The 55852-nt window shown below is 57.7% G+C and carries 52 protein-coding genes and 3 pseudogenes; 28 read left to right on the top strand and 27 right to left on the bottom strand.

The window, feature by feature from the left end:
* Positions 1 to 519: 519 nt before the first annotated feature.
* Together ACQKP1_RS25235 and ACQKP1_RS25230 are read left to right on the top strand one after the other, a co-directional pair.
* Positions 520 to 1056, top strand: coding sequence for a PAS domain S-box protein (locus ACQKP1_RS25235; RefSeq protein ID WP_427277434.1), 537 nt, complete (start codon positions 520 to 522; stop codon positions 1054 to 1056).
* 134 nt (positions 1057 to 1190) lie between these two features.
* Positions 1191 to 2636: a diguanylate cyclase domain-containing protein gene (locus ACQKP1_RS25230; protein WP_427277433.1), complete on the top strand. Its 1446-nt coding sequence runs from the start codon at positions 1191 to 1193 to the stop codon at positions 2634 to 2636.
* Between the two features lie 103 nt (positions 2637 to 2739).
* Here ACQKP1_RS25230 and ACQKP1_RS25225 read toward each other — a convergent pair whose 3' ends face one another.
* On the bottom strand, positions 2740 to 4296 hold the full coding sequence (locus ACQKP1_RS25225) for an ISL3 family transposase (protein ID WP_427277432.1): 1557 nt from the start codon (positions 4294 to 4296) through the stop codon (positions 2740 to 2742).
* Between the two features lie 390 nt (positions 4297 to 4686).
* Here ACQKP1_RS25225 and ACQKP1_RS25220 point away from each other — a divergent pair, with 390 nt between their 5' ends.
* A complete protein-coding gene (locus ACQKP1_RS25220; protein ID WP_097143482.1) occupies positions 4687 to 4944 on the top strand; it encodes a GlsB/YeaQ/YmgE family stress response membrane protein in 258 nt (85 codons plus the stop codon).
* Between the two features lie 271 nt (positions 4945 to 5215).
* Here the strand turns inward: ACQKP1_RS25220 and ACQKP1_RS25215 are convergent, their stop codons facing one another.
* The gene (locus tag ACQKP1_RS25215; RefSeq protein ID WP_427277431.1) at positions 5216 to 5371 is read right to left on the bottom strand and encodes a hypothetical protein; all 156 of its coding nucleotides are present in this window, start codon (positions 5369 to 5371) and stop codon (positions 5216 to 5218) included.
* Between ACQKP1_RS25215 and ACQKP1_RS25210 the strand changes: the two are divergent.
* Positions 5309 to 6067: pseudogene (locus ACQKP1_RS25210) on the top strand (Tn3 family transposase); the annotation flags it as partial. The gene ACQKP1_RS25215 and the pseudogene ACQKP1_RS25210 overlap by 63 nt on opposite strands.
* Positions 6068 to 6146: 79 nt before the next feature.
* Here ACQKP1_RS25210 and ACQKP1_RS25205 read toward each other — a convergent pair.
* Positions 6147 to 6500 (bottom strand): ArsR/SmtB family transcription factor, encoded by a 354-nt coding sequence (locus ACQKP1_RS25205; RefSeq protein ID WP_183368345.1) that lies wholly within the window; start codon positions 6498 to 6500, stop codon positions 6147 to 6149.
* Between the two features lie 47 nt (positions 6501 to 6547).
* On the opposite strand from ACQKP1_RS25205, the gene ACQKP1_RS25200 reads away from it, so the two are divergent.
* From ACQKP1_RS25200 to ACQKP1_RS25160, 9 genes are all read left to right on the top strand, one after another.
* Positions 6548 to 7438 carry a cation diffusion facilitator family transporter gene (locus ACQKP1_RS25200; protein ID WP_183368324.1) on the top strand — a complete coding sequence of 297 codons (891 nt, stop codon included), beginning with the start codon at positions 6548 to 6550 and terminating at the stop codon, positions 7436 to 7438.
* A gap of 16 nt (positions 7439 to 7454) precedes the next feature.
* On the top strand, positions 7455 to 8198 hold the full coding sequence (locus tag ACQKP1_RS25195; protein ID WP_427277430.1) for a cytochrome c biogenesis CcdA family protein: 744 nt from the start codon (positions 7455 to 7457) through the stop codon (positions 8196 to 8198).
* Positions 8199 to 8250: 52 nt separating this feature from the next.
* On the top strand, positions 8251 to 9252 hold the full coding sequence (locus tag ACQKP1_RS25190; RefSeq protein WP_313291403.1) for a sodium:calcium antiporter: 1002 nt from the start codon (positions 8251 to 8253) through the stop codon (positions 9250 to 9252).
* On the top strand, positions 9252 to 9755 hold the full coding sequence (gene lspA / locus ACQKP1_RS25185; protein WP_313291404.1) for a signal peptidase II: 504 nt from the start codon (positions 9252 to 9254) through the stop codon (positions 9753 to 9755). The genes ACQKP1_RS25190 and lspA (ACQKP1_RS25185) overlap by 1 nt, the downstream gene beginning before the upstream one ends.
* A gap of 624 nt (positions 9756 to 10379) precedes the next feature.
* Complete coding sequence (locus ACQKP1_RS25180; protein WP_343066714.1) at positions 10380 to 11060, top strand: cytochrome P450; 681 nt, start codon at positions 10380 to 10382, stop codon at positions 11058 to 11060.
* 253 nt (positions 11061 to 11313) lie between these two features.
* Positions 11314 to 12411 (top strand): L,D-transpeptidase family protein, encoded by a 1098-nt coding sequence (locus tag ACQKP1_RS25175; RefSeq protein ID WP_376781713.1) that lies wholly within the window; start codon positions 11314 to 11316, stop codon positions 12409 to 12411.
* 1 nt (position 12412) lies between these two features.
* The gene (locus ACQKP1_RS25170) at positions 12413 to 12580 is read left to right on the top strand and encodes a hypothetical protein (protein ID WP_313291406.1); all 168 of its coding nucleotides are present in this window, start codon (positions 12413 to 12415) and stop codon (positions 12578 to 12580) included.
* Between the two features lie 2 nt (positions 12581 to 12582).
* Positions 12583 to 13704 carry a flavin-containing monooxygenase gene (locus tag ACQKP1_RS25165; RefSeq protein ID WP_183368328.1) on the top strand — a complete coding sequence of 374 codons (1122 nt, stop codon included), beginning with the start codon at positions 12583 to 12585 and terminating at the stop codon, positions 13702 to 13704.
* Between the two features lie 71 nt (positions 13705 to 13775).
* Positions 13776 to 14387, top strand: a complete 612-nt coding sequence (locus ACQKP1_RS25160) for a transglutaminase-like cysteine peptidase (protein ID WP_183368329.1) — start codon at positions 13776 to 13778, stop codon at positions 14385 to 14387.
* A gap of 102 nt (positions 14388 to 14489) precedes the next feature.
* Here the strand turns inward: ACQKP1_RS25160 and ACQKP1_RS25155 are convergent.
* The 3 genes and pseudogenes from ACQKP1_RS25155 to ACQKP1_RS25145 form a co-directional block, all read right to left on the bottom strand.
* A pseudogene (locus tag ACQKP1_RS25155) lies at positions 14490 to 14660 on the bottom strand (IS5/IS1182 family transposase); the annotation flags it as partial.
* A 69-nt stretch (positions 14661 to 14729) separates the two neighbouring features.
* Positions 14730 to 15593, bottom strand: coding sequence for a DUF4037 domain-containing protein (locus ACQKP1_RS25150; protein ID WP_277921231.1), 864 nt, complete (start codon positions 15591 to 15593; stop codon positions 14730 to 14732).
* A gap of 306 nt (positions 15594 to 15899) precedes the next feature.
* On the bottom strand, positions 15900 to 17057 hold the full coding sequence (locus ACQKP1_RS25145) for a site-specific integrase (protein ID WP_092938916.1): 1158 nt from the start codon (positions 17055 to 17057) through the stop codon (positions 15900 to 15902).
* An 80-nt stretch (positions 17058 to 17137) separates the two neighbouring features.
* On the opposite strand from ACQKP1_RS25145, the gene ACQKP1_RS25140 reads away from it, so the two are divergent.
* The 3 genes from ACQKP1_RS25140 (at position 17138) to ACQKP1_RS25130 (ending at position 19181) form a co-directional block, all read left to right on the top strand.
* Positions 17138 to 17416, top strand: coding sequence for a type II toxin-antitoxin system Phd/YefM family antitoxin (locus ACQKP1_RS25140; RefSeq protein ID WP_077549226.1), 279 nt, complete (start codon positions 17138 to 17140; stop codon positions 17414 to 17416).
* Entirely contained in the window at positions 17403 to 17834 is a 432-nt protein-coding gene (locus ACQKP1_RS25135; protein WP_313291410.1) for a plasmid maintenance toxin (PemK-like), read from the top strand. The genes ACQKP1_RS25140 and ACQKP1_RS25135 overlap by 14 nt, the downstream gene beginning before the upstream one ends.
* Before the next feature lie 207 nt (positions 17835 to 18041).
* Entirely contained in the window at positions 18042 to 19181 is a 1140-nt protein-coding gene (locus tag ACQKP1_RS25130; RefSeq protein ID WP_427277429.1) for an RHE_PE00001 family protein, read from the top strand.
* A 162-nt stretch (positions 19182 to 19343) separates the two neighbouring features.
* Here ACQKP1_RS25130 and ACQKP1_RS25125 read toward each other — a convergent pair whose 3' ends face one another.
* From ACQKP1_RS25125 to ACQKP1_RS25085, 9 genes are all read right to left on the bottom strand, one after another.
* Complete coding sequence (locus ACQKP1_RS25125) at positions 19344 to 21014, bottom strand: UvrD-helicase domain-containing protein (RefSeq protein WP_427277428.1); 1671 nt, start codon at positions 21012 to 21014, stop codon at positions 19344 to 19346.
* Positions 21011 to 22951: an ATP-dependent nuclease gene (locus ACQKP1_RS25120; RefSeq protein WP_427277427.1), complete on the bottom strand. Its 1941-nt coding sequence runs from the start codon at positions 22949 to 22951 to the stop codon at positions 21011 to 21013. The genes ACQKP1_RS25125 and ACQKP1_RS25120 overlap by 4 nt, the downstream gene beginning before the upstream one ends.
* Positions 22952 to 23209: 258 nt before the next feature.
* A complete protein-coding gene (locus tag ACQKP1_RS25115; protein ID WP_427277426.1) occupies positions 23210 to 25057 on the bottom strand; it encodes an AAA family ATPase in 1848 nt (615 codons plus the stop codon).
* Positions 25054 to 25545 carry an ABC-three component system middle component 2 gene (locus tag ACQKP1_RS25110; RefSeq protein WP_427142581.1) on the bottom strand — a complete coding sequence of 164 codons (492 nt, stop codon included), beginning with the start codon at positions 25543 to 25545 and terminating at the stop codon, positions 25054 to 25056. The genes ACQKP1_RS25115 and ACQKP1_RS25110 overlap by 4 nt, the downstream gene beginning before the upstream one ends.
* Positions 25533 to 26627, bottom strand: a complete 1095-nt coding sequence (locus ACQKP1_RS25105; protein ID WP_427277425.1) for an ABC-three component system protein — start codon at positions 26625 to 26627, stop codon at positions 25533 to 25535. The genes ACQKP1_RS25110 and ACQKP1_RS25105 overlap by 13 nt, the downstream gene beginning before the upstream one ends.
* A 270-nt stretch (positions 26628 to 26897) precedes the next feature.
* On the bottom strand, positions 26898 to 27890 hold the full coding sequence (locus ACQKP1_RS25100) for a DUF4238 domain-containing protein (protein WP_427277424.1): 993 nt from the start codon (positions 27888 to 27890) through the stop codon (positions 26898 to 26900).
* A gap of 295 nt (positions 27891 to 28185) precedes the next feature.
* On the bottom strand, positions 28186 to 28620 hold the full coding sequence (locus ACQKP1_RS25095) for a hypothetical protein (protein ID WP_427277423.1): 435 nt from the start codon (positions 28618 to 28620) through the stop codon (positions 28186 to 28188).
* A 208-nt stretch (positions 28621 to 28828) separates the two neighbouring features.
* Complete coding sequence (locus tag ACQKP1_RS25090) at positions 28829 to 30148, bottom strand: MFS transporter (protein WP_154722881.1); 1320 nt, start codon at positions 30146 to 30148, stop codon at positions 28829 to 28831.
* Between the two features lie 12 nt (positions 30149 to 30160).
* Positions 30161 to 30436, bottom strand: coding sequence for a metal-sensing transcriptional repressor (locus tag ACQKP1_RS25085; protein WP_054148722.1), 276 nt, complete (start codon positions 30434 to 30436; stop codon positions 30161 to 30163).
* Positions 30437 to 30776: 340 nt separating this feature from the next.
* Here ACQKP1_RS25085 and ACQKP1_RS25080 point away from each other — a divergent pair, with 340 nt between their 5' ends.
* The 3 genes from ACQKP1_RS25080 to ACQKP1_RS25070 all read left to right on the top strand — a co-directional run bounded on the left by ACQKP1_RS25080 (position 30777) and on the right by ACQKP1_RS25070 (position 34325).
* On the top strand, positions 30777 to 32993 hold the full coding sequence (locus ACQKP1_RS25080) for a heavy metal translocating P-type ATPase (RefSeq protein WP_112590912.1): 2217 nt from the start codon (positions 30777 to 30779) through the stop codon (positions 32991 to 32993).
* Between the two features lie 120 nt (positions 32994 to 33113).
* Positions 33114 to 33611, top strand: a complete 498-nt coding sequence (locus ACQKP1_RS25075; RefSeq protein WP_232365670.1) for a copper chaperone PCu(A)C — start codon at positions 33114 to 33116, stop codon at positions 33609 to 33611.
* Positions 33612 to 33740: 129 nt separating this feature from the next.
* Positions 33741 to 34325: a hypothetical protein gene (locus ACQKP1_RS25070; RefSeq protein ID WP_148169280.1), complete on the top strand. Its 585-nt coding sequence runs from the start codon at positions 33741 to 33743 to the stop codon at positions 34323 to 34325.
* Between the two features lie 74 nt (positions 34326 to 34399).
* Here the strand turns inward: ACQKP1_RS25070 and ACQKP1_RS25065 are convergent, their stop codons facing one another.
* Positions 34400 to 35545, bottom strand: coding sequence for a DUF882 domain-containing protein (locus ACQKP1_RS25065; RefSeq protein ID WP_427277422.1), 1146 nt, complete (start codon positions 35543 to 35545; stop codon positions 34400 to 34402).
* A 306-nt stretch (positions 35546 to 35851) separates the two neighbouring features.
* Between ACQKP1_RS25065 and ACQKP1_RS25060 the strand changes: the two genes are divergently transcribed.
* Complete coding sequence (locus tag ACQKP1_RS25060; protein WP_112590907.1) at positions 35852 to 37177, top strand: Nramp family divalent metal transporter; 1326 nt, start codon at positions 35852 to 35854, stop codon at positions 37175 to 37177.
* 228 nt (positions 37178 to 37405) lie between these two features.
* On the opposite strand, the gene ACQKP1_RS25055 is transcribed toward ACQKP1_RS25060, so the two are convergent.
* A complete protein-coding gene (locus ACQKP1_RS25055; RefSeq protein ID WP_112590905.1) occupies positions 37406 to 37822 on the bottom strand; it encodes a MerR family transcriptional regulator in 417 nt (138 codons plus the stop codon).
* A 123-nt stretch (positions 37823 to 37945) separates the two neighbouring features.
* Between ACQKP1_RS25055 and ACQKP1_RS25050 the strand changes: the two genes are divergently transcribed.
* Positions 37946 to 38455, top strand: a complete 510-nt coding sequence (locus ACQKP1_RS25050; protein ID WP_112590903.1) for a copper chaperone PCu(A)C — start codon at positions 37946 to 37948, stop codon at positions 38453 to 38455.
* 54 nt (positions 38456 to 38509) lie between these two features.
* Here ACQKP1_RS25050 and lspA (ACQKP1_RS25045) read toward each other — a convergent pair whose 3' ends face one another.
* Both lspA (ACQKP1_RS25045) and ACQKP1_RS25040 read right to left on the bottom strand, forming a co-directional pair.
* Complete coding sequence (gene lspA, locus ACQKP1_RS25045; protein WP_112590902.1) at positions 38510 to 39019, bottom strand: signal peptidase II; 510 nt, start codon at positions 39017 to 39019, stop codon at positions 38510 to 38512.
* Between the two features lie 273 nt (positions 39020 to 39292).
* A complete protein-coding gene (locus tag ACQKP1_RS25040; RefSeq protein WP_427277421.1) occupies positions 39293 to 39898 on the bottom strand; it encodes a transglutaminase-like cysteine peptidase in 606 nt (201 codons plus the stop codon).
* Positions 39899 to 40860: 962 nt separating this feature from the next.
* Between ACQKP1_RS25040 and ACQKP1_RS25035 the strand changes: the two genes are divergently transcribed.
* From ACQKP1_RS25035 to ACQKP1_RS25025, 3 genes are all read left to right on the top strand, one after another.
* Entirely contained in the window at positions 40861 to 41394 is a 534-nt protein-coding gene (locus tag ACQKP1_RS25035; protein ID WP_112590898.1) for a hypothetical protein, read from the top strand.
* A 213-nt stretch (positions 41395 to 41607) separates the two neighbouring features.
* The gene (locus ACQKP1_RS25030; RefSeq protein ID WP_230175135.1) at positions 41608 to 42693 is read left to right on the top strand and encodes a L,D-transpeptidase family protein; all 1086 of its coding nucleotides are present in this window, start codon (positions 41608 to 41610) and stop codon (positions 42691 to 42693) included.
* A 200-nt stretch (positions 42694 to 42893) separates the two neighbouring features.
* Positions 42894 to 43952 carry a flavin-containing monooxygenase gene (locus ACQKP1_RS25025; RefSeq protein WP_195950099.1) on the top strand — a complete coding sequence of 353 codons (1059 nt, stop codon included), beginning with the start codon at positions 42894 to 42896 and terminating at the stop codon, positions 43950 to 43952.
* Positions 43953 to 43954: 2 nt separating this feature from the next.
* On the opposite strand, the gene ACQKP1_RS25020 is transcribed toward ACQKP1_RS25025, so the two are convergent.
* From ACQKP1_RS25020 to ACQKP1_RS25010, 3 genes are read right to left on the bottom strand one after another with little or no spacing between them, the layout of a single operon-like run.
* Positions 43955 to 44878 carry a cation diffusion facilitator family transporter gene (locus ACQKP1_RS25020; protein WP_112590892.1) on the bottom strand — a complete coding sequence of 308 codons (924 nt, stop codon included), beginning with the start codon at positions 44876 to 44878 and terminating at the stop codon, positions 43955 to 43957.
* A 23-nt stretch (positions 44879 to 44901) separates the two neighbouring features.
* On the bottom strand, positions 44902 to 45564 hold the full coding sequence (locus tag ACQKP1_RS25015; RefSeq protein ID WP_112590890.1) for a DsbA family protein: 663 nt from the start codon (positions 45562 to 45564) through the stop codon (positions 44902 to 44904).
* The gene (locus tag ACQKP1_RS25010; protein ID WP_246751774.1) at positions 45561 to 45941 is read right to left on the bottom strand and encodes a disulfide bond formation protein B; all 381 of its coding nucleotides are present in this window, start codon (positions 45939 to 45941) and stop codon (positions 45561 to 45563) included. Before ACQKP1_RS25010 ends, ACQKP1_RS25015 begins: the two co-directional genes overlap by 4 nt.
* 272 nt (positions 45942 to 46213) lie before the next feature.
* Here ACQKP1_RS25010 and ACQKP1_RS25005 point away from each other — a divergent pair, with 272 nt between their 5' ends.
* The 4 genes from ACQKP1_RS25005 to ACQKP1_RS24990 all read left to right on the top strand — a co-directional run bounded on the left by ACQKP1_RS25005 (position 46214) and on the right by ACQKP1_RS24990 (position 49804).
* Complete coding sequence (locus ACQKP1_RS25005) at positions 46214 to 46831, top strand: SCO family protein (protein WP_112590887.1); 618 nt, start codon at positions 46214 to 46216, stop codon at positions 46829 to 46831.
* 98 nt (positions 46832 to 46929) lie between these two features.
* Entirely contained in the window at positions 46930 to 47565 is a 636-nt protein-coding gene (locus tag ACQKP1_RS25000) for a L,D-transpeptidase (protein ID WP_148169286.1), read from the top strand.
* 309 nt (positions 47566 to 47874) lie between these two features.
* Complete coding sequence (locus ACQKP1_RS24995) at positions 47875 to 48471, top strand: DedA family protein (RefSeq protein ID WP_112590885.1); 597 nt, start codon at positions 47875 to 47877, stop codon at positions 48469 to 48471.
* A gap of 370 nt (positions 48472 to 48841) precedes the next feature.
* Entirely contained in the window at positions 48842 to 49804 is a 963-nt protein-coding gene (locus ACQKP1_RS24990) for an arsenic resistance protein (RefSeq protein ID WP_230175133.1), read from the top strand.
* An 85-nt stretch (positions 49805 to 49889) separates the two neighbouring features.
* Here the strand turns inward: ACQKP1_RS24990 and ACQKP1_RS24985 are convergent.
* The 5 genes and pseudogenes from ACQKP1_RS24985 to ACQKP1_RS24965 all read right to left on the bottom strand — a co-directional run.
* Positions 49890 to 50657, bottom strand: a pseudogene (locus ACQKP1_RS24985) (cytochrome c-type biogenesis CcmF C-terminal domain-containing protein); the annotation flags it as partial.
* Between the two features lie 83 nt (positions 50658 to 50740).
* Positions 50741 to 51616 carry a TniQ family protein gene (locus ACQKP1_RS24980; protein ID WP_427277420.1) on the bottom strand — a complete coding sequence of 292 codons (876 nt, stop codon included), beginning with the start codon at positions 51614 to 51616 and terminating at the stop codon, positions 50741 to 50743.
* The gene (locus ACQKP1_RS24975; protein WP_427277419.1) at positions 51594 to 52475 is read right to left on the bottom strand and encodes a TniB family NTP-binding protein; all 882 of its coding nucleotides are present in this window, start codon (positions 52473 to 52475) and stop codon (positions 51594 to 51596) included. The genes ACQKP1_RS24980 and ACQKP1_RS24975 overlap by 23 nt, the downstream gene beginning before the upstream one ends.
* Before the next feature lie 6 nt (positions 52476 to 52481).
* Positions 52482 to 54098, bottom strand: coding sequence for a Mu transposase C-terminal domain-containing protein (locus ACQKP1_RS24970; protein ID WP_427277418.1), 1617 nt, complete (start codon positions 54096 to 54098; stop codon positions 52482 to 52484).
* 392 nt (positions 54099 to 54490) lie between these two features.
* Complete coding sequence (locus ACQKP1_RS24965; protein WP_427277417.1) at positions 54491 to 55687, bottom strand: IS256 family transposase; 1197 nt, start codon at positions 55685 to 55687, stop codon at positions 54491 to 54493.
* Positions 55688 to 55852 lie beyond the last annotated feature (165 nt).

Here is a 55852-nt window from a genome sequence, read left to right as displayed (position 1 = left end):
TTTCGCTCCAGGCCATTCTGAACTCCATCGAATCTCGCAAATCCGGAGGAATCATAACCTGTTGAAATCACCCACCTCTTTTTGAGGCAGCCTCTAAACTCTGCTTTAGGGCCCGATGATCTATTCCTGCTGCAAACGGTGTTCTTGCGGGTGTGCGAGTTGCGTGGAGACGCCTCGCAATCTCCTCAATCAGAGAAGCATGCGAAGATCCTGATTTCACTTTACCAGAGCGGAATTAGAAACCGTCACCAACTCGTCGCGATGCTGACTGGCCGGAAGTTCCCGTAAATCACTGACGGCCACTCACCGCGGAAATCTGATTGGTGTATTGGGTCCGGTAAGTATGAGTGGAAATTGACTGGGCGAAGTCTGGACTCAAACGGATCATAGGTCGAATGCGCAGAGCTAGCCCAAGCGGGATAGTGTCTTAGGAGGCCTGGGAACGTGTTCTACTCAGTCTATTATCTTATTCTTCATCGTTGATACCACATTATCCCCTAGATATTGGGGGCCTAACGCATGTTTCTCGATGAAGAGCCCGGCGCTGCAAGCGCTGCCGAATTAACACGCCAGACGCTGATAGACACGCAGGAGCGACTGGGTGTCATGATGGACGTAATGCCCATGGGCCTGCTGATCCACACACAGCAAGGCGCGTTGTATGCCAATAAAGAGGCTGCGCGCGTTCTCGGTTCAGGACAAAACGACATGATAGGCCGTCACTTCCTCGATTTCCTGGAGACCAGTGTTGAGGACGCTCGGGAGCAGATGGAGGCTGCATTCGCTGGTGGTGGCGAAGTCAAGACAACTGAAGCGACGTTGAAGGCTTCGGACGGCTCTCTCAGGACCATACAGATAATTGCCGAGGATAGCCCGGGTTTGGAAATTGCAGCAGCTGTCATCTTCAACATGTTTAGAGAAGGGTATCAAACGAAGCCGGCATTGGTGCGAGCTCTACAGCGTCACAAGGGTCTGAAGGAACTTACGTCTACGAGCAGCAGCTCAATTGCGGTATCCGGGACCAAACATGGGTACCAACGTAGGTCGATAGAATAACAGGAGCAGAATTGAGTTCTGCCAAAGCTTGACCAGACTGAGGGCGCTGCTCTCACAGCGTTTACGAGGATTTCATAAGCTGTCCTTAAACTAGTCTACGAGAACGATTTGCGATTACGTGAAAGAGAGAAGGCTTGTCTGACGATCGAGTCACATCTGAGAGCTATCCGGCCAACGCGTCGACCGCGGAGCTGGAACGTCTGAGGGACGAAGTGGCTCGTCTGCAGCGCCTGGAAGAAGGATGGCGACGAGCGCTTGACGGCTCAAACCAGGCCGCCTGGTCGTTCGATGTGGTCAGGGAGGAGTTCCTATGTTGCAGCAATTGGCGACGGATCCGCGGGATTCCGGACGACGAAGTGTTGCAGATGGACACGGTTCATTGGATCGAGACCGTACATCCCGAAGACCGCAGCCATGTGCTTCAAGCTCTCGAAGACCAGAACTCAGGTCGCAAAGCCTTCAGCGTCTTTCAATACCGTGAAATGCATCGTAGCGGTCGTTGGATCTGGATCGAGAGTCGCGGATCGATCATGGAGTGGCAGCCGGATGGCAAGGCGGCGCGCGTTGTCGGTACCGATGCAGACATCACCGACCGCAAACACTCCGAGCAGAAGCTCGAGGATCTCTCCCGAAAGCTTAATCTCGCGATAGAGGTCGCAGAGATCGGACTATTCGAAGCAGATCTCATTAATGGTCAGGTCTTGAGAGACCGCCGCCTCCTTGAGATGTATGGCGCGAGTGAAGATGAGCCTCTCTTGGACGCCGGTGGTACCCTCCAGAGGAGGCATTTGCATCCTGATGATCGCGACAACTGCATGGCTCGCATTGCGGACGGCATAGCCAGCGGCATGCCCTTTGGAAACCAGTTTCGCATTATCACGTCGAGCGGTGAGATACGTCACATCAGATCTCGTTCGGTGGCGTTCAAGGATCAGGATGGCCGGCAGAAGCTACTGGGTGTGAACTGGAATGTGACTGGTGATGTGAAGGCTCAAGAGGAACTGAAGCGCGCGGTGGCCGAAGCCGAAGCGCGGGCGTTCGCTCTAGAGCAGGCGAGGGAGACCATCCGGCAGATAGCCGTTCGAGATGAATTAACCGGGCTACTCAACCGTCGCGGCCTTAATGATCAGCTCGAAGCCTGGGACAAAGGGGCCGTCAACTTCAGCGCGGTTCTTCATCTCGATCTGGACTACTTCAAAGAGATCAATGACGAGTTCGGCCATCACACAGGCGACTTCGTCTTAAAAGAAGCTGCGCGTCGGCTCCAAAACGTGACGACCGAAAGCGACATCGTCGCACGGTGGGGCGGAGACGAATTCGTCATTCTCACCGCCCCTGGCGCTACTCGATCTGCGGTCATGGAGATGGCGCAAGCTGCCGTCCGGTCGTTTCATGAACCCGTCGAAATCGATGAGGTGAAACGCATAATCGGAGTGAGCGTTGGTACAGCCTTCGCCAAGACCAATGACAACCCTGCGCAGCTGTTGGTGGAGGCTGACCAGGCTCTTTATCGAGCCAAAGCACGCGGGCGAGGGCGGGCTGAGACGGGCAAGAGGATTTACGCGAAGGCGTCGCACTAGCGCTCCCGTGCCGTAATCGCCGGCTCTGTTGATTTCCACTGAGAGCTGACCCGGCGTTTCCACCGAGAATTGGCTCTGACGCACATTTGCTGGCGTTCCGCTCCTACGATGCGCCAATCAGTCTTGCTTGCAGCAAATCGAGCTTCGCTCTTCCGTACATCTGGCGCTTGATGAGCTTCAAACGGGTGATCTGTCCTTCCGTTTGCCCATTTGACCACGGTGAGATGATCGCGTTTCTTACAGCGTCGAGGTCTTTTTGGACGCCGCCGGCAAACGATCCAACCAAGCTGTCCTTAGCGGCTTCCAACCACTCGTCGAGCTTCCGCGCTGTCTTCGAGCGGATCATGGACTGGAAGTCACCAATGGCCGTACGCGCGACTACAAGCTCCGGGACGTTTACTTCGATTGCCGCTACGAGGATCGCTTCGGATTTTGCAAGGTCATCGCGCGCGGTTGTCATGAGGCGCGCGATAACCCGTGCAGACGGCGTTCTGGCGAGCCCGCTCTGATTGGCCTTTTCCGCAAGACGTCGGCGTTGCGCCCATTGCGAGACGACGCCACTCTGCCCCGAAAAACCCTTCGTCTTCATCTCACGCCAGAGTGCCGAAGCATTGCGTGCCCCTTCCTCCCAGCGGCTGTTGAGCCAGGGCAGCCAGCTATCCAGAGAGCTGGGTCGCGTTCGGAATACGTCGAGACGCTGGCCGCGTAAAACGTCGCGAACAAGCTTCCGGCTATGGCCGGTTTGCCGCACGATCTGTCGAATGGATGTTCCCTTCTTCGACAGCTCCCGGACCGCCTCGTTCGTTTCCTGGCGGCGTAGATATCCCTCATACTGCAGCTTCTCGGCGTACGTCAGAAGCTTGGGATCAACGACATTGCTGCCGACCGCCTGCCTGATCTGCCGCATCGATTTGCCGACAGCGTCGAGGAAGGCCCGGCTGGAATTCTCCATTAGGTGCCACCGATCGGCGACCTGCGCAGCATTAGGCAACGCCTTCGCTATGGCCTCTCCATAACCACCGCCCCGATCACGGGCGACAATAGATATCGACGGATGCTTGGCAAGCCATGTTCGAGACGTATCCAGCGCACGACCCGGCAACAGGGTAACGGGTCTGCGCCGTTCAAGGTCACAAACAATCGTGCCGTAGGTTTGCCCTCGTCTGAAAGCAAAGTCGTCGATGCCTATAACGTTGAGGTCTTCGTTCCGATCACCAATACGGCGGCGAACCACCCGCAATAACGTGTCGTTGCTCACCGGCACCATCAGGCGATTGGCAAATGCTGCGGCAGGTCTACCGCCGAGCGCCAGGCCGAGATGGTGAACAATCATCTCCAGCCTCTGGGTGCGCCGACCGTAACGTGCCAGCACGTTGTCACCGAATTGTTCGCAGAAGATACGCCGGCCGCACAGTACGGCATCGCACCAGAACCGACGCGTCACGACCGTCAGCTCTACCCGCCGACCACCGAGAGGTAAGTCAGCGGGTCGCCGCTCATATCGGCTTTGAATTCGCCGGCTTGCTCGCCCGCAGGCTGGACAAGCTGCTGATGGATTGCGCGATCGAAGCCGAACTTGAACACATTCCCCAACGATCTTCACTGCTTCCACTGCAAAGCCGAATGGCGCGAGACTCGCATGCGGCAATCGATGACCCATTGCTGATCCTCCGGTGAATCAGCAGAAACCTCATTCACGACAGCAGCAAATTTGAGTCAGAGCCAATTCTCGGTGGAAACGCCGGGTCAGTTCTCAGTGGAAATCAACAGCCAAACCTTAAATTCTCCGCTTTACAATTGTCTTTTCCAACGCTTATCGGGTGTAAAATGCGCTGTCCGCGTCTGCTCAGCCCATAGCATTATGAGCAAGTCCATTGGTCCCAGAGCATCATGGTCGACCGGTTCAGTAACCATCAACTAAACCTCGTCCAAGATAGAATAGAACGACGCCACTTCCTTTCCCAGATGGAACAAAGTCCCACGGCATGGAGTTTCTTCGTCACCTCCGGAGCCCCGGATGTATTTTAGGAAACCGGAAGGAAAATTGAATATGGAAGACGCAGGTATTGGCTGGATTGCGGCGATCATCATCGGTGGCATTGCAGGGTGGCTTGCAGAGACGTTTATGAAGAGCAACATGGGCGTCATCATGAATATCCTTCTCGGCATTGTCGGTGCCATAGTCGCCAACTTCATCCTTTCACTGTTCGGGATCGTTCTCGGAGGCTGGCTCGGCTACCTTATCGCCGGTTTCATCGGCGCATGTATCTTAATTGCGCTGGCGCGGATGGTAAGGCGAACAGCGTGAAGCAGTAAAATCGTTTGGGCGGCGTCGTGTGGAGACGCCGCCGGGAACCCTACCCGGCATCAACCGACATGGTAGAACCGAAAACCGTGTGTAGTGCCGGAGCTACCGGCAGAGCGCTAGTGCTTTGTGGTTTCTTCGCCCGGCAGCAGAGATCATTATCGGTCGGACATTTAATCTCCTACCTAAAGGCGCACACATCCGGCTTGCTGCTCGACGTAGCGCCGCAAATGATTGGAACTAGTTGTCTTCGCTCGGAAACCGCCTTTCCGGGTTAAATTAGTTCACGACCTTCAGAAGCGCGCGCATTGGAAGTCCGAGATAACGCGACAAAGGCCGCAAATCGCAAAGGCTCGTCAATCACGTCGACCACGACACCATCCTGGAGATCGAGGAGCACTTTACCGATACCGGAGGTGCGAGCGATCATGTATTTGCCCTCTTCACTCTGATCGGAAAGCGTTTTGCGCCTCGGCTGCGCAATCTCAAGGACCGGAAGTTCCATACTTTCGAAAAGGCCGACTCATATCCAGCACTGGCCAACCATATCGGCGCGCCGATCAATACCGCCCTCATTCTGGAACACTGGGATGACCTTCTCCATCTGGCGGCATCAATCACGACACGCTCTGTTGCGCCCTCAATGATCCTCAAAAAGCTGGCGGCATCCTCGAAACCGAGCCAGTTGGCGAAAGCCCTGCGTGAGCTCGGGCGCATCGAGCGATCCCTGTTTATGATCGAATGGTATTCCAACCCGGCACTTCGCCGGCGATGTCAAGCCGGTCTTAACAAAGGAGAATCCGCCCACAAGCTCAAGCGGGCCGTTTTCTTCCATGAGCGCGGCGAAATCCGCGACCGATCGTTCGAAAGTCAGGCATTCCGTGCCTCGGGCCTCAACCTTGTCGTCAGCGCCATCGTCCACTGGAATACCGTTTATCTCAGCCGTGCCGTAGCCCATCTGCGTCAAAGTGGTCGAACTATCCCCGACATATTGCTCAAGCATGTCTCGCCACTCAGCTGGGAGCACATAAATCTCACCGGCATCTATTCCTGGGACACCGAGCAGCAGATGCCCGAAGGCTTCAGGCCATTGCGACTTCCTGGAAGAATCCTCCGCGCTGCATGACGTTCCCGCTCCGTTCGGTCTTAGCGTACGATTTCGAGCAGCTCTTGTTCTGACCCCAGATTCATTGATGTGCGCGGTTTTACCGGACGCTGTAGTTCCCGCAAGCGTCGATGCCACAGGCCGTCTCACGCAGCAATTCCTCAGCAAGTCTGAGCAGATCCTTCAGGCGCGAATCGCTCAGTCGGTAATGGACGTAACGGCCTCGCTGCTCGCCCGTCACGAGGCCGCACTCGCTGAGACACCGCAAGTGGTTCGACGCGTTCGACTGCGAGAGACCCGTCATCACGACGATCTCGCCCACGGACAAGGACCCTGCGCACAAGGCGTCCAGGATTGATAGCCGCGAGGCGTCAGCCAGTCCCCGGAACAGCTTGGTCCGGACGGCAGCGGCCGGAGCATCGACCCGCTCAATTTGTTTTACATGGCTCGACATATCAGTCACGAATGATATATTTCTCTCTCGAATTAGGGAAGATGGCCATGAACATAGCAGCTTCAACGGACGATGCCGAGACCGCACGCTACCGCGTCACCGGCATGGACTGCCCCTCCTGTGCGGCGAAAATTGAGAAAGCAGTGCGCTCGGTCGGAGTCGAGGAAGTGAAGGTCTCGACAGCCACGCAGATCATGACCTTGCGCGTGGACGATCCCAGTGCCCGTCTTCCCGAGGTAGAACGTGCCGTGACAGGCATCGGCTATAGGCTCGATCGCTTGGGCGCGCCGAGTGTCGATGCCGAAGGCGATATCGACGATCTGCCGAAGGACCTGAGCCATATCACCCCGGCCTATAAGCGGGCACTCTGGATCGTCGTGGCGCTCAATGTCGGCTATGGCCTTGTCGAAATGTTCGGCGGCTTTCTCTCGGGATCGCAGGCCCTCAAGGCCGATGCCCTCGACTTCCTGGGCGATGGCCTGATCACCTTCCTCGGCATCCTCGCGATCGGGTGGAGCCTTGTTTGGCGCGCCCGTTCCGCTTTGATCCAAGGTCTGTTTCTTGGTGCACTTGGTCTTGGGGTTCTCGGGAATACGGCCTATCGCGTGCTGGTGCAACAACAGCCGGAGGCTGAACTGATGGGACTGTTCGCGGTGATTGCACTCGTTGTTAATGTGGTCGCGGTTCTTCCGCTGCTGCCTCACCGGACCGGCGACGCCAATGTGCGAGCGGTTTGGCTGTTCTCGCGTAACGATGCCATTGGCAATGCGGCGGTTGTCGTCGCGGCGGGGCTGGTGGCGTGGACTGCCTCTCCGTGGCCGGATCTGGTTGTTGCCGTCGTTATCGCCGGTTTGTTCCTGCAATCCTCCTGGTCGATTATCCGCGATGCACGGGCGGACCTGCGGGAAGCCGCTCCGGTCACCGGCGCCAAAGCCTGACGGAGGTGCTGCTGTAGTGGACTTTTCCGGCATCGGAATCGCCACGGCCTTTGCCGCGGGGGTCGTTTCCTTTCTTTCCCCTTGTGTGCTGCCGCTTGTGCCTGGCTACATCTCGTATGTTGCCGGGCGCACGATCAGCCCGAATAGGCTCGCGAGCGATATGACCCTGACGGAGACGGGTCGGACACTCGGCTTGAGCCTCTGTTTCGTACTCGGCTTCACCACCGTTTTTGTCCTGCTCGGAGCCAGTGCAACAGCCTTGGGCGGGGTGCTGCGCATGCACCTCTACGAAGCGAATCTGATCGGCGGCGCGATCGTCATCGTCTTCGGGCTGTTCACCGCCGGTCTCGTGCCTATACCCTGGCTCGAGCGCGATGTGAGATTTCATTCAGGCCCAAGAGGCGGCGGTCCTTTGGCGAGCTATCTTCTCGGCCTTGCTTTTGCCTTTGGCTGGACCCCCTGCATTGGGCCTGTTCTCGGCGCAATCCTGGCGCTGTCGGCCGCGAACGCCACCGTAGGAACCGGAACAGCGCTCTTGGCCGTCTATTCACTCGGCCTCGGCCTGCCCTTCATTCTCGCCGCCCTCTTCATGCGCGGGTTCATGGCGCGAATGAAATCCATGCGGCGGACGGGGCGCGTTCTGAAGATCGTCGCCGGCGGGGTCATGGTTATCATGGGGGTCGCGATGATCACCGGTCATCTCAGCAGTTTCGCGATCTGGCTCCTCCAGACGTTTCCCGCGCTCGGCCGCATCGGATGAACACAATGGCAATGACGCCAAACCCGCAAGACGACCCGGAAGTTGAGGCGAAATGAGTGTCTGGATCTGGGTAGCGGTTCTGCTTGCAGCCGTGTACGCCGCGCACTGGGGGTCGGAGCACTTGGCCGATCCCTTCAAGAAGTTGCGCCGGCAATGGGGCATCTCGGCCGCAGCAGGCGGCTCGCTGATCGGCATCGCTACCGCCAGCCCGGAAGTCGGGGTCAATATAACGAGCGCAATCCGGGGCGCCTCCGGCATCGGCCTAGGCGCTGTCCTCGGCTCGACCGTGATCGGCATCCCGACCCTCGTCACTATCGGCTATTTGGCGACTCGCAAGCGCGACCTCCCCAACGATCCCGGTCACGACAGACACCTGCAAAAGCATCTGCTCCGTGTCGATCCGGCGGCTGTGGGCGTGCAGGCGCTGCCTTATCTTGGCATCCTCGCCTTGCTCGCCGTTCTCACCCTGCCCTCGGCCTGGCGCGGTCTTCAGCCGGTCGATGGTTGGCTTCTGCTCGCCGCCTACATCGCCTACCTCGCCCAAGCGTTCCTGCGCGGACGCGGAGAGGGTGAGCAGGCCGACTGGTCGAAGCGCGAGATCTGGCTGGCCGTTGCCGGCGTGGTGGTGCTCGCGCTGGGTGCCTATTTCACGGTCATTGCGACCCAGAACCTTGTCAAGGAACTCGGCATCTCAACGATCGTCGGCGGCCTCTTCATCACCGCGCCGGTGGCGGCTCTGCCGGAAGCTTTCGCCGCCTGGAGCGTCGCCCGATCCGGCCAGATCACGCCGGCGCTTACTAACATCATCGGCGATCACGCCATGGCCGTGACCGTAGGCTTCCTGCCCCTGGCGCTGGTTGGGACCTCCATCGAGAACTTCCATCTGTTCTGGGTCAGCTTCGTCTTCGTCGCGCTCATGCCCGTGCTCTACGCCGCCTTTATTCGCTGGGGCGGCTCTGAGCCCGGCTTCCGGCGCTGGCAGGTTATCGTTCTGGTCGGCACCTATGCGACTTACGTGCTGATCGTCCTCTTCTGGGTTCTCGAGATTTTCTGATGGTGCAGACGCAAACAGCCTCGCATAAATCCGCCTCCATGCTGCGGCTGGGGCTGTCCATTGCGGTCGCCTGGTTCCTGATCGATCAGGTCAGCAAGTGGTGGATCCTCAACAGCGTGATGCGGCCGCCGCGGGTGATCCCGATGACCGAGTTCTTCAACTTGGTCCTCGGGCACAATACCGGCGTAAGCTTCGGGCTTTTCGGCGACACGTCGCCTTGGTTGCTGATGGCTTTCGCGCTGGCTATGGTCATCGGCCTCGTCATCTGGCTGAAGCGTGCCGAGAACCGGCTGACGGCGATTGCACTGGGGCTCATCATCGGCGGCGCGCTCGGCAACGCCCTTGATCGCCTGCGGCATGGCGCCGTCACCGACTTCCTGGATTTCTACGTCGCCACCTATCACTGGCCGGCTTTCAATCTCGCCGATGTGGGGATCGTGAGCGGCGCCGGCCTCCTGCTGTTCGAGAGTATTCGGCCGAGAGGCGAAAATCCGAAAGGCTGACCTGAACTCCATCAGATGAAGGCGCGCTGATGCCGCAACTCCCCCGTGACGCCCGATCAGACGCAACGCTCGCGCTTCTCGCTGATCCCTACAGGTTCAGCTCGAAGCAGTGCCGTGCGTATGGAACGGACCTATTCGAGACCCGGCTTATGCTCATGCGGCCCGACTTTTCTACGACCGAAGCCGATTTATGCGGCATGGCGCCATGATCGGGCGGATCCAGAAAACGCTGCTCGGAAGAGGTGGTGTGCAAGGGCTGGACGACGCGGCCCACCGGCATCGCAAGCAGATGTTCATGTCCCTGATGACACCCGAGCGGATCGAAGGACTGCTAGCCACTACTGCGGCGGAGTGGCAGGCCCGTGCTCGCCTATGGGCGCAGAAGGACGAGATCGTCTTATACGACGAGCTCCACGAACTTCTGACGCGAGCCGCGTGTGCGTGGGCCGGGGTGCCGCTCCCAGAGGCTCAGGTTCGACAGCGGACGCAGGAGATCACGGCGCCGTTCGACGCCGCAGGATCAGTCGGGCCTAGCACTGGCGGGCGCGCTGGGCGCGCAAGCGAGCCAATCGCTGGATCGAGAATGTCGTCGGGCAAATCCGTTCGGGGCAAATCCGCGCGCCGGTGGAATCGGTCGCTTACGTCATCGCAGAGCACCGGGATCTCAACGGTGAGCTGCTGAGCCCTCATATTGCCGCCGTTGAAGTCCTCAACGTGATTAGACCGATCGTTGCCGCCGCTGTCTATATCACCTTCGTCGCCCACGCCCTTCATCACCATCCTGAATGCCGGAGCAAACTCGAAGCTGGCGACGACGGTTCTTACCTAGAACTCTTCGTCCAGGAGGTCCGGCGCTTCTACCCCTTCTTTCCCGCAGTCGCGGCGCTGGTGCGCCGCGACCTCGAGTGGAGAGGATACCAGTTTCCTAGCGGGCGGCGCGTTATTTTGGACCTTTACGGGACGAACCACGACGCCAGTACGTGGGATGCACCTGAGGCGTTTCGGCCAGAGCGGTTTAGCGATTGGGACGGCAGCGCCTTCAACTTCATTCCGCAGGGGGGCGGAGATCACGACATGAATCACCGCTGCCCGGGCGAGTGGATCACGGTCGGGCTCATGAAACAGGCGGCGGGAGTTCTGTCCAGGCACGTCAAATACGATGTGCCGGAGCAGGATCTTCGGATTGACGTTTCTAGGCTGCCGGCCTTGCCCCCAAAGCCGATTAATTTTCGGTCAAGTGACATGTATGGACGGCCTCCGCTTGGCAAGGACTTTTGGTGTGCCATCGACTGCATCCAACAGTGAGGCGAGCGATATGGCAGGTTGCATCCAGCACCGCGGTCCTTTCCCAGTGATCGGCCATTGAGAAGCCAAGATTATCCGTAATGGCTGCGAACGACTTGCACCGCTCCTATTTCTCCCCTTGCAGCTAAAGTGGCTAGAGGTTTTAGTGTGGCGCAGTCTCGACGATGCGTCATGTTCTACGGTGGTCTTCGAGCGACATAAAGGGGCCGTGGCCCGAAACGCAGCGCGAACAGATCCACCAACGTCAGAGGAAATGCACTTGATCGCGACCATCCGGAGCAGGAAGACCGTCGTTCAGCATGCAACTCGTCGGTTCGCCGGCATGGCGGTCGTGGGACTGCTTCTATCGAGTTGCGTAGCGGCCGACATGGCCTTGGACGGCGTCTCCAGTGCGCCGCCACAGATCCCGAGCAGGATGATCACCGAGATGTCGAAGAAGGGCATGAAGACCGAAAGTCCCGTACTCGTCAGGATCTTCAAGCAGGAGAGCGAGCTGGAGGTCTGGAAGATGGATGGGTCCGGCCGATACGCGTTGCTCAAGACGTATCCGATGTGCAGGTGGTCAGGCAGGCTCGGCCCGAAGACAAGAGAGGGCGACCGTCAGGCGCCGGAGGGCTTCTATCATGTCACCGCGGGGATGCTGAACCCGAAGTCCCAATACTACGTCTCCTTCAATCTGGGCTATCCAAACCGGCTGGAGTCCGCCCTCGGCTACACGGGGGAAGCGCTCATGGTGCATGGCGCGTGCTCTTCGTCGGGTTGCTACGCTCTTACCGACCAGGGCGTGGGCGAGATCTACGCCATCGTTGCGAAGGCGCTTTCATCGGGACAAAACCACTTCCAGGTGCAGGCATATCCTTTTCGGATGACGCCGGAGAACATGGCGCTCCACAGGAGCGACGAGAACCTGCCGTTCTGGCGAACGCTGAAGGAAGGCTACGACGCTTTCGAGCTCACCAAGCAGCAGCCGAAGGTCTCGGTCTGTGGTCGGCGATACGTGTTCAACACCGCCTTTGAAGGCGGGGAGCCGCGCGATCCCCTGGCGGCGTGTCCGATCCCGGTCAGGCAGCCGGACCCGCAGATCATGGCGAAGATCGATGCGGAGAAGCGGAAGGTCGACGCGGCCTTGGCCGAGAGCAAGGCGTCTCCCGTCGCCGCATATGTCGATGGAGGAATGCACCCCAGCTTCCGGGAGCTTCTGAAGAAGAAAGGTCCCGAAAAGCTGGCGGCGAGCATCTCCGGCATCAAGTATCCCGTCAGCCGGCCCGAAGCGGCGCTTGCTGATCCATTCCAGGGCGCCAGGAAGAGGACGGCTGCTGGCGCCATATCCGATCAGTCGTCTGGAGACTGATGTGGCGAACGATCAGCAACAGCGGCAGCGCCGCATCCGGCGCAACAATCGGATCGTGCTCGCTATCCTCGTCGCTTTCGTCCTCGGCGTCTTCACAAACAGCTTCTTCCACATCGGCGACGAGGCCCGGCCCGGCGCTGCGACCGCTTCCTCGCAGATGCGCCCCTAGACATGTCATGGGACGCTAGCAACAGCGGCGGAGGCCGTCGGACGGAAGTCCTCGTCATCGGCGCAGGACAGGCGGGGCTTGCTGCGGCGAACGAACTGAAGAAGGCGGGCGTCGACTACCTTCTGTTAGACGCCGCTGCCGCGGTCGGCGATAGCTGGCGGCAGCGGTACGAAACACTGACCCTCTTCACGCCACGGAGCATCAGCAGCCTTCCCGGACTGCCCCTTCCAGGCGATTCCGAGGGATACGCCACGAAGGACGAGTTCGCGGCATATCTTTCCCGATACGCGAAGATGGGCGGCCACCGCATCGAAACCCGGACGCGGATTTCGTCCCTCCGGAGGAAACAAGGCGCGTTGGAGGCCGTCTCCGACGACGGCAGGCTCTATTCTGCCTCGGCGGTTATCGTGGCCACCGGTCCGTTCTCGATCCCACGCATACCATCTATAGCAGAAAGGTTTTCCGATGAGATCCGGCAGATGCACGTCGCAGACTTCCAGAATGCAGGGTCGGTTGCCGAAGGTCCGGTCCTGGTCGTCGGAGACGGAGCAAGCGGAAGGGACGTCGCGCTGGCTCTTGCCACCAGCCACCAAGTCCTTCTTGCAAGGGGACGCGGCCGCAAGCTCTTTCCTGAACGAATCCTGGGGCGGAGTACCTGGTGGTGGCTCCAGCGCCTTGGGCTGCTGGGCGCAAAGCCGGATAGCATCATCGGGAGGAGGATGCGCCGGATCGATCCGTTTCCCAATCGAGGCAACGACGACGCCACGCTGATCCGAAAGGGCGTCGCGCTGAAGCCTAGGCTGGTTTCCGTCGACGGCTGCCATGCCGTCTTCGCGGACGGATCGCGCGAAGCGCCGCGCACCGTGGTCTGGGCGACCGGCTACCGGGACGAGTTCGACTGGATAAGGATCGAAGGCGCAGTGGACGCCGAAGGACGGCTCCTGCACCAGGAGGGCGTCTCTCCGGTTCCTGGTCTCTACTTCGTCGGCAGACCCTGGCAACGGAACAGGGCCTCCGCTCTTATCGCGGGGGCTGGCGAGGACGCTTCCTTCGTCGTCGAAGCACTTCGCCGCTGGATTCGTGAGGATACTCGTCGCTCTGTGAACATCAGAGATGACGGGTAAAAGTTCACAAATTGATCCCCCGTATCTCCCGGACTTAACTTTCAGTTAAGGATCAGGGGGCGGACGAACGAATGAGATTCTCTTTAATTGCCGGCTCGGCGCTCGCTGCTTCTGCGCTCGCCGGCTCTGCGAATGTTGCGGCCTCGGAGACATCCGGTGGGAAAAGCATGATCATCGGAGGAGTAACATCCCAGCCGATCGGCCACTACGAGTTCTGCCAAAGGAACTTGGTCGAGTGCAGCATCCGTCTTTCGTCTTCGCCCGCTCCCGAGCTGTCGGCGCAGGGCTGGGCGGCCATCGAAGAGGTCAACCGTTCCGTCAACAAAAGGATCGCGCCCAGGACGGACAAGCAGATCTTCGGCCAGGAGGAGGTATGGGCCTATCCAACCACTGAAGGAGACTGCGAGGATTACGCACTGCTGAAGCGCAGGGAGCTGGCTCGACGCGGCTTCTCTCTCTCCGACCTTCTGATAACAGTGGTGCGCAAGCCGGACGGGGAGGGCCACGCGATCCTGACGGTACGTACTGCTCAGGGAGACTTTGTTCTCGACAATCTTGAAGCTGACGTCAGGGCCTGGAACGAGACCAGCTACCTCTACGTGAAGCGGCAGTCTTCGTCCGACACCGGGCGCTGGGTTAGCATCGAGAGCGGCAAAGACGTGCCCGTCGGCTCCGTCCGCTAGTGCTCACCCCGCCGCCGAAGGAGTTGATCCGACCTCGTGTCCGATGACCTTGGCCTCGTCGTCGCACGAGTGTCCCGGCGTTTCTATCTCCATCGTGCTGTGACGTCCGGTTTGCGCGGGCGACATCCGGGCGAAACCAGCTTCCGCAAGGTCCATGGCGTCGACGAATGCGTCGATCACTCGAACTGGATGATCCTCATCGATCCAATCCTCAAGACGATCTGGAAACAGCGTAACCTGATCACGACTGATGCCTTCGATATAGCCGGACATTGCCACCTCCGATCGACGAGGTGATTCTACATCAGGATTGAGTTTTTACACAGCCTCGGCCGATGGCAGTCATTGATGCTGCCAAAGCGCCGTCAAGGTTGCCTCTGAAAAGCCGGGCACGGCTAGAACGAAATTGCTGGATAGGTACTGATCCACCCCGCCGAACTCAGGCAACTGACGTAGCTCCTGGTCATTGATCGCGGCACGAAGTCCTTCGAAGATCTTCAGGGAGTCCACAAACTGGAATGGCCGATTGTGCAGCGAGCCCTGCACAGGGGCTGTCGCCCCAGGCACCTCCTTCATCATCTGCAGTTCAGCGACGAATTCACACGCAAGCTTGATTGCGGCCTCTCTTTCACGCCAGTCTGGGGCTGTCATGATCTTCAGCAAAATCGGCCCCAGCTCCGGCGCGCATTCCAGCCTGGAGAAGGCAGTGCCAAACCATTTCGGGTAAGGCGCGTATCGGCGCTCGACCAGTAGAGCGAGCCTCATCAGGTTTCCGGCCATACGCGTGGCAATCACACGAGAGCCGAGCTCGTCACCAACGTCGCCCGTCCGACCGATATAGGCACGTTCCTCAGCAATTCGGCCCCATTGAGCTGCCAGTTTGTAGAGCCAAACATCTCTTGGAAAGTACGAGAGCCTATTTCGAAGCGCAGTCACCTCTCCAAAATCGTCCTGAAACACAGCACCTGCCGTTACCGTCAAGAAGTGCTGCTCCGAATAGGACAGCCAATCCCTCGCGGCCAGATCTTCGGCAAACTGACGGCCGAGATAGCGTTCGCACCAGGCGGGCACGGTATAGAGCTCGACGCCGTGGTCTGATCCTTGCATTCCAGAGGCGCGGCCATCGGCTGGCGCTCGTACGTAGCTTGGATAGCGAACGGTCCTGTCCTCGAAGCTGGTTGGCAGGTGGCGGTCGAGGGTGGTCATGATATCGCCTGCGGAGGTTGCGAATTCAGCTTCGGGCACGAAAATTTGTACAGACGGGCCGTAGTCATGGTCGGCCGACGTCTCAGTGTCGAAACCCAGCACTTCCGAACCAAGGCCGATCCTGCATGCCGCGTGCTGCATTGCAGGGTAATGGTCTCGCAATATCGGAGCGACCACTGTCTGATAGTACCGTCGCGAAAGAGCTATTCCAATTCCTTCTGGCATCAAATTTCCCATCAGCGAGCTTCACCTCGCATGCCCAACGGAGATGTCCGGTGCGTGTCCCTTAGGGAGCTCATTACCGACCTAGAGAAGCCTGGCTGCTCTGCCACTCCGTCTCGTTGCGCTGTTGTAGTATTCGGATGCCTGTTGGACGGATCGATGCCGGGATTGTTCCATAGCTTCGGGTAGGGGGATGCCGCGATTGGCCGCTTCGGTTAAGTAGCCGGAGCGCAGGCCATGCGCTGAATACTCCGCAGGATCGAGACCAGCCATATCTGCACGCTGCTTGACGATGTCGTTGATTGCCTTCGGATCCAGCGAACGCTTGGAAACATTGCCCCAGCGATCAATCGCCCGAAACACACTGCCGCTTTCGATCCTGGCAAGCGCGAGCCAGGCATTCAGCGCTTCGACAGGCCGGCCCGTGAGATAGACGATTTCCTGATTGTCAGCGCCGCTGGTCTTGGTGCGACCGAGATGGATGGACAAGGAGGGCAGGGGAGGCGACCCTTCGACAGGGATGGGTGCTTCCATGACCAACTGCTCCTTGCGCAGTCCGGCAACTTCGCTGCGGCGCCGACCACCGGACGCGAAAGCAACCATCAGGATCGCCTTGTCTCGGATATCGCGCAGGCTGTTGGACCGGCATGTGCCAATCAACTTGGACAGGACATCGCCTGTCACCGCCTTGGCGCTCTTGCGCCGTTTAGGGCGCGGGGTTGCTCGTACTGCCAGTCTTATCGCCGACTTGAGAGCAGGGGAGGCGAAGGCGCCAACCAGTCCGCGCCATTTGGTCAACGTCGACCAGGTGGCCAGGCGACGGCGAACCGTATCCGGGGCATGCGGCCCCGTCTTCCGCAGAAAACCCTGGAGCCGTAGCTTGTCTTCGATGTCGGTAGGCATACCGTGGCCCGGATCTGTCAGGCGTTTCTCAGGATCCCAAAGGTGATGGGCGACAAACTTCAGCAGGAGAGCCTCGGGCGCGGGCCAGGGGAGTGACCGGCCCGTGGCCGCCAGCGCCCATGCCTGCAGATATGCGAGATCAGAGGTCAGGGCACGCAAGGTGTTGGCGCCCATGCCCTCATTGACCAGATGCCGAAGTGTCTCGACATCCTGATCTGTAAGAAGTTCGGCCAGTTCGTCGCGGCGTTCCAATGGAAGAACGGCGGCGATAGTGTCCAGTTCTTCCAAACGCCGCGACACCAACTCGTTAGCCGACAGTGATATCGCCGGCTTTCGCATCATGGTTTGATCCCCGGGGAATCAGCAGGTTTGCAAAAGTTCCGGAAAGCCCGTATATTCCGGAACAAAGGAGATCTACTATGACGTCGATTGTGACGGCAGCTGCCGTTTCGAAGAATTTTGGCGCCTACCAGGATGCGGCCGTGCGAGAGCCGGTCATCATTACCAAGAACGGCCGGCCGCGCACGGTGCTCATGGCCTATGAAGATTACGTCCGCCTGGCCAAGCGCGATCGGCGGGTCGATCTGACAGCTGCGATCAGTGACGACGAGCTCGACGCGATCGAGGCTTCGACGATGGAGCCTGGCTTGGATCATCTCAATACCGAACTGCTGATGGACAAGAATGCTGCCGATTGAACCCAAGGTCGGCTGGGTCTTTCGCTATTCCTATCTCTGGCACTGGCAGCATCTGGACGGACGGGAAGAGGGTGACAAGGACCGCCCCGCTGTCGTGCTGGCCATTGTTGCAATGCTTGAGGACGGGACACCTGCAGTACGTGTCCTGCCGATAACGCATTCGCCGCCGTCTGATCCCCACGATGCAATCGAAATCCCGCCGGCTACCAAGCGCCGCCTTGGTCTCGACGACGAACGGTCGTGGATTGTACTGACTGAAAGCAATCGCTTCGTCTGGCCGGGGCCTGACGTTCGCCCTGTTGACAGCGAGAGCGGATATCACGGGCCATTGCCACCGGCCTTGTTCGAAGAGGTAAAGCGTCGTTTTGTGGAGCTCGCGAGAAGCCAGCGTCACAAGGCGACCGTTCGCAGCGATTGAGCTGTTCTTTACTCTCTCGTTCACCCTCAAGCCCGCGCGTCCAAGTGTCTTTCCCACCGTGATTTGCCGGGAATCTAAGCCTTCAACCGCGTCAAGTCAATCAGCTCCGATAAGGGTCACTTATCGGTGGTTATAGCCTCAACTCTCAATCATACCATGTGAGGAATGCTAACTTTGAGATAGAGTTCCCATAAGAAATCATTTATCATGATTTCAATGGCTTACGATGTCGCGAAAATCAGCATGACAGCCCTGATACGGCCGGCCTTTGACGCCGGCATCGCGCTCACGCGTCTCGACGAGCGCATCGCCCGTTCGCCAGTCGGCCAGGGCTTCCTCGAACGATCGCAATTTACCGACGCCTGCGCCTCGCTGTGGATCGACGGCGAACTCGTCCATCTCGAAGACCTCGTCCTCCACGACGCCACCCGCGATATTCGCACACCGACCCACGAGCTGACCATCGCCCGCGACGTCCTGCGCACCCGCCGGCGGATCACCGCGCAAGTACCCGGCTGGGCGTTGTCCGCAGACGGCATTCGGACCCTGCGAAAGACTGCGGAGATCACCCAGCTCGACACAGACGAGGAGACGACCGCCGACGCCGTCCGGCGCGCGGTCGCTAACGATCCGGAAGGGGAGGGGGAAGACGCCGACGACATCGAAACTCTTCCTGGCGTCGACTACGCCGCGATTGATGCGGTGCTCGCCCGTTCGGACGCGGCGATCGAGAACGCGACCAGGCCCGGCCGTGGCAGCGCGTCGGAAAGAGATCCGATGATTTATGACCTCGACTGGGACGAGGATGCCCGGCTCGACGAGTGGCGCGGCGTGTTACGTCAAGGCCAAGAACTGCCGGCGGTGCTGCAGGCGATCGTTGCCCTCGATACCTGGAACGAGCTTTCTGTCCTGCAGCACGCGCCGTGGCTGGGTCGGCTGTTTTCCGCCTCCATCCTGCGGCAGGCCGGCATCACCACCGGCGCCCATCTCGCTGCCATCAATGTCGGCCTGAAAACCATCCCGGTCGATCGGCGCCGCAGTCTCGACCGGGAAACCCGGCTGCTCGCCATCGTCCACGGTCTTTTGGCGGCCGCCGAGATCGGCATGAAAGAGCATGACCGTTTGATACTGGCGAAAACGATGATGGACCGAAAACTGGAGGGGCGCCGCGCTTCCTCCAAGTTGCCGGAATTGATTGAATTGGTGATGGCAAGGCCGCTGTTGTCGGCCGGGATGGTGGCGAAGACGCTGGACGTCACGCCGCAGGCGGCGCGGCGGATTGTTTTGGAACTGGGGTTGCGGGAGATGACGGGGAGGGGGAGGTTTCGGGCGTGGGGCGTAGTATAATGGTGGCGCCAACGTCCGTCGCTGGCTTCCGGCGCGGGTGAACCCCTGTCGTTCACGCTCGCCCTCGCTATGATGACCACTGTGATCTTCTTCGCACGCGCTTACTCTTGGTCTCCCTCGCCTAGGTGTCCCGATTGGGGTGTGCTCTTTCCCGATCGATTTTCAACGATAGGTCTCGGCATATTTCAGGAACTCGGCATGAGGCTGTCGGGCACTACCCCAGAGACGGTGGGACGGCCATCCTTCGGGCCGCTCGCGATGGGCCGCCACAGAGAGGATGAGACGCTCCTTCGCCCGAGATATCGCAACGAAATAGGCGGATCGCTCATCCACAGGGTTCGACCAGAAGGTTTGTGCCTCGACACCCATTACGATGACCGTGTCGAATTCCAGTCCCTTGCTTTTGTGGATCGACATGACGCGGACCGCCCGGTCCGCTGAAAAGGCCGAGAGCGCAAGCCCGATGTCCGGCTCGTTTGAAAGAACAACATGCAGGCGGTCAATTGCTGACTGAACCAGTTCGTCCAAACGGTTGGCCTGCCCGTAATCCGACGACATTGCGACCACAGCGTCCCGGCCTACCAGTGCAAAGAGCTGATCGACGATCGTTTGAAGTCCTGCGCGGTCGCCCTTGGCGATCGTGCCGGCGGCAATCGCAGACCGGATCTCTTCGACAAACCGCGCCCATCGATGCCTGGCGCGATATTCCTGCTCCTCGTCCATGCTATGGGTATAGATGATCGCGCTCAGAAGTCTGCGATGTGCGTCGGCATTCGCAACGGTCCCCGCCACCAGAAGCAGATCGGTGATGAGTTTGACGACAGGCTCGGAGGCAAAATCTTGCGTACTGTCTTCCTCCCGGAACGGGATCCCGTGCGCCTGAAATGCTTCACGCAGCCGCTGGCAGACGAACTGCTGGTCGCGGCTGACGAGAACCGCGATTTGCGACGGCGCTACCCCATCATTGTCGATCCTGTCCCTGATCGCGACGGCCAGCCGTTCCGCCTCGTCGACCGCATCTGTCGCTTCAAGGATCTCGATCACGCCCTCGTCGCCCGCAAGCTCGGCATCATCGACCGCGCCCGCCGGGTCCATGGTGCGGACCATTGCATTCTGCATCCTGCGCAACCGCGGTTTGGCTCGAAAGTTCTGATAGAGACTGAGGGGCACGGCGGCGAAATCCGTCGCAAAAACCTTGAAAATGCCCTCCAGGGCTCCTGCCCATCCCATGATCCTCTGGCGGGTGTCGCCAACGGCGGTCAGTCTTGCCGATGAGGCCAGAAAGCAGTCGGATATCAGCTGGTACTGCTCGCTCGTGCAATCTTGAAACTCATCGAGGAAGACGTCGCTATAGGTGTAGCGTATGGCATTGCGAGCGATCGCGTTGGTCTGAACGATGGTAGTGGCAAGCGGTACCATGTCCTTGAATGTAATCGACTGCCGTTCGACGCGGCGCGGGCCGACACTATAGTCGTCGTCGAGCTGATCAGCGCCGGTCAAAGCCGTCCGGAAACGGTCGATAATTCGCTTTGCAAAGGCATGAAACGTGTAGCTGTCAAACCGGCTTGCCAGATCGTTCCCGCATCGCAGACGAACCCGATCCTTCAGATTCTGGCTGGCGTCGACCTTGAACGAGATTGCGAGTATCCGGCTTGGATAGCGGCAGGTCGCGGTGCGAAGCAGGAAGTCGGCGCGTTGCGCCAGAACCTCGGTCTTGCCCGCACCCGGCCCCGCCGTGATGGCCAGATGCCCGGCGGTGGTTCGGGCCGCCAGAAGGGCGTTCGGTTCGAGGATGAGGCTGTCTGCCGGCTTCCACCGTTCGACGGGGATCATTCCGGTATCGCTTTCAAAGCGGCCAAAGCATATTCCGTCAATCGTTTCAGCGACCCGGGGAGCGACGCAACAAGCGCTGCGTCATCAAGTTCGGCCATTGCGCGGATATGCCAGACCGGCTTGCTGCCCACCTTGAAGCGCTTGTGGTAAGGACCGAAATAGGTCTGTTGCGCCGCCTCATACTGATCGACCGCGCCATGAGACTCACCGAGCACGGAGTTGATTTTGGCCTCTGTCGGCGCCACCAGTTCGGCGGCTTCCACCGTATAGGCCTGCGGGAAAGCCGTCATCATCGCAAAGTCGAGGTCGAGGGGAGAGGAGAAAAAGACGCCCTGTCCTTCGAGGAAGGACAACCATTTCCCGGTATCTTTCAACAGTCGAGGTTCAGCGTCCCACGCTGTCATGTTCTTGATATGGTCGGGTGTCAGCGCAGTCTTTTTTACGTCGGCATAAGCAAGCAATTGCTGGCAGGCATATCGAACCCGACCCCAGCCGCCGTCGTGACGGGCGAGATCCAGATCAAGGAGGGTGACGAAGGGGATTTCGAGCCCGTGCAGCAGGCGCCAGAAATGGTTGACATGCCGTCCGCCAAGCGGCACGACCGAGATGGAGGCATCATCGATCCTGGTGCCCATGGCGCTGATCACGCGCGGTAGAACCACCTCCTCGCTGTCGCCCTCGCCAAGGACGACATAGCGGGAAAAATAAAGTTCGGGGAACGCCTGTACGGCTTCGCGCACGAACTTGAACGCATCGGCATCCTTTTCGCTGTCGGGGAGCTGGATGGTCCTAACCCGTGTGGTGCGATCGGCGGCAAGCCGAAGATACCGAACGAGCTTCGGATCGATGCGGCGCATGATCGATGCCGAGTGGGTTGCCAGAACCGCCTGGGTATCCTGTCCCTTGGAGAATGCGGACAGACTGGCGACCACACGTCCAAGGTAATGCGGTGAGAGGCTGTTTTCCGGTTCCTCGACAGCGATCAGCGTGAAGACCGCCGGGCGCAGCTTGTCGATATCGAACTCGGTCTTGAGTTCGCCTCGCAAAACTCGCTGGTTGAGCTCGTGGACGCCGAGCACGATCGAGAGATAAAGGACAGACTGCTGGCCGTCGCTCAATCTTGAAAAATCGACGCTCGGTTCGTCGTGGCCGGGCGTGAAGACGACGCTCATGTGGCGCAGCAGCGCTTCGATCTCGTTGCGCCCGAAGAACACCGAAGGGCTCGCGAAGTGGCGGCCAGTGTGCAGGACCTCCCATGACTTGCCGAGTGCCTGCGTCACACTGACCATTGCGGCATTGCCGGCGAGCGCTGAGCTGATCTTTTCGGTCAGGCCATCGACGGTCGATCTCTCCGTAGTCCAGTTTGCGGCTCTGAGCACCCGCCCAAGCAAGGCACTTGCCGAATAGGAAATGTGGTCGGCGGGATCGCGGCGCGCCGGCAGGTAATGGACCTGGATGCTCCCCCGTTCCTGCTTTGAAACGCGTGTCTCGGCCTTCGGCTCGCCGTTAGCGTCGACCTTCAGGACGTTGGTAAAATTCTCTTCGACTTCGCCATCCTGATCGAGCGTCGCGCTCAGGCGAAAGCGAACCTGTGCCGGGCCTTGCGGCGCCTCAAGCTGCATATGCGCAAATGCGCCAGGCACCGCAGGCTTGGGCACACCGTCGTCGTTCAGCAGTTCAGGAAACTGGAAATCGGCCTCGATCCACAGGCGCCGATCCAGTGGCGCCTCCTTCTCGTCGTTGGGAACGTGAAAATCCAACTTGCGGACTTTTCGCTGAGCCGGGTCGAGGCTGAACATCCTCGCCAAAGCCTGCAGAACAGCCGTTTTGCCGGAGCCATTCGGACCAAGAAAGAAAGTCATGTCGGAGAGGTCAATAACGGTTGCCGTTTGACCAAAAGATCGAAAGTTTTTAAGCCGTAAGCGGACCAATTTCATGACGAATCTCCTCGCAAATCGATAACAAGAAACCGAGACGAGCGGAAGTTAAGGCCGCAGGTACGATGTCCAACGTGACGCGACTGACGTGCCGTAGCACGCGATCCAGGGGGCGGCCAGGCTGTGCGCCTACGATGCCTTTCTGAAGGTGTTGATCCGGATTTCCTCTCCGAGGAAGGTGGGCGCGAACGACGAAATCAGGGTCCGCTCCTTCAGCCACGACGAGAATTGCTGATTGGCGTCATTGTTCTCGATCGGTCACCGAGGAAACAGCCCGAAGCGACCTTCATCAACCATCCCGGAAAAATGAATCACTCGATCACCGAGTTCGACGTCTGACGGTGGATCCATGTTCTCAACGATAATCGCCTGTCGATCGCTTTCGAGGCCAAGAAGATATCTATAGAAGTTTCCGTTCAGGTTCGTATCGCTCAGATCGTCGTCGGCTCCCTCCGGCTCGCGGTAGGAAAGCAGAGGGGAATCGAGCACGACGATGCCCGGATGGGCCAGATCGTTGTCGGCGCAATATTGCAGCAGCGAGATGGTAAACGCCGATTGCGTAATCGCCCTCAGCCCCTTTCCATAGGAGGTTCGCGGCTTGCCCGAAACGATCAGGTCTTTCATTGTCGTGTCGAAGTGGACGCGATCCACACCCGGAAACCCCCATTGGTGGAGGACACTCTCAACCAGTTCAGTGAACGGGGCGACGACGGTGCTGGTTAGACGGGTGCTCGATGCGGCATCGTTTGAGCCCCCGTCGTTCTGCCGTTCCAGGGCGGCTTTACGACTGGTCAGATCACTCAGATTGCTGAAGAGCCCGAGTGCCTGGCGAACGTTCGCGCCTTTGTCAGCCAGTTCCTTGTAAGTTGAACGTTGTTTTCGCAGGTCGGGTGAGACCACTGTCTCGATTTCAATCGACAATGCTCTCAGGGAGCTTTTCATATTGGGAAGCGACTTCTCGATCGACTGCGCCTCCGTCTTCAGAGCGGTCATCGTTGTTGCCAGCTCCGATTGCCGAGCTTCAATCTTCTGCATCTCTGCTTCGGCAGCCAGGACGGTCACCCCAATATCGCCGTGGCAGACGGCGCTGGAATCATGATGCTCGGGCAAGGCGCCACAGGTCGGGCAAATCTCTTGTTCGAGTACCGAGAAAAAGCTTCCCGCCTCCCGGATGCCCACCAGACGCTCATAATCCGAGCCGTAGTGCTGTTGCAGAAGATTGAAACGCTCGAGGAGGGTGGCGATCTCTGTGTAACGCTCGTTGGTCGCTTCGAGCTTTTGAATAATCGTCCGCCTCTTGGTCGAGATCGTTTTGAACTTTTCCTCGGTGAACGCGAGTTGCTCGACGCGATTGTCCATCGCCTTCGTGAGCCGGTCCTCTTGATCGGCCAATTCATCTCGGGAGCCGGATATCGACGTGATGCGCTTTTGAGCTTCCGCGATCAGTTGATCGAGAAGATCGATCTGCGCCAAACGTTTCTGCTCCTCGGAAGAGGTGCCTTGGCGCGATAGAAGGGCGGTGTCATCGACACCGGTCAGAAGCATTGTGAATACGGAGGTGTTCGCAGTATTCGCAGTGTAATTTCCGTCCGACAACGGAGAACGCTTCTGGATTATTTCCTCTTCGTTGACGATCGCCAGTCTCGCGAGGTTGCGGAAGCTCAGGGCTTGGGTGTCATCTTTCGCATTCTTTTTGATTCTTTTACCTGCTAGGCCGATTTTTGACAGGAGGAAAGAAGAGAGGTTTGATTCATCGCGTTCGTTGTGGATCTCTCCAAGGGTACTACCGCCTGTATCCGGAATCGACGTGTGCAAACCTTCGAACGCCTGGAACTGTCCGCCAGTCATGCCTCTGAGCAGCGTCGTTTCCGATCCGTCGTCGAAGGCGATCGCGAGCAACACGCGCTCATAGCCCTTTGCTTCCGGAATATCGGGGAGGGGACCTTTGCCGCCAAGCATGAAATCGATTGCTTCGACGATATACGACTTTCCGGTATCGGAGGCCCCATAGACGACGTTCAGGCCGGACTGGAACGAGACGATCGCCGGCTTTCTGTCCTTGCCGTGAAAGGAGAGATGACGGATCTGGAAGCCTGAATATGTCATGATGCCGGCCCGGACGCTTCGTCTTGGAACTCAGATACCCAGTTCGAGAGGAGATTTCGCATCAGATCGTCAAAACCCTCATCGCTGTAATTCTCGAAATGGCCTGCGAGCCATTGGGCGCGCTCATACAATTGCTGCAGGTATGGCGTCTGCAGCGCGGAGACAAAGAATTCAGCATTATCGCCCGCCTGAAACAGTATCCCGCTTTCGTCAGCAAGCTGCTCGATGAGCCCTCGTGACATCATCAAGGCAACAGCTGATTGCACGGACTTCCTTCGAACCTGAGTGACAGGCGACATGATCGGGGTCGGCGGATGCAAGTCCGCTGGACCGTCGACTAAGCTGGTTCTCACGACAAGGTAGTCCATGGCGGTCAGCCGGTTCAGATCTACTGCTCGCGGAAAATGCGCGTGCAGCACAAAGACCGCCCTCACACCGGTTTCGAGCGGACCATTGAAAGCGGAGGCTGAGGACACTAGCGTCGCCATGTCAGCTTCCCATCGTTCGCGAGCTGGTGACAAATTCCCCGGCGATCCTTGGGCAGGGCGCTTTTGTTAAGCGGGTGCGCATCGAGAGCGATGGATTGCGCCTTTTCGGTCACGGCCACCACTCTCGCGAAACCGTCAGGATGATCCCCATCATAGGTGTCCTGGATACCATCCAGTATCTCGGCTTGTAATCCTTCGAAGGTTCCGGGCTCCACCTTTTCGCGCACGAACACCCGCAGTGACTCGGCATGATAAAATGCCTCACGGGATCGCTGGAAGTGGGTTTTCAACGTGGAAAACTTGTCTAGCTGCGAGGCGGTTGCGACCGCCTCTCCTTTATGCTCTGAGTAGGCGTCGAGGAGCTTGCTTGTATAGGTCGTCTCCGCTTCCTCGACCTCGGCTGGGACAGCGTCGGGTTGCGGACGCGACGGCAGGCCACCACCGAATCGACTAAGATGGTAGGGCGTTTTGGCATGAGCCTCGATGATTGTCCGCGGCTGTTCAGCAGAAAAGATCCTGAAGTCGAAACTACTGACGTAGTCGAGAAATTTGCCTTCCAGTTTGACCGGACCGGGTGAGGTGATTTTTCCGGCGATGGATTTGTCCCATTCCGCGATTACCTTCGTTTTCAGCTTATCCGCGTTGGTCAGCAAAAGGGATAGCGACGTAGAGGCCCCTTTCGGCGCGATAAAGCGGCATGCTCTCGGCGCTTTGTATACGCCCGAGAACGAATACCAAAGGATCTTTCCGATTTCTGGAGCGGCTACGCTGAAACCCAAGGGGGCACTATAATGCTTGCACTGATGATTATCCCAAGTGCCGAGCAGCTTGTCTGCGTCGCAGAAGCCGGCAATGTCTATTCCCTTGTCACCAGCGCCGGTCGGACGCATGACGCCGACATAAGTAGATTTGAGAGAATGCACCCATTCGTCGATGAACGTTTCCCACTCGCTGGCCTCATAGGTCTGAATGATCTTGAGGGGATCAATCCGTGGTCCGTTCTCGAATTCGTGCGCTAGCAGGATCCTAGCGGACGGTAGGTCTTTCACCGCGTCTTGTAAAGAAATCAATGTCGCCTGCATTGCAGCCCTGCGCTCGAGCCAAATCTTATGTGTTTTAAGGTTTTAGTCATAGCAGGGGCAATGATACATGCAACCTCAAGTACGTCGCTTAGTGCTGGTGACCGCCTCTTTCCACCTTCATTCTGTTTATTCCAGAAATCGAACTATTGACACCACGAATCGCCGTTGCATGTCGTAACGGTCGAAGGCGCTGTGATGAACTTTCGATCCCACGCCCTAGCGTTGCCCGCATTCGCAATTTGGTCGCGATTATAAATTTGTGTCGGGTTTTTAGTTTTTAACTTGATCAATCTTTGCCGGGGCGGCTTTCGAAATCCGCAGTGTAGAGACGATCATCTGGCCGCCACCCTGTGGTATCCGCGAGATTTCTGGCTCAATCTTGAACCACCGGTGTTTTTCGACGAACGCCGGGATCCAAGGCAGATCCTCCGAGAAGTAGACCACGCTCTCCGCGCATTGTACAATCCGGCGATTGATCTCCGCTGCATCTTGGCGCCGAATGTTGATCCTACGGGTTCTCAGGTTCGCAAACCTTAAATCCAGCCGGCCTCGTTGTTCGAGGTCCGGCAGGATGCGGATGGCGAGACTGGGTGCAAGAGGCAGGATCCGGTTGACTATACCAGCTCGCCCCGAAGGCTCGATTGCAAGCGGATAGTCGCTTGTGAAAAACGGTGTTGATGGATTCTCATTAATAAGAATGTCCCAGCATGAATTTCCCCAGATCGACGTACTACGAAGGATATTGGTGATCCCCATGGATTGCGGATACTTGGGATCGACCGTCACCAAGACTTCCTCGCTGTCCAACAGCTGGGCCAACGTCTTGCCTCTGAACACGGAGGGTGGCGGCGGAAGCATACCCGATTCTTCAAGCATGGCGGTTGTCACGGCGACGGTTTCCTGAAGCGGTCGCGAATGGATGCGCATACCGCCAGGCGCGCATCCCTGGACATAGGCAGCGAAGCCGGCAATCGCGAATACGGATTCGGGATCGAGTCGACCTTCTCGCAGCTTGACCAAAGCAGAGTTGTACCTTGGCTCCACGCCGTGCAAGAATTCCTCAATGACGCGGGGTTCCTGCAGATAGGGGTTGGTGCTGCCGTCCTCGATGCGACATTGGCTATAGGCGTCACAGGTATAGCGCTTCAAGTCCGTTTTCTTCATCGCATACATGCGCTCCCCGAGCGCTGGAGCGTAGAAATTCTTCAGATGGACTTGGGAGACATAGTGATCAAGAGCCACAGCAGCACCTGAATGGACCATAGAGCGAATGGTGGATTGCCGCCGAGTGTTGCTCAGCAGTAGGCGCCGGATTCGTGCCTGTCATCTTGTCAAGCACGCCGGCGATATGGTTTGGCGTGGTTGTTTCCAGAGATCGGACGCAACAACCCCTCGCCCAGCTCAAAAGCTTGCTCCTATCTCAGCAGAACCAGAGCGTGTTAGATTTGCGGACTTGGGTAATAGAGAATTCCGTGATGCCTGTCCGGGCTTTGTCGGAATATGACCGACAAAGCCCGGCAGCAGTGTGCGTTGGGAAAGCAAGATTAGCAGATCCATGCTAGTCCTCCAGAACAGGCGGGAGAATATCCTCCAATTGCCGTATGACCGAATGGTAAGCCGCTCCTAAAGTAGCCTGAGTGTAATTATCGTAAATCATGAAGTCCGCCTCATGGAGGACACTGGATGTAAACTGCTCATGCCAGACCGAATTCGCGGCGACAATTACCGCTTGGTCGATCTCTGTAAACTGGTCGGCTGTGATGTCGATGATGATATCGCCATGCTGGATCCACGCATGGGTATGGTCGCCTTTCTCGCCAAGCACATAATCGAAGGTGCCTAGACCCTGCAATTTGAGAAAATGCCCTAACAGTAGTGTCGCGTCTCCGCAGGCACCATGTGGGAACGATTGCATAGTGATCGGCAACTGGCTGCGAGGCGTCGCCTCAATCGCGTCGCGGAAACGTCGGGCGAGATTATCGAGTTGATCCATATCTAGATTCTCGCTGCTTTCAGACAAATGCAAAGGGCATTATCTCAAGCATTCAGTGCCTTAACGTCAACTTATATAGCTGGTCTTAGGTTCGAATATCATCAAGGCGAGGCTGTGAGAGCTATTGCTCCAAAAGAAGACATTCGGATGACCGGACTTATAGCTACTACGGGCGTACAGCGGTAAGTGACCCCTGCATCAGGATGGATTAATGCTCACGTGGCCAGTCCGGATGTAGCCGATCGATCATGAAGGCGTGACTGTGCCGGTGACCGTGGCGATGGTGTCCCTCGCGCAGATGCGGGTCGTCATCTGCAAGGTCATCGTGACTGTGTTCCACCTCGGCTTCATCTGCCATCTCCCACAGTGACAATGCGGCAACCAGACCCGCCGCGCCCATTGCCGCCATAACCAAGGCGGTCCCAGGAAGACCGATTGCGACGCCGAGCCACCCCGCGAGTGGGTAGGTTATCAGCCAGCAGGCGTGAGACAGCGCGAAATGGGCGGCGAAGAGCGCCGGCCGATCCTCCGGATGAGCTGACCGCCGCAGCAGACGGCCGGATGGTGTCTGAACGACGGAGTAGCCAATGCCGAGCAGAAACCAAAGCGCCAGCAGCAGACTGTAGGTCTCGATGAATGCAGTCGCGATCAGGCCTGCACTGAGAAGTGCAGCGCCGTAGAGCATGACGAACCTGTCTGAAACTCGGTCGAGAAGCCTGGGCAGCAAGAGCGCCGCGAGCATCGAGCCCGACCCGAATGCCGCGAGCGCAATCGCCGTGTCGGAGGCTGTCAGTTCGAACTTTGCCTGCACGAAGACGACGGTATTGACGATCACTATGGCGCCTGCGGCAGACACCGTGAGGCAGAGCGCGAGCAATCCCCTCAGCCGCGGCGTCGCGAGATAGATCTTCAAGCCGCGTGTCGTCCGCTCGTAGATGCTCCGGCGCTCTTTCGCGGGATGATTTGGCAGCGTCACGGAAACGACGAGTGCCGCTGAGGCCAGGAACCCGAAGACGGTTCCGGCAAAGAGCGAATGGAAGGAGATGACCGTCAACAGGGCCGCCGCCAGGATCGGGCTGACAAGGCTTTCCAGATCATAGGCGAGACGTGAGAGAGAAAGCGCCCGGGTATAATCCTTTTCTGCCGGCAGGACATCGGGGATCGTCGCCTGGAATGCCGGAGTAAAGGCGGCGGACGCAGACTGGAGGACGAAGATCAGGACATAGACCTGCCAGATCTCCGTGACGAACGGCAGACAGAGCGCGACTGCGGCCCTAATGACATCGAGCGTAACCAGCATGGCCCGGCGCGGTAGCACCTCTGCGAAGGCTCCGGCAACCGGGGCGACAGCCACATAGGCGATCATCTTGATCGCCAGCGCTGTGCCGAGCACCGCTCCGGCACGATCACCCGCGAGATCGAAGGCAAGCAGACCAAGTGCGACTGTGGCAAGCCCCGTTCCGAGGAGCGCGATGACCTGCGCGAGAAACAGACGCCGATAGGTTCGATTGCGCAGAACATCCAGCATCGACCGCGTCCTTCAGAGGTACTTCGTGATGGTCTTAAAGTCGTCGATCGTCTTTCGCTGCGAGAGATCCAGCGCGCCCACCGTTTCCTCCAGGCAATGGTCGAGATGGTCCTGGATCAGCGTGCGCTTGGCGTTGCGGACTGCCTTTTCGACGGCATCCAGTTGTTGCGCGATGTCGAGACAAGGTTTTCCTGCCTCGATCATGGCGGTGACACTCCTCAGATGGCCTTCGGCACGCTTGAGGCGCTTGATGATATCGGGATGCGTTTCGTGTCGATGCTCGCTCATGGGCAATTCCTATCCCCCTGGAGGGGATATTTCAATCGGCTTTCTTGTTCCCGCCATCAGTCAGAGCAACCGCGTTGGCCATGAAGTTTTGGGTGGACGATAATTCGGATCCGCTCAAGGCGTTTCGAGACTTGGTCATGCCCATCAGCTTTTAAGCACCGCTGTGGCGGCATTGCAGGGCTCGCGGCCCTCGCACCAATTAGTCGATATCAAGCGCCCCTGTCGAACCGCGAAAGTTTTTGCTTGCACCTCTAGTGGCTAGAGGTCGTACGATTAATCTTTCACAATGTGAGGATTTCCAGTGAGCGACTCGTTACAAACTCGTTTCCGGGTAACCGGAATGGCACCCCCTATCCTGCAGGCACGTTTCCGTATCGGCGGAATGGATTGTGCGTCATGTGCCGCCAAGATCGACACGGCCATCAGACGGATAGACGCTGTCGAAGACGTCGCCGTGTCGGTGACGGCCGGAACCATGACGGTCAAACATCGGCAATCAGCGGATATGAAAGCCATCGAAAAGCGGGTCTCCGGTCTCGGTTACACGATCGTGCCCATCCCAGGAACCGACCGGCACTCATCGTCTACTATCCAAGAAGCTTCTCACAACGCCCACGCTGGACACGACCACGGATCGAAAAGCTCGGCAGAGGGCAAATTTGAGGGACTCCACGGTCACGATCATGGTTCTTCCGAAGGTCCTTGGTGGGCGAGCAAGAAGGGGCGCCTGACGATCTTGGCAGGGGCATCACTGGCCGTCGCTTACGGCATTGGGTACCTGGTCCCGGCGATCGAGACCTACGCCTACACGATAGCAATGCTTGTCGGCCTCGTGCCCATAGCCCGAAGGGCTATTATGGCCGCACTGGCTGGCACGCCATTCTCCATCGAGATGCTTATGACGATCGCCGCTGCTGGCGCACTGGTCATCAATGCGACCGAAGAGGCTGCGGCGGTTGTTTTCCTCTTCCTTGTCGGCGAACTGCTCGAGGGCGTCGCCGCTGGAAAAGCGCGCGACAGCATCAAGTCGCTTACGGCGCTCGTTCCCAAAACGGCGATATTGGAGGAAGGCAGCGAGACTCGCGAGGTGCCGGCCGAAACTCTTGCGGTCGGTTCAATCATTATGGTTCGCCCTGGCGACCGGATCTCCGCCGATGGTGTCATCATTGCAGGTGAAAGCTCGATTGACGAAGCGCCAGTGACTGGCGAAAGCGTGCCTGTTCGCAAGGCGGTCGACGACACTGTTTTTGCAGGCACCGTAAATGGTGATGCGGTTCTGCGTGTCAGGGTCACGGCCGCAGCCGCAGACAATACGATCGCCCGTGTCGTTCGTCTCGTCGAGGAAGCGCAGGAATCCAAGGCTCCGACTGAGCGCTTTATTGACCGTTTTTCAAAATACTACACACCCGGTGTAGTTGTCGTTGCCGCTTTGGTGGCGGTCATCCCTCCGCTTTTCGCAGGTGGAATATGGAGTGAGTGGGTTTACAAGGGACTTGCTGTCCTGCTGATAGGCTGCCCATGCGCGCTCGTAATTTCGACCCCGGCTGCGATCGCTGCATCACTGTCGTCGGGCGCACGCCGCGGCCTGCTCCTCAAAGGCGGCGCCGTTCTAGAAGGACTTGGCAACCTTACGGCGATTGCTTTCGACAAGACTGGCACGCTCACCGAAGGCAAACCGCAGGTGACTGATGTGGTCCCGTTCGGCCGGGAAAGTGAGGACGTCCTTCGGTTTGCCGCAGCGCTTGAAGTGGGATCCAGCCATCCTCTCGCCCTTGCGATCTTAAGCAAGGCCAAGGAGGAAGGCATCGTACCTCCCACGGGGACCGATGCGAAGGCTCTCGGCGGCAAGGGTGTTTCCGCCATCGTAGATGGTGTCGAGGTCTTTTTTGGCTCGCCCAGGGCTGCAGCAGAGCGAGTTCCGGTTCCAGTTGCTCACTTGGAGAAGATCACGTCTCTCAACGATGAAGGAAAGACCGTGTCTGTACTGGTCATTGGCGATGTTCTCGCTGGTGCCATTGCCATGCGCGACGAGCCTAGAGCCGATGCTGTTGCGGGCCTCAAGGCCCTGACGGATGCAGGCATAAAGACGATCATGCTGACAGGCGACAACAAGCGGACCGCCACCGCCATCGGTGCGCAACTCGGCATCGAGGTCCGTGCGGAGCTGATGCCTGAAGACAAGCAGCGGATCGTGGGCGAATTGAAGAAAGAGGGCTATGTTGTCGGCAAGATCGGCGATGGGATCAATGACGCGCCAGCGCTAGCGGCAGCTGATGTCGGGATTGCTATGGGTGGTGGAACGGACGTGGCGCTGGAGACGGCAGACGCCGCGGTTCTCCACGGCAGGGTGGCTGATGTCGCCCTTATGATCGATCTCTCGAAACGTACTATGCGCAACATTTTCCAGAACATTACCATCGCTTTGAGTTTGAAGGTGGTATTTTTGGTGACGACTATCCTGGGCATCACGGGCCTGTGGCCTGCAATTCTTGCCGATACGGGTGCGACAGTCCTTGTAACCATGAATGCGTTGCGGTTGTTACGTCCCATTCGCTGAACGCGGCGCCACCGGCGTTCCAGGTCTCTTTCAACTTGTCGTCATGCCAACCTGTTCAGACCTCTCGAGAGATGACGGTTTCGGATCTGATGTATCCCACTAACTATGCGGAGAAATTACGTGCCATTTCAAAAAACACTGGCTTGCGGGCTCGTTGCCTTGACGTGCGTGACTGCGTCTTTCGGTCCTGCATCGTCTCATGATTTTACGGTAGGGAGCCTGGAGATAAAGCATCCGTGGTCCTTACAGGCTCCTGTGGTTGCTCCGGTTCTTGGCGGTTATCTGACGATCGTCAACACGGGCACGACGGATGATCGCCTTCTTGGAGGAAGCAGTCCGGTCGCTGAGCGGTTTGAAATCCACGTATCATCTGTCGTCGACGGAGTGGCGCGTATGCGACCCGTCAAGGAAGGCATCACAATAAGCGCCGGCTCCACTGTGAAGCTGGAGCCGGGCGCCGCACACATCATGTTTGAAAAACCGATGCAGCGTCCTGCGGAGGGTGAGAAGTTCAAGGCAACGCTGCAGTTCGAGAAGGCAGGGCCCGTGGAAGTGGAGTTTGTCGTCCAAAAGGGTGCAACAGCAAATTCGGATGACCACGCTGGGCACACCCCATGATCCTCAGTGAACGCGTGTAGGCTGCAGGCGGGTCCTCTGCGGGGAACCTCGATTAACCTTTTTGCTTCATTCGGTTTCAAGACTTCGGTGGTTAGATCTGGGCATAGGCTCCCACCGAAGGTTTTCTCCATGCAGGAACGAAGACGGCGCATCTTAAGGATCAGCTTGGCGGTTTTATTCGGAGCACTTTGTGTCGGCGGTGCCGGTGGTGCGGCTGCAGTCTATTATGGTCCAGAAGAGCTTTTGGGTTTATCGGCTGAGAAGAGCGGTGCCGAGTGTCAGACCGTCGCCACAGCCAAGGCGCGGGATCGCGACGGCATCTGGATCCGGCAGTTCATCGTCACAGAGCCCGTGGATGAACAGGTCCGTCTTCGGACCGCCCTGCGTGTTGCCGAATCGCTTCGCAAGGTCGAGGCGGGTCATCTAATCCAGATTTCCGTTCTGGACAGCAAAGGGCCAACCACGGTCTCCGGAATGCGGGGTCGGGCAATCGGCGCCCAAGTGACCGTCATTCCCAGTCCAGTTAGTGACGTAGAAAAGCAGAAAGGCGAATTATCTGGCTTTTCCATTGAAGGTGAGGCTGGCTCGGACGGCGAGTTTCACGGTTTACGCTTCGACGCCAAACCTGAAGATCTGGCAGCAATCGCTGCAGGCTTTGCCGACGCTACAGGCTGTTCCAACGATGTGCAAACGCCGGCCCCTGCTAAAAGCTGAAGCACAGCCGCAGATTCGAACATCGACGTGCGAGACGTTTGTTGCAGCCTGGCACAACGGCTCCGACCCTTGATTTAGGGGGCGATCTGGGTAGTCCTGATTGCAAACAGTCGTGCAGACATGAGGGGCGCTTTCAATCCCGTAGTGGCGCCTGGAGCCGATAGCGCCCATGTCATTAGCGTTTCCTGACCATCAGCCTCCTCGTCAGCATCTCTGTCTGCTGCAGGGATCGGAAATAGCGCGATCAAAGCTGCCGGCTCCGGCAGATCAAGGATGGCGGAAGGGCGGAAACTCTCAATCTGTGTGCGATCAGTGATCGGGCCAAGTGAGGCAACCTCGACCTCAGGTATCTCCATTTCGGAAGTAGGGCGTGCAACTGGTACAGGAATGGCCAAAGCGCTTAAATCGGTGAACTCGGACGTTGCCTCGCCGACCATGGTCTGCCGGCTTGTTTGAAGATCGAGCGCGTCCTGCGCTCGGCTCCGTCCAGTCGGTAGCATTGCGGTGACCAAGCTGCTCCTGTTTGACGAAGTGGAAGTGAAATTACTGTCGTCATCTCCAGCACTGGAAGCGATCTCGATCGATTTTGCGCCGACGCGCCGACGATAATCGGCGACTGCCAAATCGTAGCCGGGGAGAGGGCGGCCATCAGAGGGAAGGTGCATTGTTTTTCCATTGGGAAAGATCCGAGCCAGCTCTTTGCGCGTCATGCGGGGCCATGCACGGACATTGCCGACATCAAGATGGACAAACGGAGATCCCGATGCGGGATAGTACCCCACTCCACCGACTTGCATCTGCATTGCAAGTGATCGCAGCTTGGCCAGTTTGACGCCCGGAATATAAAAATCCATCGCCTTGCCGAGGGTGTGTTGGCTGTTTTTTGCGACCCCACTATCCCTCGATCGTCCTCGGAGCATCTTGTTTGTCCCCGGGGAGCGATAGGCAGAGACTATATGGATATAATTGTTTGATCCGCTGCGCTGGTAAACTTCCCACACAAGATCGAGTAGACGGGGATCGATATTCGCTGGCTCGTTCTTGCGCCAGTCACGCAGGAAACGGTTGATCTGACCAAGGCCACGGGCATCGAACTTCCCGCCCCGCTTGAATGTGATTGTCGCACGTTCCCCAGTGTGCGTGAAAAACAGCTTCAGCGATCTGTCGGTCGCGGCTGTCGCAAGTGACGACGAACCCACCAGCACTACCACTGCGAGCATCACTGCGATTGTAGCCGTCCCCACGCACCGCATGAACCCGGATAGGACGGATGCGGCTGGACAGGGTCTGACGCAAGCTGGGAACTCGCTCACTGGTTACTCCACACTTGACGGCTCTCTGAGTACGGGTCTGGCGAACATTGCTGCCACCCACGGATCGCCATCAGTAAATCCGATTATGGTCAACAAAGCCCTAATAGATCCCAATTGGTCAGGATCTGAACGGTCCCGCTTGCATGAACAGCCCCTTTATGAGAATGATTTGCAATTGCAAATAAGGGCGGGCTTTGAAAGCACGGTGAGACGATGGACAGACCGGTGAGGGGATGGCAGCGAACGGTTGGCGAGGCATCCCTTTCGGATGTGCACCGGTCGATAAAGGTCGCGTCAGGAGCTGGCACCTTCCGAAGGGCGATGGCGTTCTTCGGCCCCGGCTATCTTGTCGCAGTCGGGTACATGGATCCAGGCAATTGGGCGACATCTCTGGCCGGGGGATCGCGCTTCGGCTATGCGCTGCTCACGGTGGCCCTGGTTTCAAACATCATGGCGATCGTCCTTCAGTCGCTATGCGCGCGCCTTGCCATCGCTTCGGGGCGCGATCTTGCGCAGGCCTGTCGTGATGCCTACCCCAAACCGGTCGCCATGGTGCTGTGGCTGCTCGCCGAAATTGCGATTATTGCGACTGACATCGCCGAGGTGATCGGCACTGCAATCGGCCTAAACCTCATTTTCGGAATTCCGCTCGAGCTGGGAGTGGTCATCACTGCTCTGGACGTATTCTTGATCCTCTACCTGCAAAAGCTTGGCTTCCGTTGGGTCGAAGCGCTTGTCATAACTTTGCTCGGCGTTATCGCCGTCTGCTTTGCGGTTCAGATCGCTCTTGCTGATCCGGACTGGGGTCAAGTGATCCTCGGCTTCGCTCCAACGACAGAGATCGTCACCAATCCAGACATGCTCTATTTGGCGCTCGGCATACTGGGTGCGACCGTCATGCCGCACAATCTCTACCTCCACTCTGGCATCGTGCAGACGCGGGACTTTGGTGATACGCTGCCTGAAAAGCGCGAGGCTCTTAAATTTGCGACGATCGACTCTACGGTCGCCTTGATGTTCGCTTTGCTTGTCAACGCCTCTATCCTCATCCTAGCTGCCGCTACGTTCCACGAAAAGGGGCTGACTTCGGTCGCAGAGCTGGGTGAGGCTCATGGTCTGCTGGCCCCGTTGCTAGGTTTGGCCGTTGCACCGACATTGTTCGGAATCGCCCTGTTGTGCTGCGGCATCAATTCAACGGTGACGGCGACGCTTGCGGGTCAGATCGTGATGGAGGGATTCCTGCAGATCCAGCTTGCACCTTGGCTTCGCCGTCTGATCACCCGGGGGATCGCCATAATACCCGCCGCAGGTGTCACGATAGCCTTCGGGGACAGCGGCACTGCCCAACTTCTGATATTGACCCAGGTTGTGCTTAGTCTCCAACTTTCCTTTGCGGTTTTCCCACTGGTCATGTTTACCGCCGACGCTGCTAAAATGGGAGAGATGAAAGCACCCCTATGGCTCTCAGCTTTCGCCTGGATCATCGCCATCGTGATCGCTTTGCTGAACCTGAAGCTGTTGGTCGACTTCGTTTCGTGATGCAGTAGCCACGATAGACCCATCTTTTCCGGAGTACTTCGAACCACTCCGAGAGGTAGCGGGCACCTTGATGTAACCCTTACGAGATTTAGTGCCTGTGCCACTGATGCATTCTATAAGCCTAAACGATGTGTGTGACTTTGTGCGCGCCACGCATCGCACCGACAAAACAGATCGGCATCAACTGGAATGACCGCGTACTCAGCGTTAGGCGTTCGAACGTGAGCGTCAGTCGTGCTCGGTGGCGCACATATCGTGGTTCGCCAAAGCCCTGATCACATAGCAATCGCGTACTTGATTCGAATGGCAGTGTGTTGAGATCCGTTCGAGTTCGGCTTCCAGCTTCTTCAACCTCTCGATCTTCTGTCGGATTGTGACGAGCTGTTCGGCAGCTATCTTGTCGGCCTCCGCACACGGCTTTTCGGGATGCTGGCTGAGCTCTATAAGCTCGCGAATAGCTTCGATCGTCAGTCCAAGATCGCGGGCGTGCCGAATGAATGAGAGGCGTTCCTGCTCGCTCTTCGAGTATCGTCGCTGATTGCCCTCAGAACGTTCCGGCGGTGAGAGCAGTCCCATCTGTTCGTAATATCTAATTGTTGGTACCTTGACGCCGGTGGTCCTGGACAGATCTCCGATCGTGAGCATGCTTCCTCCCTCTCCAGACGCGGCAGGTGCAGGCCGCGACAAATTAGCCCATCACGCGAACCTGAACCCTCGGGCAACCGAGAGGTATGTAAGCAATGGTTCGGCACATGTGAGGATTTACATATGGCAAATCAAGCGAAACGTTGGCGTGTGGCAGCCGGCGCATTTTTTATCGCCGGTCAAAGTGGCGTATTGGCTGAAGTGACAAATGGTCTTCATCAAATCAGCTACGATGCCTTGACCATCGAACACGCCGAATTGGCTCTGACGCCGGACGGGGCAACGGATAAAGCATATGTCACCGTCTACAATGGTACGCCCGATGACATGGCGATTGTCTCTGTCAAGGTCGCAGGGTACACGACTGCCACACTCGTGAGCCCAATGGCGAAATCCAAGGGCTTCGAACAAGTGCCGCTGTCGGACACCTATGTCGTGATACCCCGAAAGGCGGAACTGGACATGGGACCGGACTCGGTTTTCATTTCACTGGTGCGTAACTCGGGTCCTCCCAAAGCAGCAACAATGACGCTGAAATTTGATGACGGAACCTCGCGTGCTGTCCCGCTTGAGATTATTGCTCCAGATTCTGCGGAAACCAATCATCACCATGGAGAACCAAATCGCGAATGAAAGCCACCAAAAACTGGAAGTTGGTGCTTTGCTTTGTCCTCGCGCCGCACGTCGTCAGGAATTCGTCGACGAATGTTCGTCTTTGGTCTGAACTACCGAGGCCGCCACAAGGACAATGGCACCGCAGACGATGAACACATCCGCAATATTGAAGGCAGGCCATGACCACCCGAACGCGTGAAAATCTAGATAGTCGGTAACTCTCAAGTTCATCAAACGATCGACGACATTTCCGCTCGCACCCCCAGCCATTGCCGTGATGGCCATTCCTTCCAGCACACTGTTGGCGAATACTGCCCAGATCACTAGTCCGACAACGATGCCCCCTTGAACTGTGGCGAACATCCGGGGTGCTGACACGATGGTGTCGGAAAATAGTCCGAAGCTGACACCCGTGTTGTAGGTGAGCGTCAGGTTGAAAAAGGGGGTCAACTCAATGGCCCCCGTTGGGGCTTCCAGAAGCTCGGCCATGACGGATTTGACGGACAGATCGATACCGCAGATTACGACAACCCCGAGGACGATAAGGGTAAGCCTGAACAGGCCTTTATTCGAGAATAACATTTTCAGTTCCAGGCTGAGCACGCTCTGACATGCGCGAAGATTTGCAAGATTGGCCGCGAGCGAGATTTCATGCTCACAGGGTTCTTGCCATACGACCTCCAGGAACTAGAGCTTCAAGCGTAAACTTGGGCGCCAGCTATTGCATCAAGGAAACGTGTAGTGGCGGCCGGAGCTCATCATCCGAGCTGGGTCACCAGTTACTGCGAGGTTTCGCCTCGTCAGGCATCCCCGGCTGACTGCCGCAGGGTCGGCCGGTCTACCTGGTTAGTCGGGTTAGTGAATGCCGCTGACTGCCGTTGTGTCTCGACCGTCCCTGATCTTCACCCATTTCCCCGGATTGCGTGAATCCTGACGCTTGAGGTAGGTATATTCAGTTTCTGACCAATTTCTGATTTCACCACGCAGGTTGTCGAGGATGAAATCGCCCATCTGTGATCGCACCGTCAAAACAGCATGCCCGGATCCGTCCGGCTGGAGTACAACTGTGATCAGCAGATTGGAGACCGCGATCCCGCGTCTCATCAAAAGCTTGCGCTTCAGAAGAGCAAAGTCCTCGCAGTCGGCTGCGGTGGTAGGATAGTTCCAAAATTCCTCGACGCCATAGATCTCGATATCCTCGATGGCCGGGATTGTATTGACGACCTGGTTGACCTCAACGAGGCTATTCCAGATCTCCTCTGTGAGCTTCAGGCGTGCGCGATCTGCAGCGTTAGGCTGGCATTCTTTTTGATATCGTTTGCAAAATTCGAAGTGGCCGATCGGTTGTGACGTCGCCCCGGCGACAGGCATGGAATCCCACGTTGCCGCTTCCGGTTTCCAGGCGGCGCCGGTCGAAAAGATCGTTATGGCGAAAATTGCGAGCAGAAATCTAGCGGTCATAAGTCGTCCCTGTGTGCTTGGACGATTTATGAGGATCGAACACGACCATCACGCAAAGATATTCAGTGCAATTTTATCGGCTTGTGTCGAATTCAGACACTTTCCTATTGGATCGCCAGCTTGTGAACGACAGATAGGCCTCTATGCCGATCCAGCCCCCAAGACCAATGGATGCGACCATGCCCGCGATGGCCTCGAAGGAGTCATGTCCTATGCCCCAGCAAACGACGGCAAAAGCAATCTTAACGGACACAAATCCCGCCAGCGAAAACGCAACGATCATTCCAAGGTTCTTTGAGATTTGTGTAATTGACGCGATCATATCCCAAGTTTAGAGGCGACGGTCTTACACGGGGAAATCAATTCTTATTGTCTGCATGAACCGTTCTGCGGCAAGGTCAGCGCACCAGCTTCACGCAATGTCAAACAGGTTGAGTGTAATGTGTGATGATGTTGCGGCTTAGAAAATCGATTCGGATTTTGTGTGTGGCACTGCTTTTGGCAGTTGTCATCATGGGTCCGCGTGGCTCAGTCGCGCGAGACAGCAGCTCCGGGCCGACGATATGCATGAACGTCCATCAAGGGACTGGGTCTGGCGGTACCCATGCGAAATGCCACCATCTGGTCGAACATTCCCACGAGCTTCTGGCTTGCATACAGAAAAGCGCTCCAATTTCGGAGCGAATGAGCTCTGCCTATAGAGTCTCACCAAATCGGTTCCGCATCTTCGCCGGCATCGATCTCCTTGATCCTCCTCCCCGAGCCTGACCTTCCCGATTAAAGCGCACGGATCGTCGACGAGTTTCCGTAGATGTTGGATTGGGTCCAACACGCGGCTTGAAAGCGGCTCTCATCGAATAAAGGATCGAGCACTGTCCAATCACGCCTGAATGCGATGACAAGACAGCGATCCGTCGAAGGATCCCGGCGTAGCACCGGTTGGTCCTCATGGAGATCAGTAAATGTGGAAGATTGCATTCTCCGGGGTGTGGTGTGTCGTAGTGTGTTTGGTTGCTGTCTACGCTGGTTTCCAGTGGGCACCGGCGCCCAAACAGGTTGAGGCGCAGTCTCCTAGGCTGACCGAACATGAGGTGGTTAAGTCGGCGATGGTGACCGTACCGATCATTCGGGAGAACAAGGTTGACGGTTACGTCGTCGCGGAAGTGACGATGACCGCAAATGACGAGGCACTCCGCGCTAGTCCCAGTCCGGAGGCAGAACTGACGGACGAATTGATCGCGACACTGGTGTCCACACCGGTTCTTACCGATCCCGAATTCGCAGCTGACACCCTGAGGTTAGATCTGGTGGAGCGGATGAACAAGCGGACTGGTCTGCAAGCCTACTATAAAACTCTGATCACCAAGCTCGATTACCTCACTGCAGCAGACATGGACCGGATGCGCACCTCCGGGGCAAGCCCGATGAAGGTAACTCCCCTGGTTGATAAATCTCTGCTCGATGTCGTGCCTGGTCCGGTGCCCAAAGATGGGTAGATGATTGGGTGGGAGAAGCGTTCAGCTTTTCCGAGGGCGACCCCTTGTAGCTCTAGTTACTTGAGGTCCTATATTTATACCGGCGGCTAAGGATTTGTTCGATGCGGCGTCGTGCGGTCGTCCCCCCTTCTTGGACTGCCGGCTGCCGTGGTGCGCTCGGCATCTTCCGGGTGATTTTGGCAGGGTTTCATTGAAAGCGCGAAGAGTGACGAAATGAATTGGTTTCAGAATTTGACTGAGCGAGCACTTCTGATCGCGCAGAATGCCTGCATTGGAGCGTTTATAGCTGTCTCCCTATCCGGATGTGTTTCAGACATGGGGCTGGACGACCTGTCCAGCAGGGCACCCGAACTGTCGAGCAAGATGCTGGCAGAGATGTCAAAGAAGGGTATGGCAGCGGAGAGTCCTGTCCTCATCAGGATCTTCAAGCAGGAAAGCGAGCTCGAGGTCTGGAAGATCGACCGAAGTGGGCGCTACGCGCTGCTCAAGACATATCCGATGTGCAGGTGGTCCGGGAAGCTAGGCCCCAAGGTCAAGGAAGGTGATCGCCAGGCGCCCGAGGGGTTCTACCACATTTCGAAAGGGATGCTGAATCCTAAATCGCAGTACTATGTATCTTTCAACCTGGGTTATCCAAACAGGCTTGAGTCGGCACTCGGCTATACCGGCGAGGCGCTGATGGTCCACGGTGCTTGCTCCTCTTCCGGTTGCTTTGCGCTGACAGACCAGGGCGTCGGTGAAATATATGCGATCGTCGCCAAGGCACTTTCATCGGGACAGGAGCGTTTCCAGGTCCAGGCCTATCCTTTCCGAATGACGACGGAAAATATGACGCTGCACAGAGACAACGAAAACCTGTCGTTCTGGCGGACGCTGAAGGAGGGATACGACGTTTTCGAATTGACCCGGGAGCAACCAAAAGTCTCGGTGTGTGGCCGCCGCTACATGTTCAACAAAGAGTTCGTGGGCGGAGAGCCCCGTTACCCACTGGAGGCTTGCCCCGCAAGCGCCGCTTCTTCTGATCCCGCACTGATGGCCCGCATGGCCGAAGAAACCCAAAGGCTTGAGGCTGCTCTTCAACAGGCCGGCGGCTCGACGGTGTCATCCTATGTGGATGGCGGAATGCATCCGAGTTTCCGCGCACTCCTTAAGAAAGAGGGTCCGGACCGACTTGCGGCTCGCATTTCGGGCACAAAATATCCGGTCAGCAGACCAGATGCGGCGTTGGCTGACCCATTCCAAAAGAAGAAAGCCAGGTCTGGCGACGGGGTGACCGCCGCAAGTGCGACAGGAGACTGAATTATGGCCCAGCCCGATGATCGGATTAAGAAGATACGGCGCAATAACTGGATTGTGTTGGCAGTGCTCACGATTTTCGTTGTGGCGGTCTTTCTCTTGAGCTTCTCGCATATTGGTCGAGAGGCAAGGCCTGAACCCAATGTAATCGTAACGTCCCCAGCCGTTGATGGGTAAAGACGATGTTGCTTGAGGGGCATGCAGTGCGGACCAACATCTTGATTATCGGGGCGGGGCAAGCCGGGCTCGCCGCGGCGTATGCCTTGAAGAAGCAGGGCCTGACATTCTTGATTGTCGATGCTGGCATAAAAATCGGAGACAGCTGGCGCAACAGATATGACAACCTCACACTTTTTACCCCTCGCAGCATCAGCGCGCTCTCGGATATGCCCCTGGTTGGTGATGCAAATGGCTTTGCTGGAAAGGATGAGTTTGCTGACTATCTGCGGCGGTATGCTTCCTTCCATAAACTTCCGGTCATCAGTTCGAAGAAGGTCGTCCGACTTGAGAAGGTAGGCAGTCTCTTCGTGGCGTCAACGCAAGACGGCGATCGAATCACATGTCATACCGTCATCGTTGCCACGGGGGCATTTTCGACACCGCGAATTCCTGGATTGTCGAAACTGCTCCCGGCCGACATTCAGCAGATGCACGTAGCTGAGTTCCGCAATCCGGGCTCGGTGGCGAAAGGCCCTGTTCTTGTTGTCGGAGATGGCGCGAGTGGAAGGGACGTGGCAATTGCGATGGCTGGGTTTCAACAGGTGCTGCTTGCACGCGGGCGAAAGCGCAGGCTTTTACCGGAGAAGATCCTCGGACGCAGTTTGTGGGTATGGCTGGGGCAGCTCGGCCTTCTACGTGTATCGGCGCAGGGGATCATCGGGCGAAGGATGAGGCGTGAGGATCCATTCCCTGTTCGTGGCAATGACGATGCTTCACTTAGGCGGTTGGGGGTAATCCTGAAGCCGAGACTGGCTGCGATCCATGACCGCGGGGCAAGTTTCGCCGACGGATCGAGCGAGAACATCAGATCCATAGTTTGGGCGACAGGCTATGCCGATGAGCTCCCCTGGATTGAAGTCGAGGGTGCAGTTGATGCTCGGGCTGTCCCAATACACTCCAACGGGATTTCGCCTGTTGCCGGTCTCTACTATGTTGGCCGACCTTGGCAGCGTAACCGTGCCTCTGGTCTGATCGCAGGTGCCGCTGACGATGCGGCTTTCATCGTCGAGCATATCCGTCAACGGTGCCTGCAAAGCCTCTAGTCTCAGGTCTCTATAACATTATGACCGATGACCTGTACGCCGTCTTCGCAACCGTCCTCTGGCGTTTCGATCTCCAGAGTGCTGTGGTCGATACCGTGCCTGTCCCGCAGGATTTTTCGCACTGCGCCTTTCACTTCAGCAACACTGCGCAGAGATGACTCCGTCACAACGAGATGCGCTTGCAATGCCTTGTGATCTTCATCGATCCGCCACACATGGACATGGTGCACCTCCTGGACGCCTTCGACGGAACGCATGTCTGAAACAAGTTTGTTCACATCCACGTCCTCAGGCGCCGCCATCATCAGGATCCTGATCGATCCTCCGATCTCAGTGAAGGCCTGCCAGAGTATGTAGCCTGCGATCATGAGGGTGATCGCCGGGTCAATCCATGTCCAGCCGTATATCAGCACAAGCGTGCCGGCAATGATAACACCCACCGATCCAAGGGCGTCCGACACATTGTGCAAGAAAGCGGCGCGGATATTCATGCTGGTTTTTGAAAGGGTGTAGGTGAGCATGGCTGTGATCAAATCGATGACGAGCGCGATGCCTGCGACGATCACGACCGTCCACCCTTCTATCGGCTCCGGTGTGATGAACCGCATGACCGCTTCATACACGAGATAGAGCCCAACGACGATCAAAGTCGTATAGTTGATCAGCGATGCGACGATTTCGGCACGAACATAGCCGAACGTCATCCCTTCGTCGGAAGGGCGGCGCGAGATTCGGCGTGCGCCATACGCAATCACAAGTGATGCAGCGTCACTGAAGTTGTGGAGCGCATCCGCGATCAGGGAAAGACTGCCGGAGAAGATGCCGCCGGCAATCTGCGCAAAGGTAAGGAACACGTTTACGAGAATTGCTCCCCCTATACGCTTGTCTCCGGCATCCGCTCCATGATCGTGGTGATGTCCACTCATGAATTCCGGTCCTGTCTCCGAGGTCAGGATCCTGCCTTGCTGGCATCGATCTCAGCCTTCACCAGTGTGAAAAGACCTTGCGGACTGAACTCTGTCAGAGGCTTTTCGTTGACGAAAAATGTCGGGGTCTGTTTCACATTGTTGGCCTGAACGTCCGCCATATCCTGGGCAAGAATATTGTCGATCGCGGGGGACACCGCATCTTTCTTGCCCTGCTCGACATCAAGTCCGGCCATTGCCGCAATCTGCCATGCCTTTTCCAGATCTGGCTTGCCATGATCGGCCCAGACCGGCTGCTGTTCCAGTATCGCTTCTAGGACCGGTTCAAACAGGTTCTGTTTGCGCGCGGCCTCCAATATGCGCACGGCATCGTCGGAACCCTCGTGGAATACGGTGTATCGCAGGACGAGCCGCACGTCGGTTCCGGTCTGCGCCATCATCTGCTTTACGAGCGGATAAAATGCCCGGCACGCCTCACATGACGGATCAAAAAATTCGACAATTGTCACAGGCGCCGAAACCGGCCCCATGACCGGCGAGTGCATTCTGACAAGGGTATTGTTCCCCGGCATTGGGGAGGGCGCTGGCTCAGCTTCTGGTGTGAGCCCACTATAGAGGGCGGCACCTCCTGCGAAAACTGCGATCGCAGCTGAAGCCGAAGCGATGACGAAAGTGCGTCTGTTCATGCTGGTGTTCTCCGGCGCACGATTAGAAGTAGGGCGATGATGACGGTAAACGCGCCAAGCGACAGGAGCGGAATGGGGAGGGTTCCGAAGAGGAGCATACCCGCGCCCGAGCAGGATGGCCCTTGGCCGCAAGGCTTGATGGCCGTGGGGATGATATTGAAGTAGAGGAGGTTGTGAAATGCCGCGATCAACCATCCCACCGCTGCCAGCGGAACTGCATAGATCCAGGCACGGGCATCAGAGCGGAAGGCGGCGACGGCGAGCAGGACTGCCAGTGGAAACATGAAGGCTCGTTGGTGCCAACAGAGATCGCATGGCATTTGTCCCATGACCTCACCGATGAACAATGCGCCGAGCGTCGAACTCATGGCAATCATCCACGCGCTAAAGATCGCAAGCCATGCCCCGTCGTTAGATTTTACCACTGCTCGGCCATTCCTGTCGTTCATTGATGCGTTGTCAGTATGAAACCTCTAGTAGCTTGAGGGTCAAGGGCGGTTTCCGGTCTGCAGCAATTTCCGGGGCTCTGCAGCGGTAGGTCTGAGGAGAATTGCAATTTTCTTCTGAACTCGCCTTGAACCTCAAGCTGCTAGAGGGATTAGGAGTGCTCCGGACGGTTCATCCGGGGCGAATATCGGCAGGGAATTATATGGAATCTCTCAAAGCGTTTCGACTGGTGGCGTGGTGCGTGGTTGCGATCATCACATTGCTATTGCTCATCGGCTATGTGTCGCAATCGGATACTAGCAGACGCCTGGGTGTGTCAGACACGACCTCCACCCCTGCGGTCGGTCGGCCATTTGAGTTGGTTTCCCACCGTGGCCAAGTCATCGACAATGCCGTGCTCAAAGGAAAGCCGTACTTGGCGTTCTTTGGCTTTACCCACTGCCCTGACATCTGCCCCACAACGCTGTTCGAGTTGAGTGACCTAATGAGTGAACTCGGGCCCGCTGCGAGCGGTTTCAACGTTGTTTTCATCAGCGTTGACCCAGAGAGAGATACTCAGCAGTTGCTGAACGAATACATGACATCCTTCGACCGTCGAATCCTTGCCCTTCGGGGAACGCCGGAGCAAACAGCGACGGCTGTGAAAGCTTTCTCCGCCTACGCACGCAAGGTTCCGACCGAAGATGGAAGCTACACGATGGACCATACGGCTGGCGTATACATGATGGACGCCAATGGTAGCTTCAAAGGAACGCTCGACATGCATGAATCCCGCGAGGTTCGGATGAAGAAGATCCGCAATCTCATGACCGGCCCGTAAGCCAGAAGCTTCAACCTTCGAGAGGAAATACATTGCAGTCTGGGAAATTGACACGACGAGGCTTCGTTATCGGGAGTACTGGGGCAGCGGCGGCTGTGTTGACTGGCTGCTCGACAACGACCCTAGAGACATCACGATCTGAAATCGTACCCATCGTACATCCGGTCCTGGAGACCACTTATGGACCAATTCCAAACGAACAGTTCCCGCTGCCTGCTATACCCTACCAGAAGATCGACAAGCGCTACTACCGCCAGATGGTGAGTGATCCGACCGGGGAGCGGCCAGGCACATTGGTCGTGGATACGGCCAATTACTTTCTCTACCTGACTTATGAGGGCGGACAGGCGATGCGATACGGGGTCGGTCTCGGCCGGCAGGGGTTCGAATGGTCGGGCAAGGGGGTCATCCAGTACAAACGCCAGTGGCCACGCTGGACGCCACCTGACGAGATGGTCGCTCGACAGCCAGAACTTGCGCCCTACAGCATTGCCAATGGCGGTATGCCTCCTAGCCTCAAGAATCCATTGGGCGCGCGCGCGCTCTACATTTTCCAGAATGGCGAGGACACGCTTTATCGCATCCATGGGTCGCCGGAATGGTGGACGATCGGCAAGTCGGTATCCTCAGGGTGTGTCCGGATGATCAATCAGGACGTGGTCGACTTGTATGGTCGAGTGCCAGGCAAAACCCCCATCGTCGTTACCAGCCTGCCTCGCTTCTCTGAGGCTTAGGCGGAGAAAACCGTGAAGTCTCCCCACCGACAGTTCAGCGGCTTGAAGTCGTGAGGTCAGGCATGCGAGGCCTGTGCCATGTCGGAGCTGACTCCGGTTATCCGCATTCCCCTGGCGCTGTCATGTAGAGGCTGTCGGAAAACAACGGCAGCCTCAGCTCGTGCGCGGGCTATGCCAAACTGAACCAGATGTCCGATGGTCGTGCACTCACCAGGCAGGCCATGCGAAGGAAAACATCCGATAGATCGTGTAGATCGTACACAAAAAGAGTTTCTGTTTGTCCCCTGCGATTTGATTTGGTGAAGCGATATGGACGGTTTGTCTGATCTAGTACGAGAATACGGGACATGGATCTACATCCTGCTTTTTGCGTACTGCATGCTGAAAAGCGGTAGTCTCCCATTGTTCGCGGGCTATGCGGCTCAAACACAAGCTTTGGACTTGTCCCTTGTTTTAGCGTTGACCTCTGCCGGCGGCTATCTCGGGGACGAAGCACGGTTCTTTATCGCGAGACGATACGGGGATGCGTGGTTAACGAGGTGGCCTTTTGCCGAAAAGGCCTATGCGGCCGCGAAAATCCTAGTTGCAAAGTACGGCTGCGCCTACATCTTTCTTTACAGATATCCCAAGGGTATGCGGACCATCGGCGCGCTTCCGGTTGGTCTCGGATCAATGTCATGGGCAAAGTTTACAGTTCTGAATGCAGCATCCGCAATAGTTTGGACCGCCTGCCTGGTTTTGGCGGGCTTCGTTTTCGGCGCACAGATAGAGGAGGCGGTGGAAACCGGCTGGGGCTTTGCAAGTATTGTCTTACTTGCCGCAATGCTCCTCCTGTCGGTCTTCGCATGGTGGCGGATAAATCGGATAGCTGTCCGAATCCCGAAAATTGGAGAACAATCCAATTGAAGTCATCAGCAGTTTCATGCCTGGTCACCATGGAAAGGCAGAGAACAGCGCATGTATGCCGCAAAGCCTGACACGCACCCGGACCGACCTATCCCCAGCCCTTTCAAACTGTTACGCCGATCTACGGCGCAGGTCGACATACTCAAATCCAGTGACTTGCGGCATATAGGGGGAGCTTTCAGGTGATGCTGGAAATCGGACTTTTCTGTCCGACTCCCTGTCCAGTTCTCCAGCCCCGCAGCGCTTTTCTTGTCTGCAATGAGCTGGCACCAAAGGCGTTCGAAGACTAAACCACCGGATAGCAACGGCGGCCATTGTTCTCGGACCTGGCTAGCTTCGTCGGCCTGAAATGAAAACTGAAAGCGCTCCGTTGACCCTCCGTGACACCCTCGAAAATCATCAGGTCCAGATCTATTTTGGCGCAGTTATCCTTGGCGCTCTGGCGGCTCTCTCGATCTCTGGAACAACCGCACTTGAGATCGGCATAAATCCGTCGCTAGCGTTCATGTTGTTTGTGACCTTCCTTCAGGTTCCGCTTGCCGAACTTCGGATGGCCCTCGCGCAATTCCGCTTCCTTGGCGTCCTGCTGCTGGCGAATTTTGTCGTCATGCCTATGCTGGTGGGAGTTCTCGTCCCGTTTCTTCCACCTGATCCGATGATACGGCTTGGCGTATTGCTGGTCCTTCTCGCCCCATGCATCGACTATGTCGTTACGTTCTCGCATCTTGGCCGCGCCGACGCCCGTCTCCTGCTGGCAGCAACACCCGCGCTCTTGATCGTCCAAATGCTACTGTTGCCCGTCTATTTGAGCGTTTTCCTCGGTCCCGAGGCTGGGTCTCTTATCAAAGCCGGACCATTTTTCCACGCGTTCGTCTGGCTGATAGCAGTCCCGCTTGTCTTCGCCGTCCTCATCCAGTTCTCGGCCGGCCGAAGTGTGGCAGGGCAGCGTGCGTCGGCGGTTTTGGGGCTGCTTCCGGTTCCTGCGACAGCGTTCGTACTCTTCGTCGTGGTTGCTGCCGTCGTACCGCAACTCGGCCCCGCACTCGATGCCACTTTCCGTGTTGTGCCAATATACGTGGCATACGCGGTTGCTGCGCCCTTGGCGGGGTGGGGTATGAGTAAGTTGTTCCGGCTTGATGCGCCAGCGGGCCGTGCCGTCGCATTCAGTGCCGCCACGCGCAACTCTCTGGTCGTCCTGCCGCTGGCTTTCGCTGTCCCGGGTGCTGTACCGATCCTTCCGGCAATAATTGTCACGCAGACACTGATCGAACTGCTGAGCCAGTTGGCTTACATTCGTCTGGCACCAAAGTTTGGGTCGAACAAGGCTGCCTGAAGAATGTAAGCCGCCTTGTGCCGGGCCGGGATGGCGCCTTCGTCTAATTCGCGCAGGAAGCGGAGGGGGCTGTCTGTTCGTGCACTCAGCTGACCCCTAACGACGGCCTTATCGAGGCCTTGGTTCGCTTAGGCGCTCCGACTCGCAAACGGCGATCAGAGAGCGAGACGATGCCACCAGCCATCATCACGATGGCACCGGACCAGATACAGAGGATCCAGGGCTTCCACCAGACACGTACGACAATGCCCCCGGCGGCCATTGGGTCACCCAGCGAGATGTAGAGCTGGCTGAAGCCGAAGGTGACGATGCCGGCTTCCGTCGTCGGCATCTGGCGGGCCGTGTAGAGCCGCTTCGACGACCAGACATCGGCCACCTCGACACCATCTTCGCGGATGGTGAAATGCCCCTGGTCTTCGCTATAGTTAGGTCCCGTCGCGGCGCGAATACCGTCGAAGGTGATGACATAACCGCCGGCCTCCACCGTCATGCCCGGCTTCATCTCGACCACCGTTTCCGTCTCGAAGGTGGTGACGGCCACGACGCCGAGCACGGTCACACCCATGCCGAAATGCGCAAGTGACGTGCCGAATGCCGACCGCGGCAGGCCTTTCAGTCGACTCCAGGCGGTGGACAGCGGATGCTTGCCAAAGCCTGCCCGATACCAGAGATCGGATACCGCGCCGCCCATGACGAAAAAGGCGAGCGCAAGGCCTGCCACCGCCATGACGGGACCGCCATTCTGGGCGTACCAGAAACCAAGGCCAAGCATGAGCGAGACCGCCGCCGCCACGTAAAGCCGCTGCAGCGCACCAAGTAGATCGCCGCGCTTCCAGGCGAGGAATGGCCCGAAGTGTTGGTTGGCAGTTAACCGTGAGAATGCGGCCGCTTTGACCCGGCTTGGCAGTTAACGTGAGAATCTCGCGGGGACGATTCTCAGATTAGTTGCAGTTGTGATGACGCGGTTGATCGGGAGTGACCTCTCATGATCTCGTTGATGGCGCTGCTGAAGCGCACCTTGTTCTCGCCCCTCATTTGTCCGCAAAGCATTTCGAGCATCTCTGGCCCTGAGCGCTCAACCATGGCTATTGCGGCCAACATAGCCGGCCGCAGGTGCAAGGGCAGGATTGGGCAAGACGACATTGGCAGACTCTGCCGATCAACGACATCATCGAGGTCAGGAATGAGTGCGCCAAGTACCCGGTAACGCCATGGCTCATAATTTCCAAACGTGGGGTTCTTCACGCGGCGCATCAGCAAAAGTTGTGCAATCCTGGCCGGTGATACCCAGGTTCGAACTTTTCGTGAGGCCTCATCGTGGAGCAGCCGTTCGCCGATGCGAGCCGTTGCGCTATAGTGGCCGAAGGTTGAGGCGCAGTTAGGCCCTGTGGGGCTCTGGAGCAGGTTGCCGCAGAGGGCACAGGTGATACGCCAGCCGAGAAGCTGACTTCGAAGAATGGCTTCCGGTTCCGTCTTTGCGGGATAACAGGTTGAGCATGACTGTATCGCATCCGTCGCAATCAGGCACCGCGACGACCGGGCGATCTCTGTGAAGGTGGTGCGGCGGATCGTTGCCTCATCCACGCAGAGTATGTGGGCCAGGCGGAGGATCTGATTGTCGTTGAGATTAAGATCGGCGGCGCGCAGGGATGGCGTCTCTGGGAGGCAATGCCGAAGCATGGTCAGGGGAGGGACACCATAGAACACCGCATGCCGAGCAACCCACGACGACAGCAGCTCATCGGTGCAGGGAGCCAGTGTCACCGGCAACTGCTGGGGGGCTTGAAGGTCATGCAAAGGCGGCTTCCGCATCAAACTCCGGCTCCCATCTCTCGACAGCTGCGTCCGTAATTCTCTCTTGGCCGCTTTCGATGGCCTCGATGGCGAGTGTGTTTAAGATATGGAAGAGGTTTGCGGTGATGCCCTCGGATATCTGCAACATCCGCCGTAGCGATTTTGCGGTCAACACAGAAGGCTGGCGTAGGGGCGTGTTGCGCAGGATCAAAGCGATCAGGATCTCGAACTGCTCGTTTGCAGCCCAGCGGCTTAGGGTAAACTGTTCAAAGCGGCGGGCCAATTGTACATCGCCACCGATCGCTTCGCGGGCATCATTGACGCCAAAGCAGACGAGGGAGATCTGAAGTCGGTTGCTGAGGAAGCGCAAGGTGTTGAGGACGATGCGTTGCTCGCGATAGGTTCCGGCGAGGATATTGTGCACCTCGTCAATCACTAACACCTGAACGCCGATCGCCTCCATGATGCGCATCGCCGCCTGCTCCATCTGCGCGATATCAGCACGTGGCCGTTGCGGTGCGCCGAGAAGGGTTAGCAGCTCCGCGTAGAACCGTCGTTCGCCGGGTCGGCTGGTCATCTCCATGGCCAGAACCGGTGTCTTCAACTTGCCGGTAAGAGAACTGAAGCTCGGTGGATGCTGATCACGGAAACGCTTCATGATCATCGTCTTGCCCATGCCGCTGTCGCCGTAGATGGCGAGCGAAGGCATGCGTGTGCCGCGTGGATGATCGAGCAGTTGGTTGAGCCGTTCAAGCACCTGCTTGGCGCGCGGATAAACCAGCCAGCGGCGTGATCTGATCGCTCTGATGCGCTGCGCGTCCGTATCGGCAAGCAAAGCCGCAGCGTTTGAGGTTAGGTGGGAGATTTCCGTGTTCATGCCAGTTCACTCCGTGTCCTCTTCGAAGGCCACAGGTTTGCTGGAGTCTATCCCACGAAGCGAGCCCCATCCGCCATCCTCCACGCTGGTTTTTTTACGGCTCACGTTGCTGCGGCGCGCACTTGCTGTCTTCCTGACTGCTGCATCAACCAGTTTGCGTTGCTCAACAGCGGTGCCAACTATCATGCGAGTATCAAGCTCTCGCCGCCCTTTTGCCAGGAGCGCGCGACGCGCCGCCAGTGCCTCGTGCAGTGTCACAGAGGGCAAGGTAACGTCAGCATAGCGTGCTTCAACAAAGTTCCCGGATGACCGCCTGACGAAGACGCGAGACATGTCTCGTGGGTCGTATTTGACAAGGAGGCGTCGATTGGCGCGTCCAACGTCACCACTGAGCGCAGCCGACCAGTAACGCAGCCCGAACAAATGAACTCCAGTCGGTCGCAGCGTGCGTTCCTGCTCAGGCAAGAACGTCAGCCAGAAGCGCATCCGGTCCTGGGGTAGTCGAAGCGGTATGACGTCCTCGTGCTCCCGCCATACTGCAATCGGCGGTCGGCCCAGGCTGGCGTGTATCGAATGGTGATATGAGCCGACAATGTCGAGAGCGATGAAGCGCTCAAGGTCGCGCAAAGTGAGCGCCGCATGGCGCTTTGAGTCGTATTCCCCAAGTTCCTGCGCGTTGCTGAACGTCGTGCCAGGCAGCAGGTGGAGTTTTCCCATCTGCGTCCCAATCAGACGCTCGATGTGTCCACCGAAGCGTGGCTCCCCTGGCGGTCGCCAGTCGATCGCGATGCCGGCATCCTGACATCCCCTCTTGAAAGACTGGCTCCTGAAGTCGGCGCCGTTGTCGACGTGCAAGCTATCCGGCAAGCCGGCGACGGGCCAAGCTCCGCCGATCTCACGTTCTCGCAGCCAAGCCGACTTGTCAAAAATGGAGTGCAAAAGACACAGGCTGGTCGAAAGGCGGGAAGGAGCATCCATCGTGAGGTAGAAGCCCGTCACCATGCGGCTGCAGACATCCATCGCCAGTGTCAGCCACGGACGGCCGATCGGTTTCCGCGTTTCCTCGTCAACGACAAAGATATCCGCCTTGGTATGATCGACCTGTACGATCTGCAATGGCCGGGAGGCGGCCAACAGGCCGGGAACAGCACGAGTGTTCTTGGCAATTTTGGTTTCGCCGCGATGTTGAGCACGCTTTTGCAGATCAATGTCTTCGAGTCGTGCCTTGATTGTTCGGCGATGCGGCGGCCGAAGCCCAACGGAGATGCAGTTGGTCTGCACATCCCGGACCAGCTGTGAAACTGTTGGACGATTGCGGGTGAGGTAGTATCGGCTGATCGTCGTACGAATGATCTCCTCCCGCCTGTCATCCAGTACCCGATGGCCTTCTGGCCGGCCGGGCTTGCGGTCCACCAGGCACATCACGGTCCCGCCGGCCCGGAATAGCTTGATGAGGCGGTACGCAGTCGCCTGACTGATTTCGAGCTCGGTCGCAAGCAGTGCCACATCCGCCACCGACATCTTGCCATTGCGGCCTTTCAGGAACTCTCGAATTGCATCTGCGCGTCGACACGCTTCATCCCAAAGCGCCTCGTCAACTTCGTCAGGGAACGGCTCACTCACAGCAAAACACCGTCGATTGTCTCGATCGTCTGATTCTCACATTAAGTGATCAGATCCGAGCAAAATTCTCAAGTTAAGTGATCATTCTCAGATTAAATGCCACGCTATCTCTCTGAAATCTTTGAGGTCGATTCTCGGGATTAAGTGCAAAGCGACACCGGTTATACACGCAGGCTCGCTTTCGACCTGGCTACGGATATTCCTGAAGACGACTTTCACTACGGGACCGCGCCGTCAGCCGGAGACGAGCTGGAAATATGGGGCGGTGATAGATTTGCACCGTGCAGCGAACTCGTCACGATCGGCGAGGGCCTATACGAGCGGAGATCGTGTCCCGGGATGTGGTGTAGCTTTGGCGATCGCCGTGCCATCCGGACTGAGCCGGGAATATGTCAGCTTGCGGCTGGCAGGCTGATGAGCGGATCATCGCTCATTGTGGCGATTGTCTCAAGGGTCATGTAGCGGGATCGCTGGACGGCCCACTCGTCGTTCTGTTCGAGCAACAGCGCGCCAACCAATCTGACGATGGCGTCGTCATTGGGGAAGATGCCGACGACGTCTGTCCGTCGCTTGATCTCGCCGTTCAATCGCTCAATCGGGTTGGTGCTGTGGAGCTTAGCCCAGTGCTGCTTTGGAAAGGTCATATAGGCCAGCACGTCCTGTTCGGCGCTGTCCATGAGGGTGGCGAGCTTCGGCACTTTCGGCCTGATCTGGTCGGCGACGCTGCGCCACTGCGTGCTGGCGGCCTCCGGTGTGTCCTGGGCGAAGGCGGTTGCGATGAAGGCGGAGACGACACGCCGTCCGCTCTTTCCGGCATGCGCCAGCGCATTGCGCATGAAGTGAACCCGGCACCTCTGCCAGGTGGCCGATAAAACCTTGGAAACGGCTGCCTTAATGCCCTCGTGTGCATCCGAGACCACGAGCTTGACACCACTGAGACCGCGTCTTGTCAGCTTTCGCAGGAACTCCGTCCAGATCGGCTCGGCTTCCGACGTGCCGATCTCCATGCCCAGCACCTCGCGACGACCATCGGTGTTGACGCCGACGGCGATGATCACGGCGACGGAGACAATGCGGCCACCGCGCCGGACCTTGAGATAGGTCGCGTCGATCCAGAGGTAGGGCCAGTCGCCTTCAATGGGCCTGTCGAGGAAGGCCTTCACCCTGTCGTCGATCTCTTCGCAGAGTCGGGAAACCTGGCTCTTGGAGATACCCGACATCCCCATCGCCTTGACGAGATCATCGACCGAGCGGGTCGAGACACCCTGGATGTAGGCCTCTTGAATGACGGCAGTGAGAGCCTTCTCGGCCATGCGGCGCGGTTCGAGGAAGCTCGGGAAATAGCTGCCTGACCGAAGCTTCGGGATGCGCAACTCGACGGTCCCCGCTCGTGTTTCCCAATCCCTATCCCGGTAGCCGTTGCGCTGGGCAAGCCTAAACGCATTCTTCTCGCCGTAAGCCGCCCCGGTCTTCGTGCCGACCTCCAGCTCCATTAGCTTCTCGGCGGCAAAGCCGATCATCTCACGCAACAAATCGGCGTCGGCACTCTTCTCAACAAGCGAGCGCAGGTTCATCATCTCGTCGGTCATCAGTGATCTCCCACCAGGTTGGTCTTGAACAACCCGACCCTATCGGAAAAACACTGGTGACCGCCCCGTCAGCTACACCACATAGCGTAATCGCTCAGGGCCTAGCCTTCTAGGCGGCGGCTCTCCACACTGTCCCTTGTCAACTGTGGCCAGTGTGCCGAAGCT

Source organism: Allorhizobium sp. NPDC080224, from assembly GCF_050281005.1.
Taxonomy (GTDB): Bacteria; Pseudomonadota; Alphaproteobacteria; order Rhizobiales; family Rhizobiaceae; genus Allorhizobium.
This window is presented reverse-complemented; position numbering and strand designations above follow the sequence as displayed.

Excerpts from the sequence above, each read along its gene's own strand:
- ACQKP1_RS25235 (WP_427277434.1), top strand. The coding sequence starts at position 520 with ATGTTTCTCGATGAAGAGCCCGGCGCTGCAAGCGCTGCCGAATTAACA.
- ACQKP1_RS25225 (WP_427277432.1), bottom strand. The coding sequence starts at position 4,296 with ATGGGTCATCGATTGCCGCATGCGAGTCTCGCGCCATTCGGCTTTGCA.
- ACQKP1_RS25220 (WP_097143482.1), top strand. The coding sequence starts at position 4,687 with ATGGAAGACGCAGGTATTGGCTGGATTGCGGCGATCATCATCGGTGGC.
- ACQKP1_RS25215 (WP_427277431.1), bottom strand. The coding sequence starts at position 5,371 with ATGATCGCTCGCACCTCCGGTATCGGTAAAGTGCTCCTCGATCTCCAG.
- ACQKP1_RS25205 (WP_183368345.1), bottom strand. The coding sequence starts at position 6,500 with ATGTCGAGCCATGTAAAACAAATTGAGCGGGTCGATGCTCCGGCCGCT.
- ACQKP1_RS25200 (WP_183368324.1), top strand. The coding sequence starts at position 6,548 with ATGAACATAGCAGCTTCAACGGACGATGCCGAGACCGCACGCTACCGC.
- ACQKP1_RS25190 (WP_313291403.1), top strand. The coding sequence starts at position 8,251 with ATGAGTGTCTGGATCTGGGTAGCGGTTCTGCTTGCAGCCGTGTACGCC.
- lspA (WP_313291404.1), top strand. The coding sequence starts at position 9,252 with ATGGTGCAGACGCAAACAGCCTCGCATAAATCCGCCTCCATGCTGCGG.
- ACQKP1_RS25175 (WP_376781713.1), top strand. The coding sequence starts at position 11,314 with ATGCACTTGATCGCGACCATCCGGAGCAGGAAGACCGTCGTTCAGCAT.
- ACQKP1_RS25165 (WP_183368328.1), top strand. The coding sequence starts at position 12,583 with ATGTCATGGGACGCTAGCAACAGCGGCGGAGGCCGTCGGACGGAAGTC.
- ACQKP1_RS25160 (WP_183368329.1), top strand. The coding sequence starts at position 13,776 with ATGAGATTCTCTTTAATTGCCGGCTCGGCGCTCGCTGCTTCTGCGCTC.
- ACQKP1_RS25150 (WP_277921231.1), bottom strand. The coding sequence starts at position 15,593 with ATGACCACCCTCGACCGCCACCTGCCAACCAGCTTCGAGGACAGGACC.
- ACQKP1_RS25145 (WP_092938916.1), bottom strand. The coding sequence starts at position 17,057 with ATGCGAAAGCCGGCGATATCACTGTCGGCTAACGAGTTGGTGTCGCGG.
- ACQKP1_RS25140 (WP_077549226.1), top strand. The coding sequence starts at position 17,138 with ATGACGTCGATTGTGACGGCAGCTGCCGTTTCGAAGAATTTTGGCGCC.
- ACQKP1_RS25135 (WP_313291410.1), top strand. The coding sequence starts at position 17,403 with ATGCTGCCGATTGAACCCAAGGTCGGCTGGGTCTTTCGCTATTCCTAT.
- ACQKP1_RS25130 (WP_427277429.1), top strand. The coding sequence starts at position 18,042 with ATGATTTCAATGGCTTACGATGTCGCGAAAATCAGCATGACAGCCCTG.
- ACQKP1_RS25125 (WP_427277428.1), bottom strand. The coding sequence starts at position 21,014 with ATGATCCCCGTCGAACGGTGGAAGCCGGCAGACAGCCTCATCCTCGAA.
- ACQKP1_RS25120 (WP_427277427.1), bottom strand. The coding sequence starts at position 22,951 with ATGAAATTGGTCCGCTTACGGCTTAAAAACTTTCGATCTTTTGGTCAA.
- ACQKP1_RS25115 (WP_427277426.1), bottom strand. The coding sequence starts at position 25,057 with ATGACATATTCAGGCTTCCAGATCCGTCATCTCTCCTTTCACGGCAAG.
- ACQKP1_RS25110 (WP_427142581.1), bottom strand. The coding sequence starts at position 25,545 with ATGGCGACGCTAGTGTCCTCAGCCTCCGCTTTCAATGGTCCGCTCGAA.
- ACQKP1_RS25105 (WP_427277425.1), bottom strand. The coding sequence starts at position 26,627 with ATGCAGGCGACATTGATTTCTTTACAAGACGCGGTGAAAGACCTACCG.
- ACQKP1_RS25100 (WP_427277424.1), bottom strand. The coding sequence starts at position 27,890 with ATGGTCCATTCAGGTGCTGCTGTGGCTCTTGATCACTATGTCTCCCAA.
- ACQKP1_RS25095 (WP_427277423.1), bottom strand. The coding sequence starts at position 28,620 with ATGGATCAACTCGATAATCTCGCCCGACGTTTCCGCGACGCGATTGAG.
- ACQKP1_RS25090 (WP_154722881.1), bottom strand. The coding sequence starts at position 30,148 with ATGCTGGATGTTCTGCGCAATCGAACCTATCGGCGTCTGTTTCTCGCG.
- ACQKP1_RS25085 (WP_054148722.1), bottom strand. The coding sequence starts at position 30,436 with ATGAGCGAGCATCGACACGAAACGCATCCCGATATCATCAAGCGCCTC.
- ACQKP1_RS25080 (WP_112590912.1), top strand. The coding sequence starts at position 30,777 with ATGGCACCCCCTATCCTGCAGGCACGTTTCCGTATCGGCGGAATGGAT.
- ACQKP1_RS25070 (WP_148169280.1), top strand. The coding sequence starts at position 33,741 with ATGCAGGAACGAAGACGGCGCATCTTAAGGATCAGCTTGGCGGTTTTA.
- ACQKP1_RS25065 (WP_427277422.1), bottom strand. The coding sequence starts at position 35,545 with ATGCTCGCAGTGGTAGTGCTGGTGGGTTCGTCGTCACTTGCGACAGCC.
- ACQKP1_RS25060 (WP_112590907.1), top strand. The coding sequence starts at position 35,852 with ATGGACAGACCGGTGAGGGGATGGCAGCGAACGGTTGGCGAGGCATCC.
- ACQKP1_RS25055 (WP_112590905.1), bottom strand. The coding sequence starts at position 37,822 with ATGCTCACGATCGGAGATCTGTCCAGGACCACCGGCGTCAAGGTACCA.
- ACQKP1_RS25050 (WP_112590903.1), top strand. The coding sequence starts at position 37,946 with ATGGCAAATCAAGCGAAACGTTGGCGTGTGGCAGCCGGCGCATTTTTT.
- lspA (WP_112590902.1), bottom strand. The coding sequence starts at position 39,019 with ATGTTATTCTCGAATAAAGGCCTGTTCAGGCTTACCCTTATCGTCCTC.
- ACQKP1_RS25040 (WP_427277421.1), bottom strand. The coding sequence starts at position 39,898 with ATGACCGCTAGATTTCTGCTCGCAATTTTCGCCATAACGATCTTTTCG.
- ACQKP1_RS25035 (WP_112590898.1), top strand. The coding sequence starts at position 40,861 with ATGTGGAAGATTGCATTCTCCGGGGTGTGGTGTGTCGTAGTGTGTTTG.
- ACQKP1_RS25030 (WP_230175135.1), top strand. The coding sequence starts at position 41,608 with ATGAATTGGTTTCAGAATTTGACTGAGCGAGCACTTCTGATCGCGCAG.
- ACQKP1_RS25020 (WP_112590892.1), bottom strand. The coding sequence starts at position 44,878 with ATGAGTGGACATCACCACGATCATGGAGCGGATGCCGGAGACAAGCGT.
- ACQKP1_RS25015 (WP_112590890.1), bottom strand. The coding sequence starts at position 45,564 with ATGAACAGACGCACTTTCGTCATCGCTTCGGCTTCAGCTGCGATCGCA.
- ACQKP1_RS25010 (WP_246751774.1), bottom strand. The coding sequence starts at position 45,941 with ATGATTGCCATGAGTTCGACGCTCGGCGCATTGTTCATCGGTGAGGTC.
- ACQKP1_RS25005 (WP_112590887.1), top strand. The coding sequence starts at position 46,214 with ATGGAATCTCTCAAAGCGTTTCGACTGGTGGCGTGGTGCGTGGTTGCG.
- ACQKP1_RS24995 (WP_112590885.1), top strand. The coding sequence starts at position 47,875 with ATGGACGGTTTGTCTGATCTAGTACGAGAATACGGGACATGGATCTAC.
- ACQKP1_RS24980 (WP_427277420.1), bottom strand. The coding sequence starts at position 51,616 with ATGCGGAAGCCGCCTTTGCATGACCTTCAAGCCCCCCAGCAGTTGCCG.
- ACQKP1_RS24975 (WP_427277419.1), bottom strand. The coding sequence starts at position 52,475 with ATGAACACGGAAATCTCCCACCTAACCTCAAACGCTGCGGCTTTGCTT.
- ACQKP1_RS24965 (WP_427277417.1), bottom strand. The coding sequence starts at position 55,687 with ATGACCGACGAGATGATGAACCTGCGCTCGCTTGTTGAGAAGAGTGCC.